Source organism: Martelella mediterranea DSM 17316 (assembly GCF_002043005.1).
GTDB lineage: Bacteria > Pseudomonadota > Alphaproteobacteria > Rhizobiales > Rhizobiaceae > Martelella > Martelella mediterranea.
Window position 1 is genome coordinate 57672 of record NZ_CP020331.1, and the last position, 55392, is coordinate 113063.

Below are 55392 nucleotides of genomic sequence, written 5' to 3' on the forward strand. Positions count from 1 at the left end.
TCAAACGGTCCTCGCTCGAGCATCAGCAGATCGTGGATTCGATCCTCGACCAGAACCCCGAGGCGGCCGAAAGCGCGCTTCGCCGGCATCTGATCTCCGCGGCACATGAGGTGATCAGCAGGCGGCAGGATAGCGCCGAGATGAAACCGGAAGAGACGCAATGAGCGCGCAGCAAGCCATCCGCGCTGTGATCGCCGAAATGGAAGCAGCATGGAATCGCGGCGATTTTGCCGGCTACATGGAAGGGTTTGCAAACCCGGATGTGATCTTCGTTTCGCGCGGGCGGATCCAGAAGGACTGGCAGGCGACCCTCGATCACTATATCGCGGATTACGGCGGCGCCCCTGGTTCGCAAGGCTCGCTCAAGTTTTCAGACATTCGAATAGAGATGCTCGCGGATGATGCGGCCCAGCTTGTCAGCAGCTTTACACTTACCCGCAAAGCCGGCAATCAGCGGGGTATCAACACGCGCCTGATGCGCAAGCGCATGGGGCGTTGGATAATTGCGCTGAATCATGTCTCGGCACAGGAATGATGCTCGAGACCGGCAACGTTCCGGCTTTGAAATGCGTTTCCGGTCTCCATTCCTGACTATCAAAAGCGGGACAAAGATAATGAAAGTACTGAGCATCTGCACAGCTAGGGTAAGCGGAGTTTCTGCCTGACTTCGTCTTAGATGTCGGGAACAGGAGAAATCATGACAAGATGACCGAGCCGGAACCTTAGAGCCCTTCAGGCTTAAATGGAAGCGTTCTGCGGCAAGGAATTTGCGCCAGGACCAAGGGCTTTGGCGCAGGGCATAGCCGTAACTATGTCCAAGCCGAAGACCGCCGGTAATGGCGCAAATTCATGCCGCCCTTCGGGTTTGCCGAAACCGGCCCTCCACTTTGTCGAAGCCCTTCGCCATAGCTATGGCTATGCCGTGCGGGCTTCTTCGCGTGGAATGACCGGTTTGGGCAAACAGAACGGATTCCATTTAAGACTGAAGGGCTCTAGCCCGGCTTTCAAGGCGAAGGTGGCATTTGCCGCTATCCGAGGTGAGCAGACGCTGGCGGAGTTTTCCCAGCAGTTCGATGTCCATGCCAACCTTTTCGTCGAACTTCTCTGGCGTTCGATCAAGTACGAGAAGCCTGGAGACTGTCTATGATTGTAATTTCAGGACATAAGGAAACGTCGTTCGAACATCATTGCCGACCGGGAATGGCTTGCCGAGGCCGCCCGGATCGTTCTGGCGTTTGCGCCTCCGTGGTGGGCGTACCGGTTCACGTGTCGTTGACCTAAAACCTGTCATTCGAGTCCGGCCGCATGGCCTCACTAAAACCCGATTGCGCGCAGCAGCAGGAAACATGCGGCGGACAGAAGCGCTGCGGCGGGCACTGTGATCACCCAGGCTGCGATGATCGTCATGAAGTGGGAGCGACGGACGAGTTTGCGACGGGCGCGTTCCTGCCCGGGCAGCCTGCGACCGGCAGGGCGTTCCCGCATCAAACGACGGGCGCGCCGTTCGGTGTACCACTCGCGGAAAAAGCCCACACCGAAGACCCCGCCGACCGCGATATGCGTGGAGCTCACCGGCAGTCCCAGCCAGGATGCGGCAATGACGGTAACCGCAGCCGACAACGCCACGCAATAGGCCCGCATCGGATTGAGCTTGGTGATCTGGCTGCCGACCATGCCGATCAGCTTGGGGCCGAAGAGCACAAGGCCGAAGGAAATGCCGAGCGCACCGATGAGCATGACCCAGAGCGGTATCGATACCTCGCCCGCTACGCTGGAGGACTGATGCACATAGGCGATCGCCGCAAGCGGCCCGACGGCGTTGGCAACGTCATTGGCGCCATGGGCGAAGGAGAGCAGTGCCGCTGAGACCACGAGCGGCGCGTTGAACAGTGATTTCAGGGACCGGTTCCGGTTTTCGAGTCCTTCGGATTGGCGCCGGATAAGCGGTACCGACAACAGACCGAAGGCTACCCCCGCGACTACGCCGATCAGCAGCGCGGTGGAGAGATCGATGGCCATCACATGCTTCAGGCCCTTGAGCGCGAGATAGGTGGCGAAGGCCGCGCTCATCACGCCGATCAGCACCGGCACCCAGGTTCGTGCCGCGGCGATCTTGTCGTCGACATAGATGACCCGCCATTTGATGAAGGCGAGCACCGCCGCGGCGAAAATGCCGCCCAGCAGCGGCGAGATCACCCAGCTTGCGGCAATCTGGGCCATCGTTGCCCAGTTGACGGTTCCCAGCCCCGCAGCAATGATGCCCGCGCCCATCACTCCACCCACCACGGAGTGCGTGGTCGAGACCGGAGCGCCGATCCAGGTGGCAATATTGACCCAGATCGATGCCGCCAGCAGCGCCGCCATCATCGCCCGCACGAACACTGCCGTGTTGGAAAGCGCCGAGGGGTCGATGATCCCCTTGGAGATCGTGGCAACCACATCGCCGCCTGCCAGCAGCGCGCCGGCGCTTTCGAAAACGGCGGCGATGGCAATCGCGCCCAGCATTGACAGGGCTTTCGCCCCGACCGCCGGCCCCATATTGTTCGCCACGTCATTCGCGCCGATATTGAGGGCCATATAGGCCCCGAATGCCGCGGCGACGACAAGGGCAAGGCTTTGCGGTTCGCCGCCGGCGAAAATCGCGGCGGCCACGGCTGCAAAGGAAACGAAGACAAGGCTGACGCCGACCCCCACCAGGGGGCGCGAGGCGTACATGGAGGCTTCTTCCAGACGCGACAGACGGTTCAGATCCTTGTCGAGCGTCTTCCACTGCCGGGTGGCGTCATCGGTCAATATGATCTTCCTTGAAGTCCTGAAAACCGCCGGCTCGTGGCTCGGCTCTCAACGTCAACGTACCTGTTCGAGAAGAGCCGGAAGATCCTTCAGGATCGCCTTCAACTGAGGCTCCCCCACGACCCGTGCCGCATCGTCGTGGTGCATCCATTTGCGCTCACGCTCCTCCATTTCCGGAAAACTGTCGGCAAGCTCAACCACCTTGATCGCGTAGACATACACATCCGTGGTCACCGGCAATCCTCCATCGACGATCTTCTTGTAGCGATAGCGTCCGATGCGCCTTGCTTCGGCGCCACGATGAACCCCGGCCTCTTCCCACGCCTCTTCCAGCGCCGTGCCCGTTCCATCCGTGCCGGCCACCGGCCATCCCTTCGGGATGATCCAGCGCTTGGTCGTGCGCGACGTGATGAGCAGGACCTCCGGTCCGGCATTTCCCTGTCGATAGCAGAGCGCGGCGATCTGCACATGTGCAGGCCGGCCGAGAAGAGGGGCGAGATAGCTATTCCAGATCCTTGAGAACATCGGGACACCGTGCAGGAGCGGTCAATATCCCCGCTGCTTATAAAAATGCTCGTCCGATCACAAGGTTAGTGGGGCAAAAGTCCCATCTTATCTGACCTTGCAACACGCTCCCTCGCTTGCCGGCGGGCAGCCGTTTCGCTCGGCAATAGCCCGGTGTCCACGGCATCCGCGCCGGCATCGTAAACTTAACGGCAACGAGGGCAGACCATGACAACGGCCTGTTTCGCCGATCATGCTCGGGCGATTTTCGCCCGCAGGTTCATCGCTGTGGAACGCAATTCGCGATAATGATTGGAGGGTATGTCGTGGCGCGGGATGTGGAACAGGTTGGCGATCTGATCATGGAGGGAGACAAAGCGTTGTAGATGTCGCTGTGACTTGAAGCGCTTCATGATCCGCCCTCGTCGCGTGACTGGCTGGTGAGAATTCTCCGCACGGTTATTCAACCCTTTGTGGGAGCGATGCTCGACACAAGGCGTGCTCTCTCGCTTTGCTGCGCCGTAGGATCCCAGTCTGTCTGTGATCATCACTCGCGGCCATGGCCCTTTCAATAGCTTGCGCATCAGGCGCTTCCCCTGTCCATCATGCCTGTCAGAGTGTTTCACGGTGCTCGGGTGATCTCGCAATCTTTGCGGCTTTGTCAGGTGTGACAGTGCCATCGGCCTGCTCAAGCTTCTCAAGCGCCTCCTGAAAAGACGTAAGGCGTTCGAGTACGGCCGCGCGTTTTACGTCGAGCTCCGCTTTCAGCCGATCGATATGTCCAAGCTTGGTCAGAAGCTGGGTGACGCCGCCCGCGCACGGTCCCGCACCTTCGTCCGACAGGCAGGCCGCCATCGCCTGGACCTCACGCGTCGAAAAGCCAGTCGCGATGAAATCCCGGATCCGGCCGGCGCGCCGCAGATCGGCTTCGTTGTAACTGCGATAGCCGTTTTCCAGCCGTCGGGCCGCAATCAGGCCCGATCGTTCATAGTGGCGCAGCATGCGCTCCGTAATGCCGAGCCGTTCGGCTGCTTCCTTGATCTGCATGTCGGGACCTTTCGGCAAGTCTTCGTTGACGATCATTTCAGATGACGCGCTCATCTTTTCAAGGCCCGAAACACGGGAAGGCAGCAACCTCCGAGCAGGGATGCCGGGACCGTCCTGCCCGGAGTTAACGACCGATAGACGCTTCAGCCCCTCTGCGACCATCCGCCATCAATTGTGATGACCTGACCGGTCAGCCATTCGTTGGCGGAACTGCCGAGCCGTAATATCCACGGCACAAGATCGGTTGTCGCCCCGCGACGGCCGAGCGGGATTTCAGCGGCTTCGGCCTCTTCGATCGTGCTCGCCATCTCAGGGGAAAGCCCCATCATGCCGGTCAGCGCACCGGTTTTCACCGGTCCGGGCGCGATGGTATTCACGCGGATGCCATCGCCAGCGAGCTCGACGGCCCAGGCTCGCGTCAGATGTTCGAGCGCGGCCTTGGTGGCCGCATAATGCGCCAGGCCCGGTGCGGCATTCTGCGAGACGGCCGTCCCGATGTTGACGACCGCGCCTTTCGTTTCCCGAAGCGCCGGCAAAGCTTCCTTCAGGAGAAGCGATGGCCCGGTGATGTTCACCGCACAAATCTCAGCAATCGCTTCGCCGTCATAGGCGCCGATCGGAAGCGGCCTGCCGGCGCCGGCATTGTTGACGACCAGATCGAGCCGGCCCCAGCGGGTAAGCGCGGTCTCGAGAATGCGCCAGCTGCCCGTTGGGTCGGCGACATCGGCGCGCACGGTCGCGACCGCTGCGCATTTCGCGGCCACACCGGCCAGTTTCGCCTCATTGCGACCGGTTATGACCACATTGGCGCCCTGTGCCGCTAGAGCCAATGCCGTGGCTTCCCCGATGCCCGAACTCCCGCCCGTCACGATGGCAACCTTGCCCTGCCAGTCTTCATTCATCTTGATTTTCCTTTCCAATGAACGTGCGCGTTCCTGCGCTTCGCGACGTTCCTAGCGGGTTGACGCTAGTGTCAGGGTCAAGGGCAATCCTGAAGGCTGGTATGCAAGGGCAAGTAAACACTCGAACCACGGACGGGACACCAAAAGGGCGGATTGAGCGGGCAAGAGGATACTGGCAGGCCATATCGATCGGAGGAACTTTCCATGGTGCTACCCGTTGGAGGACTAACCAGAACAGAGGATTCCGACATGGCCATGAACTCGCTCAAAGACATCTACCTCGACCAACTGCAGGACATCTGGAGCGCTAACACACAGTGCCTGCCCGTTGTGACCGAACTCGGCCGCGCTGCCCAAGACGAGGAGTTGTCCGAGGCGCTTATCGATGGCGGCAACGGGATTGCCGATGGTATCGCCCAGATAGAAAAGCTGTGCAATGATCACGGCATCAAGCCAAACGCGGAGCATTGCATGGGTATGGAAGGCCTCGTAAAGGAAGCGCGCAAGCATGGCCTGTCCGATGAGATCACGGACGCTGACGTGCGCGACGCCGCCATCATCCCGCAATACCAGCGTATGGTACATTACGCACTTGCGGGCTACGGCACGCTGTCCGCCTTCGCCAACCGCCTCGGTCTGGACGGTGACGCGGCGATTTTGAAGAATTGCCTCGATCAGACCTATGACGGCGACCGCCGCATGACCGAGATCGCCACGAAGGGCGGGGTCAACAAGGACGCCGCCTCCTGAACTTTTTAGCAACCTGAAAGGGGCCGTACGAAAGATCGTGCGGCCCCTTTTATGGTAGGGACATTCGTAAAGTGGGCTACCGTGCGATGGCGTCGACATCTGGTTAGGGGTCGTATGCACGGCGGCGGCGCTCTGGCGGATGCTACCTGTGGTTTTCCACGACGGCTTCTTTGAAGCTGTGCCGGAGAATGTTTCGTCCCCGGAACTCCAAAAGGCCGAGAGGGCCACCGTACGCGATGCAGGTAAAATTCGCTTTCTCGACTCGCGTTTTGGAAACCTGTCTGTCAGGTTTGGTAGCCCAACTTCTTGCCGAAACTAGAGAGCCGATGCCGCTTCAGCTATTAAACGACGGGGTGGTCGGTTCGTATCCCTTCAAGACCTAGTGCTGTCCGTCAACACAGGGTGCGCACCCCACTATCCAGGCGACGGTTCCAAAAGTGGCTTTGCGCCTCCATTGCGGCTGTACCGGTTCACTTGATGTTTACGTCAAACCTGTCATTCGAGGCAGATATCTGCGCTGGTTACTGACACTGCTCCCGCCACCTTCCGGGATTGGGTCCCTGATCTTGTGCGTGGAATCCCTCTACCAGGTCAGGTGTAGGTATGGATCTCTTGACCTGCTCCCAGTTCTGTCCGCGTCTATAAGTTAGCCCTGTTCACTGGAACTACCACGCCTGAACGGCCTCGGCTTGGCGCTTACGGCTCGAGCGACGACCTTGGTTGTTAAAAGAGAGACTGGCAAGGTGATTTGACCTCAGCGCCGTATCTCCTCGGGGAACCGGCGCGGCCTCTGGTAAAGCCGCTCAACGTCTAGTTCCAGAAAGGAAAATCGCAACGCCTCGCTCTTGTGTTGCGATTTTTGTTGCTCATTTGAGTGTTGCTCAACGGATGGGTCGGCTCCAGTGAGATCCGGTGAGAACCTATGCCGTCCACACCTGCGACAGCCGCTGTCAGGCTGAGCTGCGCAGCATGATCTGGGCGTCGAGCAGAATTCGGTTGCTGACGGCGGGTGGGGACTCGTTGTCGAGGTTGGAGAGCAGAAGCTGCGTGGCGAGACGGCCGATCTCATCGTAGTTTTGAGCGACGGTGGTGATGGGCGGGCAGGCGTAACGGGAAAGCGGGTGGTCGTCATGGCCGGCGATACGGATGTCATAGTCGTCACCGCGTCCGACCTTCAACCCTGCTTGCCATGCGGCGGCGATTGCGCCGAAGGCGATACGGTCATTGGCGCACAGGACCGTGCGCGTTGGCAGGCCATTGTCGCTGCGCAGGCTGCGTTGCATCTGTTCGAAGCCGAAACGTTCGAAATCCCAGTTATCGCATGGCGTGGTCTCGACAAGCTGTGGAGCCATCTTGAATGCCTCCATTGCCTCGATATAGGCGACTTCACGTCTACGCGCATTGTTGTTGACCGGCGGCATGCCAAGGTAGCACGGCGGCTCCCCGGATCGGCAGAGATAATCGACGATCAGACGGAAGCTCTGACGATTGTTCGTGCCGACGAAGGACGAGGTCTCGTCGAGTGGAGAATCCACGTAAACGAGCGGAATCGTGGTGCCGAGCTCACTCAGGGTCTGTTGGTGAGAGCGATCGCCGAGCGGGGCGATGATGGCACCGGCGATGTTCATCGATTTCAACGTTTCGATGGCGCGCTGTTCGAGTGCCGGATTGCCGTCGGACGACAGGATGAAGGCCAGAAAGCCCGCTTCGTTGGCCAGGAGTTCGACCCGGCGGGTCAGCGCCATGTAGAACGGATCGGTGGAATTCGGAATTATGATGCCGAGGATATTGCTGCGACGGCGGTTGAGATTCATCGCGAACATGTTCGGGCGAAAGCCGGATTGCCGGATCGCTTCTTCTATGCGTTCGCGGGTCTTGGCCCGCACCGAGCCGGGGTCGTTGAAATATTTCGACACGGTCGGCCGCGAGAGGCCCACGAGCTGGGCGAACTCCTCCATGGTTTTGACCGCTGGCTTATCCACGGTGCACTTTCCTTCGGCGACAAGGACCAAATCGATCAATAAGAACGGCTGCGACTTTACCTCAACAAAATGATGAGGCTAGAGCGCCGCAGCCGCAACCCACTGTTTTAGAGCCGTTCAGGCTTAAATGGAATCCGTTCTGTTTGCCCAAACCGGTCATTCCACGCGAAGAAGTCCGCGCGGCATAGCCATAGCTATGTCGAAGGGCTTCGACAAAGTGGATGGCCGGTTTCGGCAAACCCGCAAGGGCGGCATTCCATGATCTTCTGATCATGGAATGAACACGCCCGCGATTGAGTCGGTTCAGCGCGTCAAGCGCGCTGAACTGGGCGGCATGAATTTGCGCCATTACCGGCGGTCTTCGGCTTGGACATAGCGACGGCTATGCCCTGCGCCAAAGCCCTTGGTCCTGGCGCAAATTCCTTGCCGCAGAACGCTTCCATTTAAGCCTGAACGGCTCTAGCCGCGGCAGGCGGCGAAATAGTCATCCAGAACGGCATCGACGGCGGCAATCGCCAGATCCCCGGCAAAGGGCCTGACCTCGCCGGCTCGCACACGCGGATAGAGTGCGGCGAGGTACTGACTGATCATGGTTTCGGGGATTTCCACGCCATCCAGAAGATCGAAGAGGGCTTCCACTGCCGCGGACACTTCCGGCTGGGGCCAATAGTAGCGAATGCGATCGCTGTAGCTGAAGTGGCGCTGGACATGCTGTTCCGCACCATCGCCATGGTAGTATTTTTCCCAGTTTCCGGGCTTTTCTGTGAGTGCTTTTTCCATGGTTTCGATCAGGGTGGCGTCACGCTTGCCGGCAAACAGGAAGTCGGCGATCCGGTCGAGGCCGTAAAAGGCTTCGCGCAGCGCAAAGGTAAGACCAGGCCCGACCTTCAGAATAGCAAAACCGTCATTGACGAGGGCAGTCAGCGCCGCGCGCGTTTGATAATCGGTCGAATGGGCTTCGAAAACGAAGGCCGGCATCTGTGCAAGCGTTGCGCTGAGGCTCTTCGCTGCCGCCGGATTGTAGGCGATGACGTTTTCGTTGCCGAATTCGACGCCAGGCTGAACGACGGCTGCGATGGCGCGGCTGAAGGCGTCGGTCAGGCCGAGATCGGCAAACGCCTTTTCGTGGATCCTGACCGTTTCGAGCGCCGCATTGGCGTGGGTGACTTCCAGCACGTCGAGTTCTTCCATGGCCCCGCCGGGGATCGGAACTTCAGTGCCGATGATATAAACGGGCTTCATTCCGCCGGTTTCCGTGACTGCTTTTTCGGCGACGGCTGCCAGGCTTGCCGCACGCTCCGCCGTTATCGCGTCGGGCAGGGCGGCGGGTTCGCCGGCGCAGCCCATGGACGTGTCGAGGTGCAGCTTGGTGAAGCCCGCACGGGCAAAGGCATCAATCATGATGCGGGCCTTTTCCATGGCTTCATCGGCAGGCAGGGACTTCCAGGGATTGGGACCGAGATGATCGCCGCCAAGGATCAGGCGTTCGACGGGAAAGCCGACCCGGGCGGCAATACCTTCGGCAAAGGCGCGGAAATCGGCTGGCGTCATGCCGGTATAGCCGCCATCCTGGTTGACCTGGTTGCAGGTCGCCTCGACCAGCAGCAACCCGCCATCCTTCCGCGCGTGGCGCATCGAGGCTTCGATGACGGTCGGATGGGCGGAGCAGATCGAAGGAATACCGTTCGGACCCGGTTTCGATTTCCACTGGGCGATGTCGCTGAGGGGATTGCTGGTCATGTCGATTACTTTCTTCCGGAGTTTTGGCCCGCGGATTACGGGCCTGGGCATTACTGCCTGGTGATCGCGATCGGCCCCGCGCCTTCAATCAGGGCGTCAAGCTCAGCGCGGTTGGACGTGCCTTCCATAGGGCCGATCTTCGTGACGGCGCGCGCGCCTGCGGCAGCCGCATAGGTCAGCGCTTCGGCGGGGGGCGAGCCGTTCAACCAGAAACTGACAAAGGCCGCGCCGAAACTGTCGCCAGCGCCTGTCGGGTCCAGTTCTTCAACCGCAAAGCCGGGATGGGTGAGGCTTTGGTCCGCATCGTAATAGCGCGCACCGGCCGCGCCGCGCTTGACGACGATAGCCTCGATGCCGGTTTCGAGCAGCTCATCAATCGCGGCTCTTTCCTCTTTTGCCGTCGTGAACAGGAAGAGTTCTTCACCGCTCGGCAGAAAGAGATCGGTGCGGGTAAGAACCGTCGACAGGGCCTCACGCATGCCGGGGCTGTTCATGATCTCGGGTCTGAGATTGGGATCAAAGGAGACGGTGCCACCTCGCGCCTTGACGCTGTCGAGCGCTACCATGACGGTCTCGACGACGCTTGGCGCATAAAGGGCTGTGCCCATCACATGCAGGTGGGTGCAGGTTTCAATCGTCTTCCGGTTTTCAAAGGTCAGCGAGATCGTGCCGCAGGCGCTATGGCGGATGTTGAAGACGAAGGCACGGCTGCCGTCTTCGCGGTAGCGCACGAAGGCCGAACCGGTGGTGCCCTGCGGATCGACCTCTATACCGCTGATATCGACGCCGTCGGCCCTCAGGCGGTCGAGGTTCACGTGACCGAAATCGTCGTCGCCCACCCGCGAGATGATGGCGGACGAAACGCCTAGCTTGCCGACCTGGTCGATGAAGATCGCCGGTGCGCCGGATGGAAACGGGCCGATCAGCGGAACCGCCTCACGAAAGCCGTTTCCCTTTTTTGTGGCGACGATTTCAACGAGAACCTCGCCAATGGTCAAAACCTTGGTCATGTCAGGTGATCCTTGAGTTCAGCTCGCCGCGCGCTTGGAGCGGACGTCGAGCCAGACGGCGATCAGGATGACGAGCCCCTTGACGATCAGCTGGTAGAAATAGGGGACCGACAGCATGTTCATGCCGTTGTTCATCACGCCGATGATCAGCGCGCCGATGATGGTGCCGATCATGGTGCCGACGCCGCCGGCAAGGCTGGTGCCGCCGAGCACGGCTGCGGCGATTGCGTCGAGCTCGTAGCTCATGCCGGCATTGGTCTGGGCCGAGAGAAGACGTGACGACAACAGGATGCCGCTGATGGCTGCCATGATGCCTGACAGCATGAAGATCGAGATCTTCATCCGGTCGACCTTGATGCCCGAATAGGCAGCCGCCTCCTTGTTGCCGCCGATCAGATAGGCGCGGCGACCGAAGGTCGTCTTGCTGAGCAGGATATGGTTGAAGAGAAAGAGAATAACGACGATCCAGATGATGATCGGAACGCCGAGAAAGGCGCCGGCGCCGATTGCCGTCCAGGTTTCATTCAGGATCATGGCCGGTGCGCCATTGGTCGGCAGGCTGACCATGCCGCGATAGATACCCATCGTGGCGACCGTCACGATGAAGGAGGGTAACATCAGCTTGGCGATCAATGCACCGTTGAAGAGCCCCATGAGCGCCCCGGCGGCAAGCGTCAGGACGACGGCAGGCACAAACCCCATGCCAAAGGCGAAGCATTGCGCCCCGACCATGCCTGCCACCGCGATGATGGAGCCGACGGACAGGTCGATTTCTCCCAGCAGGATCACCCAGGTCATGCCGAAGGCACAGATGGCGATCACGGCGACCTGCTGAAGAATATTCGTGAAGTTGGCGACCGACATGAAGCGCGGATTGGCCACCGAGAAGATGACGCAAAGCGTGACGAGCGCCAGGAAAATGCCGCCATACTGCTTGAAGGACCGGCGGAGCATGGAATTTCTCGATTGGATCTGGGTCATCACTTTTGCCCCGTCGCGAATGTCATGATGGTTTCGGGTGTCAGCTGGTCGCCCGAGGCGGTGGCCGAGATGCGGCCCTCGCTCATCACGACGACGCGGTCGCTCATGCCAAGCACTTCCGGAAGCTCGGAAGAGATCAGCAGGATTGCGGCTCCCTCGGCCGCCAGCTGGCGAATGATCTTGTAGATTTCGTACTTGGCGCCAACATCCACGCCACGGGTTGGCTCGTCGAGGATGAGCACCCTGGGTTGGGTCAGCAGCCATTTGGCCAGCACGATCTTCTGCTGGTTGCCTCCTGAAAGACTGCCCGCCGGCGTATCGAGGCTTGCCGTCTTGATTGACAGGCGATCGATTTCCTCAAGCGCAGCCTCGTCTTCCGCCCGCTGCTTCATCATGCCGATCCTGGCGGCAAACCTGCCGATGGCGGCCATGGTCACGTTCGACGCGACGCTTTGCGAGAGTACAAGACCCTGTTCCTTGCGGTTTTCCGTGACGAAGCCAATGCCCTGGTCGATCGCCACGGACGGCGAGGTGATGGAGAGCGGCTTGCCATCGAGTTCAACGGTGCCCGTTGCGGTCTTGACGCCGAAGAGCGCGTTCATGACCTCGGAACGGCCGGAGCCGATCAAACCGAAAAAGCCCAGGACCTCGCCCTTGCGCACCTCGAATGAGATGTCTTCGAACTCGCCGTCGCGCGACAGGCCCCTGACCGCGAAGGTCGGGGCGACCGTTTCTGCCGGGGCATCGACTTCGCGCGGCGGATAGATCTGGTCCATGGAGCGACCGACCATCAGCGCGATAAGTTCATCGATGGTGACGTCGTCGCGCGCGCGTGTCGTGACGTAGCAACCGTCGCGAATGACGGTGATGTCGTCGGACAGGCGCATGATTTCTTCCATGCGGTGCGAGATATAGATGACGGCGACGCCGCGCGCCTTCAGCCGTTCGATGATGGCGAAGAGAAGTTCGGCCTCGCTGTCGCTGAGCGAGGACGTGGGCTCGTCGAGAACCACGACCTTGGCGTCGACGCTCAGCCCCTTGGCGATCTCCACCAACTGGCGCTGCGCAATCGAGAGGTCGCCGACCTTGTCGGTGACGTCGATCGGCAGGCCGAGATCGGCGACAAGGGCGCGTGCCATGGCAACGAGAGCGCGGTCGTTGATAAAGCCGGCAACCGTTGGCTCACGGGTCGCGAGAACGTTTTCAGCGACCGTCAGGTTGTTGCACAGGCTGAGTTCCTGAAAGACGATGGCAAGGCCGCGTGCGGCCGCATCCTGCGGGTCCTTCGGCTGGTAATCAGCGCCTTCGAGCCGGATATGGCCCGAGGTCGGCTGATAGACCCCCGCCAGGATCTTCATCAGGGTCGATTTGCCCGCGCCGTTCTCGCCGAGCAGCGTATGAACGCGCCCGCGCCGTACATCGAGCTTCATGTTATCCAGTGCGGTTACGACGCCAAAGACCTTGCTGACGTCGCGAATCTGCAAAACGGTATCTTCGTCAGCCGTTGTCATGCGACGTCTCCCCGTACCCGTCTCATTGTCTTGAGTTTAGGATATTGGCCCGCGACATTGCCTATCGGGCCTGCGCTGCAGCGCCTTTACGCCGTCCCCGGATCCGTGCGGATCCGGGGCGGACAGCCTTGGGAGGCTTTTACTTGCCGGTATAGACACCGGGAACAATCGGCTGCTCGGCCGCTACGTCCTCGCCGGCGATGACCTTGATTGCGGTGTCGACCGCAAGCTTGCCCATCTGGTCGGGGAACTGCTGGATCACGCCGACCATGACCGGATTGCTGTCGACCGCATCGCGCGCTTCCTGCATGCCGTCAAAGCCGATGACCTTGACCTGGTCCTGCAGGCCTGCGGCCTTGACGGCCACGCCAGCGGCAAGTGCTGCATCATCGCCGAAGCCGAAGATGCCGTCGATGTCGGGATTGGCCTGCAGCATGTTCTGGGCAGCGGCCAGGGCTTCCGCGCGGGTAATGCCGGTCTGCTGCGCAACGATCTCGATGTCGGGATGCTTGGCGATCGCGTCCTTGAAGCCGTTGATGCGGTTCACGACCGACTGGACCGTCGGATAGTCGATGATTGCGACCTTGCCCTTGCCGCCCAGTTCCTTGGCCATCAGCTCGCCAGCCTTGACGCCACCGGTGTAGTTGTCGGTGCCGATATAGGAGGTGACTTCCGCGCCTTCGACCGGGATGTCGACGGTGATGACCTTGATGCCGGCTTGCCTGGCTTTCATGATCGCAGCCAGGGCGCCCTTGCTGTCGACCGGCGAAATGACAATGACGTCGACGCCCTTGACGATGAAGTCTTCGATATCGGCCAGCTGCTTGGACAGGTCCTGATTGGCGATGGAAACTTCGAGCGGCACATTCTGGGCCTTCGCCTCTTCGGTCATCGCCTTGGCCAGTTCAATGTAGAAGGGATGCTGCTGGGTCAGAAGCGATGCGCCAATGCCATCGGCAAAGACGGGCGCTGCGGCTGCAGACAGCAGGCCGAGTGCGAGTACGGATTTCAAAATAGCACGACGAAACATGTGATCCTCCCGGAACAGTTTTTCAGAGCCGATTTGATGTCATCGGGTTCAGGTCGCGGCTCCCCCCGCCTGATCTCCTTAAGCAGTAGGAGCATATATCTTTACGCGCGTCAATTTTAAAGTATTTATGCGGAAATATTTTTATGGGTTGCATGGCGTTGAACCGTGACTCTGGAGGCGCGCGGTAACTTCATGATCGTGATCACCCGCGATGAATTGCATTTCGCACGGCATCGTAAAGTTAATAGCTACCACTCGTTGCCGTTGGATATGTGGACGGCTCCGAGCATAACGATAAAATCATCTCGATCGCCGCCAGTTGCAGGGCATTGTCCGCTTGGAGATCAGCATGCCGAAAGCCAACAAAACGCTCCCAAGAACTTCAGGAGCCTCCTCGTCGAAAACGTTCTGGAGACGTTCAGAAAGGTTTTCGAGATATGCAGGAGAGGTTCGGCCTATAATTTAGGCACAAGATGCCACTGCATAAAAATTGACATCTCTCCAATAATTCTCTACTTGGAAAAAAGTTTTCCTGTTCGAGATATTGAAGGACCTCCGCATGCCGCTTTCCACGTCTTTTCTCAGGGTGAGCGCCGTTGCCTCGCTTCTCCTTGCCCTTCCCGCCGTTTCGGCCCATGCCGAGGAAACCTTCGTCGTTTCCAACTGGGGCTATTCGAACGAGTTTTACGAGCCCTTCATCTTCGAACCCTTCGAAAAGGCGCATGATGTCAGGATCGTCGTCGAAACCGGCGGCGCTCCGGAACGGCTCAACAAGGCGCGCATTCGCGGCGGGGTCGACGTCATTCTGCTGACAGACAAGTTCTCGCAGATCGGCATCAATCAAGGCGCTTTCGAGAAAATCGATTCCTCCAAGCTTTCGAATTTCGACGAGCTCTATGATGCCGCCAAGAACCCGCAGGGGGAATACGGCCCGGCCTACACCTTCGGTCGTTATGGCATCGTCTACGACAAGACCCGCACCGACACGCCGGTCACCTCGTGGTGCGATCTGTGGCGCGACGACTTCGCCGGCGCCATCGCCATGCCAGCCTTCAACACGACCGGCGGTCCGCTGACGGTGATGATGGCCGGTAAATGCGTCGGTTCCGACGCGTTCGATGACCCGGACACCGCCTTTGCCAAGATGGCCGAACTGAAGCCGAATATCGTCAAGACCTTCTCCTCCGGCTCGGAGCTCACCAATCTTCTGTCGACCGGCGAGGCCTTTATCGGTCTCGCACAGGACTATGCCTTCCCGGCGATCCAGGCCGCCAACCCGAATATCGGCTGGGCCGAGCTTTCGGAAGGCGATTTCCGGATGATGAACACCTACAACATCCCGAAGAACGCCAAGCACAAGGACCTCGCCCTTGCCTTCATCGATTTCTCGATCTCGATGCAGGCCCAGAAGGACGCGGCGATCGAACTGGTCAGCGGTTCCGGCCCGGTCAACAAGACCGTGGAACTGACGCCGGAGCAGGCCTCCCAGCTCGTCTATGGCGAAAAGGCCGTGCTCAGCATGCAGCCGACGCCCTACGACAAGCTGCTCGACGTCAATGACGACTGGGAGCGTCGCTGGAACGACGTCTTCGGGCGCTGACGGAATCCAAATTGTCGTCCCGCGTCTCCATCGTGCAGCGCATCAGCGCTCTTGGCCCGTGGTTGCTGGTTCTGCCGGCAACCGCGGTGCTGGTTTTCATCCTGGTCATTCCGGTGGCGGGCACGCTTGCCGAAAGCTTCTCCAATCCGGCCGGGCTTTTCGCCAACTACCGCGATTTCTTCGCCGACAGCTATAACCGAACGGTGATGATCCGTTCGTTCCGCATTGCCTTCCTGTCGACGCTGACGGCGCTCGTCCTCGGCTTCGGCGGCGCCTACATGATCGCCAATGCGTCCCAAGGCGTGAAGCGCGTCCTGCTGATCCTGTCGGTGTTCCCGCTTCTGACCAGCGTGGTCGTCCGCTCCTTCTCCTTCATGGCGATCCTCGGGCGCAACGGCGTGGTCAACACCGCGCTGATCAAGCTCGGCATCATCAGCGAACCCCTCGAAATGCTGTTCACGCAGGGCGCGGTGATCGCCGGCCTTGCCTATCTGTTCACGCCGCTGATGATCCTGTCGCTGGTCGGCGTGCTCGAAAATATCGAGGACGACCTCTATCTCGCGGCCGGCTCGCTCGGCGCCTCTCCCGCGTCCGTCTTCTTTCAGGTCACGCTGCCGCTCGCCGTGCCCGGCATGATCGTCGGTTCGATCTTGGTGTTCACCGGGTCGCTCGCCACCTTCGTCACGCCGACGCTTCTCGGCGGCGAGCCGCAGATGACGCTGGCGACACTGCTTTACCAGAAGGCGATGATCTCGTTCGACTGGGGCGTGGCCAACACCATTGCCGCGATCATGATGGCAACCGCGATCTTTTGCGTCGTGGTGCTCGGCACGATCGCCAGCCGCATCTCGGCCCGGAGGGCAGTGCATTGACCGGACGCCGCATTCATCCACTGTCAAAACTGTTCGGTTGGCTGGTGATCCTGTTCCTGGCGGGGCCGATCGTGATCGTCATCGGCACGTCCGTCTCCGACACGCCCTATCTCGCCTTCCCGCCGCAGGGCTTCACGCTCAAATGGTATGCCAATGTGTTCAATCACAGCGGCTTTCTCGACACCTTCATCATATCGATGCAGGTGGCCGTCGGCGGCACGCTGATCGCGCTGGTCACCGGTCTCGCGGCCGCCTATGCGCTGACGCGCTACAGGATGAAGATTCCCGGGTGGTACGGCTCGGTGTTCTTCCTGCCGTTCTTCATCCCGGAAATCGTCTTCGGCTTTTCGCTGCTGAAGACGCTGATCGTCCAGTTTCAACTGCCGATCCTGCCGTCGCTGATCCTCGGCCATGCGATCCTGTGCCTGCCCTATATGGTGCGGGTGATCGGGGCGAGCCTTGCGGGCTTCGATTTTTCCATCCAGGAGGCCGCCATCAGCCTCGGCATGCATCCGGTCAAGGCGTTCTGGACCATCGTCCTGCCCAATATCCGCTCGGGCGTGATTGCCGGCATGGTGCTCGCCTTCATCACCTCGCTGAATGACATGGCCGTGGCGCTGTTCCTGACCGGGCCCGGCATCTCCACCCTGCCGATCGAGGTCTTCACCTATGTGCAGCAGTTCTTCGATCCGACCGTCAGCGCCGTTTCCGTGCTGCTGATGGGCGTCACCATTCTCGTCATGATGCTGATCGAGCGCAGCCTCGGTCTGTCGAAGACCGTTCAATAGGAGTTTTCATGGCTGAGAACGCCGTCATCCTCAACAATGTCACCGCCCATTACGGCACGACGCAGGTCCTGCACGGGCTGAACCTGTCCGTCGGCGAGGGCGAACTGGTCTCGCTTCTCGGCTCCAGCGGCTGCGGCAAGACCACGACGCTGCGGCTGCTTGCGGGCTTCCTGCAGCCGACGGGCGGGCAGATTTCGGTCGCCGGGCGCGATGTCACCGGTCTGCCGCCGCACAAACGCGATGCCGGCATCGTGTTCCAGAACTATGCGCTGTTCCCGCATCTGACCGTCGCCGAAAATGTCGGCTTCGGACTGAAGCAGCGCAAGGTGGCGCCCGCCGAACGGCAGAAACGCGTGGCCGGCATGCTGGAGCGCGTCGGGCTTTCGAGCTTTGCCGACCGTCTTCCAGCCGCCCTTTCCGGCGGACAGCGCCAGCGCGTTGCCGTCGCCCGCGCGCTCGCCATCGATCCGCCGCTCCTGATGTTCGACGAGCCGCTTTCCAACCTCGATGCCAAGCTGCGCGTCGACATGCGGGTGGAAATCCGCGAGCTGCAGAAGGCCAATCGCCGCACCGCCATCTATGTGACCCACGACCAGGAAGAGGCCTTTTCCATTTCCGACCGCGTGGCGATCATGAATGCCGGCAACATCGTCCAGCTTGATACGCCCGAAGTGCTCTACACGCGACCGGTCAATGCCTTCGTCGCCCGCTTCGTCGGCTTCGACAATTTGATCGCGATGCATGTCGTCGCCCGTAATGGCGCGACGGTGACGGCGGAGCTTGCAGGCGGCGAGCGGATCGACCTCGACGAGGGCAAGACCGGCCCGCTGCCGGAGCGCTTCGTCATCGGCGCTCGCCCGGAAGGCCTGACCCTGACGGATGCGGGCCATGACAATGCGATTGCCGGCAAGACCCATATGCGCTCCTATCTCGGCCGCGCATACAAGTACAAGATCGAGACCGCCGCAGGCGTTCTGATCGCCAATGGCGCGCTCTCGACCCCGATCGAGGCAGAACGGAATGTCGGCCTTGCCTTCGATTTCACCCATTGCTGCATTCTGGAAGACGAGGGGGAGGCGTCATGAGCCGGACCATCGTCGCCGCCGCGGCCCAGCTGGGGCCGATCGCCCGCTTGGACACCCGCAAGGCCGTTGTCGAGCGCCTGATCGCGCTTCTTGGAGAAGCAGCGTCCAGGGGGGCGGAGCTCGTCGTCTTTCCCGAACTGACACTGACGACCTTCTTTCCGCGCTGGCACATGACAGACCCGGACGAAATCGACGCGTTTTACGAGACGGAGATGCCGGGGCCGGACACACGGCCTCTGTTTGAGACGGCCAGGCGGCTGAAGATCGGGTTCTATTTGGGTTATGCGGAACTGGCGGTCGAGAACGGCGTGAAGCATCGCTACAACACCGCCATCCTTGTCGACAGGAACGGCGAGATTGTCGGCACATACCGCAAGATCCATCTGCCGGGCTGGGACAGGCCGCAGCCCGGCAGGACCGCGCAGCACCTCGAAAAATACTATTTCGAGCCCGGAAATCTCGGCTTCAAAGTGTTCGAGACCATGGGAACGCGCATCGGCATGGCGATCTGCAACGACCGCCGCTGGCCGGAGACCTATCGGGTGATGGCGCTGAAGGGCTCGGAGATGATCCTTGTCGGCTACAACACGCCCGACGACCATACCGGCCATTTCGATTTCGACAGCCTGACCCAGTTCCACAACCAGCTTTCGCTCCAGGCCGGCGCCTACCAGAATTCCAACTGGGTGATCGCGACGGCGAAGGCGGGACACGAGGAAGGTTCGAACCTGATCGGCCAGTCGATGATCGTCGCCCCGTCCGGTCAGATCGTCGCCATGGCAACCTCAACCGCCGACGAGGTGATCGTGGCGAAATGCGATCTCGACATGGCGGCCCTTTACCGCAAGACCATTTTCGACTTCGCCCGCCACCGCGAACCGGAAGCCTACCGGCTGATCGTCGAGACCAGGGGGCCGGTATCGGACTGAATGCATGAAGACTGTAGCAGCCGGGAGGAGACAGAAATGCAAGACACTGAGGCCATGACGGCCGAGCATGAGGCCGGTTCGGTTGCCCGTATCCTGTCGGACATGCGCCGGGAGAACGGCTGGACGCTTGCCGAATTGTCGAAGCGCACCGGGGTCTCGATCTCGGCGCTTTCCAAGATCGAGAACGGTCAGAGCCAGCCGGCCTTTTCGGTGCTGACCCGACTTTCGAGCGGTCTTGGCGTCGACTTTGCCGACCTTCTCGAAGGCCGTTCCGGAAGCGCACGTTTCGCCCGCGCGGCCCGGACCATCAATCGCCGGGGGGAGGGCAAGCGGCTCGAAAACGACATGGGCGTCTACCGGCTGCTTGCCACCGAACTCGCCGCCAAGGCCCTGACGCCGATGGTGATCGACATTCCGGCGCGCGCCGACCGGGCGGAACCGGCCCGCAGCGCCCATAGCGGCGAGGAATTCGTCTATGTGCTTTCGGGCAATGTGATCTTCGAGATGGTCCCTTACGCCCCGGTCATCCTGGCCGAGGGCGACACCGTCTATTTCGACGCGGCATCGGAGCACGGGTTCTACGCCACCGGCCCCGGCAATGCCCGCATTCTTTCCATCTGCTATTCCGGTTCCGGCGCGGCGCCGGACCACCTCACGGTGTAATCATGATCGATGCGAAATCCGAAGTTCGGCTGCGCCAGCGGCTGACCCTTGTCGCGCTTGGAAAGGCGCCGGCCGACCGTATCCTGCGTGTCGGCCGGCTGCTCGACACGGCAACCCGGACGTGGTCCGACCATCAGGAGATCGTCATCGCTGCCGACCGGATCGCCTATGTCGGGCCCGCCGGGTCATGGCCGGGACCGTGCGATGTCATTGACGAGCGCCCAGACCTGATGGCCATTCCCGGCCTCGGCGAAGTGCACAAGCATATCGAAAGCTCGCACCTGACGCCGGAATGGGAGGCGGCGCTGGTGATGCCGCGCGGCAATACCTGGACCTGCGAGGCGAGCCATGAATTCTCCAATGTGCGCGGTTCGAAGACGCTCGATTTCTGGATGACGGCGCGCCAGCACGGCTCGCCGCTGAAGATCTTTCCGCTTCCGGGTTCCGCCGTTCCGCCGACGGCCTATGAACATGGCGGCGGCTATCTCGGCCATGACGAGCAGCGCGACTTCATGGCCGGCAGCCTGATGGTCGCGGGCCTCGACGAGGTGATGGACTGGCCGGCCGTCTGGAACCCGGAAAACGGCTCTCACGAACGGCTCTGGGGCATGATCGAGGCCACCTTCGCCGCCCGCGGCGTGGTCGAGGGTCATGCCGCGGGCATCCGGGACCTTCCGACGATCAATGCCTTTGCCGCCGCGGGTCTGGCATCCGACCACGAGGCGTGGACGGCGGAGGAGTTCTGGGACAAGCTCACCCACGGGCTGTTTGCCGAGCTGAGACCTCACTCCATGCCCGATGTCATCAAGGGCCTGCTGGAACGCGGTCTTGCCGACTGGTCGCAGATCGCATTTGCCACCGACGACCGCTCGGCTTCGGAAACCCTGCAGAAGGGCGCGACCGATTACAATGTCCGCCTTGCGATCCAGTCCGGCCTCGCGCCCGAAATCGCCATTCAGTGCGTCACCATCAACCCGGCCCGGCACATGCGGCTGACGCCCTGGGTGGGCACGATCGCGCCCGGTCGTTTTGCCGATATCGTGCTTCTCTCCGACCTCGAAAGCTTCGAGATCGCCGAGGTCTGGGCCGATGGAAAACAGGTCTCCCGCGGCACGGACTACATTCTTCCCGTCCCCGCAATCGTCTGGCCGGACTGGGCCCGCGACACGGTCAATACCGGCGGCACTTTCGAGGCCGCCGACTTCGCAATTCCTGCCGAGGCCGGTCGCTATATGATGACGGCGGCGGTGTTGCGCCCGTTCCACTGGGAAGACGATTTCCTGACCTATGAGCTGCCGGTGGAGGGCGGCTTCGTTCAGCGCGACACGGCGCAAAACATCACCAAATTCGCCATCGTCGACCGGTTTTCCGGCAGAAAGTCCGTCTCGAAAATGTTCTGGGCCGGCACGGGACCGAAGACGCCGGACTGCGCGCTTGCAAGCTCGCTTGCCCATGACAAGCATAACATCTGGTGCGTCGGCTCTTCCGATCAGGCAATGGCGACGGCCGTCAATGCGCTGATCGAAACCGGCGGCGGCTGGGCGCTGGTGCGCGACAACAAGGTGGTCGCCACCGTGCGCTACGAGATCGCCGGACTGATGTCGCAACGCTCCGCAGAAGACCTCGATGCCGACATGCAGGCGCTCTATGCGGAAGGCGAAAAGATCGAATGGATGTTCGAGCCGTCCTCCTCGCCGCGCTGGTGGGCGGGCTTTCCCGAACGCCTCGCCTTCGCCACGCTGACCTGCGCGCCCTGGCGCTGGGTCCTGGTCGCGCCGTCGGATTATGCGCCGGAGGGGCTCGTCAATGTCGCGACGGGCGAAACGCACAGGATCGTCTGGTAAGGCCATGAGCATCACTGCGGAAACCGCCGCCCGTCCGGCATTCGAAGGCGTGGAGGAGCTCGAAACGCCCTCGGTCGTTGTCGACGCGGCGCGCCTGAAAGCCAATATCGCGCGCATGCAGGCGATTGCCGCAGACGGCGGCGTCGCGCTTCATCCGCACATCAAGACGCATAAATCGTTGGCCATTGCCGGCCTGCAGCGCGATGCCGGCGCCAGCGGCGTGACGGCCTCGCATCCGGGCGAGGCGGCCGTCTTCATCCGTGGCGGCTTCTCGCCGGTCACGCTCGCCTATCCGCTGGTCCGCCCGGAACCGGTGGCCCGCCTTCTGACGCTCGCCGGCGCGCACGATGTCCGGGTCCGCTTCATTGCCGACAGCATGGCCGGCCTTGAAGCCTTGGAGGCCGGCGCCGCAAAGGCCGGACAGACGGCCGATGTCTTCATCAAGGTCGATGTCGGCCTGCATCGCTGCGGTGTTGATCCCCTGGCCGAAACCGGCATCGCGCTGGCGCAGAAGCTTGAAGCGTCCCGGCTGACGTTCTGCGGGCTCCTGTCCCATGCCGGTCAGGCCTATGGCGCCGGCAATGCGAACGGCATCCGCGCGGTGGCCGCGACGGAGCGGCGCATTCTTCTCGATTTCAGAGAAAGGCTCCGGCGCCACGGCATTGCCGTGCCGCTGATCTCCGTCGGCAGCACGCCATCCCTCATCGCCCATGACGGTTTCGACGGCATCGATGAGATCCGGCCGGGCAATTATGTCTTCTTCGACATGACCGCCGTCCGCCTTGGCATTGTCGGGCGCGACAGCCTTTCGCTCGCCGTCTCCGCGACGATCATCTCGAAGAACCACGATTTCTACATTGTCGACGCGGGTTCGAAGACGCTAAGCTCCGACCTCGGCCCGCACAGCACGGGTTCGGGCACAGGTTTCGGCGAGGCGTGGAGCGCGGAGCTCGAACGGCCGCTTTCCGTCGAAAAGCTGTCGGAGGAGCACGGCATGGTCGCGCGCAATGGCAGCGACCTTGCCATCGGCGCGCAACTGCTGATCTATCCCAACCACGCCTGCGTCGTCGTCAACCTCGCGCCCCGCCTTTTCCTGCTTGACGACGGACAAGCATCACCGCTTGCAATCGATGCGACGCGAAGAGCTGTCGCCAACCGCAATCAACAATAATGACAAAAGTGCGCATATGGCGGCTGGAAGGAAGGGCGAAACTGCAGCGCTCGCTAAACGGCCAGGCCCACCCACCATGTTTCAATGCACCGGCAGCTTCATTCCGGCGGGCATAGCGGAAGTCGCCTTCGTCAGGCATCCTGCCGCAGGCAGCGTCGGGTTCCATATCGATACGTTGAAGGTCAAGGCACGGATTTTCCTTGATTTGTGACTGGCGAACTACCGGTCGAAGGTTCATATCCCTTCAAGACCTGAAATAGCCGTCAGAACGGGCTATGTAACTGAGCTCCGGCAGACAACCTAGGGGCTCAGCACCCTCGTTTCGGTTGCCAAATCCAAAACTGTTCAGTGCATCGCCTACAGCAAACCGGCGTTTCGGTCTGACGAACGGACGATAATTCCATCTGTAAAGACATTTACGAGAAGCGCGATGCGGGACTTTGACGCCCCATTCTGCTCCACCGCGAGCGAGATTGCCGTTGCGACGCATACCAGATCGTTGAAGGTGATATCGGGCCGGATTTGGCCAGCGTCCTGTGCGGTCTGCAAGAGGCAACGACCGACCCGGGTGGTGGCAATGCATCCAGCCGTACCCGTCGTCAACACGATTCCGAGCGAGGCAGCGAAGCCTCTGTAAACGGCTGTATGGTGCACGAGTTCCTCGAGGTAGGCGCGCATTGCCGAAAGGCTATCTGTCACCTTGGCGCGCGAGCGCATGTCTTCGGCGAAGGCTACGAAGCGGGCGCTGTAGGCCGCGGCCAGAAGGTCCTCGCGTGTCGGAAAGCGCCGATACAGGGTGCCGATTCCAACACCGGCGTGCCTCGCGATCTCATTCATCGAAACCGTCGCCCCCCGTTCCAGGAAAATTTCCTCGGCAGCGGCAATTATCTTGTCTCTGTTGTGCTGGGCGTCCGCGCGCAGCGGTGGGCCATCAGGCAATGTCTGGTTCCTTCTACACTTGATAAGTGGAGTGGTACTCCATATAGTCAAGTGGAACAACACTCCACTTATTGACAAGGAAGGACGGACGGTATGGCTCAGAGATTCGAGAACAAGGTTGTGGTTGTTACCGGCGGTACAGACGGGATCGGCTTGACCACGGCCAAATCCTTCGCTGCAGAAGGCGCGCTGATCTATGTTACCGGGCGCAGCCGTGACCGGCTTGAAGCTGCCGTTGACGAAATCGGTAACGGCGTGGTCGGCGTGCAGGGCGATGTTGCGAATGCAACCGATCTTGATCGCCTCTACGCACGGATCAAGCGTGATCACGGTCGTGTCGATGTGGTCTTTGCCAATGCCGGGATTTCCGAGCAGGCTGCCCTCGGCGATATCGACGAGTCTCATTTCGATCGTCTCTTCGACATCAACGTAAAAGGTACGGTCTTCACCGTACAGAAGGCGATGCCGCTGATGTCCGCCGGTGGTGCCGTCGTGCTGGCGGGATCTGGCGCAGGCATGAAGGGTTTTCCCAGCCTGTCCATCTACAGCGCCACCAAGGCCGCAATTCGCGCGCTCGCACGCAGTTGGACCACAGACCTCAAGAGCAGCGGAATCCGAGTCAACGTAGTATCTCCGGGCATGGTGCTAACGCCTGCGATGGCAACCTATCTTCGAAAGAACGACGGAGCCGAGGCATGGATGCAGCAGGCCATTCCATTCGGGCGGCTCGCCCGGACCGAGGAAATTGCCAAAGCGGTGCTTTTCCTTGCCTCGCAGGAGAGCAGCTTTGTGGGCGGTGAAGAACTGCTGGTCGACGGCGGCTTCGTGGCCGTTTAGCGGACGACGTTCCTTGCACGCTGGCGGCGCTGCTTGCTTGCTCCTAAACTGCTAAAAGGGCAGCTTTTGCGCGTCAACACCGAACCTTGTAACTGCCGCAAAACGCGAGGAGGTTACTCTTCCTGTGGCGAGCCTCGCAATGCATGGTGCGAGCGAATAGCAAAGTGAACCGCTCGCGTTTTGGTCCACACGACGGAAAGAGGATTGAACGAATGGTGTCTTCAACATGACGCTGCACGAATTCTATCACGCCTACATCGATTGCCTGAATCGACAAGATTGGGACGAGCTGGGGCGGTACGTTTCCGACGATGTCAAACACAATGGTCGGTCGTTTGGGCTGTCAGGCTATCGCTCGATGCTGGTCAAAGACTTCGAGGACATCCCCGATCTGCATTTCGTCATAGATCGTCTGGCATGCGACCCACCCCTTATTGCGGCGAGGTTGATGTTTCACTGCTCACCAAAGGACGGTTTTCTTGGCTTGAAGATCAATGGTCGACGCATTTCTTTCGCAGAAAACGTGTTTTACGAGGTGAAGTGCGGCAAAATAGCCAATGTGTTCTCCGCGATCGATAAAGCCGCGATCGAAAGTCAGATCGCTTGAACCGCCTTTTGCGACAATGACCGGCTTGGGCCGGACGCCAATGCGACTAAAAAATCGCGATAGCGTCCGTTTTCCGGGAATTGATAGCCGAAACCCGATCGCCTACGCTCGGCCCCATTCATTTTCTCCTCATCGCCCGAAGAACCTCGCCTTCGCGGCATCCGTCACGGGTGTGTAGAGCGCTACGCGGGTGCCGCGCCTGGCTGATCGACGACGCTCGGGTACATACCGCGGATGCCTTCGGCCGGCGAGATCACCGGTGCGTAGCCAAGTTCCTCGCGCGCACGGCGGATGTCGATGGTGAAATCCTTGCCGATCAGTCGCAGCATCTGCCGGGTGATCGGCGGCTCGCCCCTGCGGCGGAAGGTCCGCCAGACCGCGCCGATTAGCCCGGCCATCGCCCAGGCGACGCCGAACGGCACGGTGCGCGCCTTCGGCGCTACGCCGCGGCTGCCTAGAAGGCGGGTCAGGAACGACTTCAAAGTCGTGTCCTCGCCGTCGCTCACAAACCAGGCTTTTCCGCCTGATCCGCGATCGGCGGCGAGGAGCAGGGCATGGCACAAATTATCGACGTGGCAGGTGGACATCGCCTGTCCGCCGCCCGCGACCCATTGAAACTGCCCCGCGCGGACGGTCTCGACCATGTGGTCAAGCATCGGCATCTCCGGGCCCCAGATAAAGGGCGGGCGGATCGCCACCGTGAAGAACCCGTCGCGGCGTCCATTCGCGGCGAGAAGTATTTCCTCTGCCTCGGCCTTGGAGGCCGCGTAGTGGGCGAAGGGCATCCTGTGCAGCGCCGCGTCCTCGCTCACGCCACGCATCGGTTCGGGGCGTCCCATGACGACGGCTGCGGCACTGACATAGACTATGCGGCGCACGCCGGCCCGCTCGGCCGCTGCGACGATGTTGCGTGTGCCGTCGACGTTGATCCGGCGGAACACGGACATCTGGCCCCAGAGCTTGAAATGTGCCGCGACGTGAAACACGACCTCGACTCCGTCCATGGCAGATGTGAGCGCCGCAACATCTGAGAGATCGGCCATGATGGGTTCAGCGCCCGAAGCCTGGACCTGCGCCAAGGCTTCGGCGCTGCGGCCGAGCGCGCGGACACGCCAGCCGTCCGAGAGCAGACGGCGGATGAGATGTTTGCCGACGAAGCCGGATCCGCCGGTGACGAGGGCAAGGCGGGACGGGGAGGGCAACTGGCTCATGACGATCTCCTGGATGTCGTTTGTGCCAGGCAGGGTGCCACAGGGTTGATTGTTACACAATACAAAATATGAAATCTGTTACTTATTGCTCAATCCCGATGGATCGACTAGGAATCGCGCATGGAAAACCCCGTCTCCGATCCCCGTGACCGCATCCTCGACACGGCGGCCGAACAAGTCCGCCGTTTCGGCGAAGCCAAGACCAACGTCGTTGATATCGCCAAGGCCATGGGTCTGTCGCATTCGGCGATCTACCGGCACTTTCAGTCAAAGGCGGAGATCTTCGACGCTCTTGCTGCACGCACCATGGACGAAGAGTCCGACCTGGCGACCCGCTTCGCCAACGCCCAGGGCCCGGCGTCAGAGCGGCTTCATGGCCTTGTCCTGGCGCTCAACCGCAGCAAGCGGGCCAAGCTCGGCGATGACCCCGAGATCCACGGTCTCTACCGTCGGATCGTGACCGAGCGACCGGATCTCGTCGCCGATTACGGGAGACGCATGACTGCTCTGGTCCGGCACGTGCTGGAGGACGGGGTGGCGCGTGGCGAGTTCAGCATTCATGACGTCGACGCCGCTGCCGGCGTGGTGCGCGACGCGGTCACGGTCTTTGTCCATCCGGCTCATGTGGAACAAGCGGTCCATGCCGGGCTCGACATGGAGCCGAGACTTCACGCCGTGATCGATGCCTTAATCCTGGCCTTTGCGGCAACCAACCAGACCCGATAATGAGCAGGCGGACATCGGGCTATCCACACCGGCGTTAAGTTATCATTGCAACCCATCAGTGCCTTGAACCTGATGGCGAGAATCTCAGAAAGCTGAAAATGCACGCTTTCATCCGCAAACGCCTCCTCGCCCTCCACTGAAAATCGGCATAGTCGCTCGATGCTGATCGGCGCATTAAGTGTCTGGGCTATTTGAAGACCATGGGGTCCCAGAGCTTCACAACGATGGCGGTGCAAGCCGCGCTCGTGGGGCGAGCGTGAGCAGGGGATGAATCCAAGTCCGAAGAACCTGAAATTGCCGGATCAAGCTGTCTGGGCAAACGTGGCAAAGTTCAGCGGCTTTCGACAAAATGGCCGATCCACAGTGAAAAAAAACCGGAACAAAAGCCTGGGCTGTGGAATAGGGCGGGCAATGGCAGATGCGACGCCGACTGATCGCACCGTGTCATAGTTTTGCACACTAGCTTGGAGGGAATCCATGAAACGCCTTTTTCTAACCACCGCTGCAGCCGCTCTGATTTCGGCGCCAGTTCTGGCTCAAATGACCGACTATTCCGACCTGATCCGGACCCGCGACATCACTGGCGGCACCATCTACACCATGAATGAGGCTTACGACGAAGGTTCTTGGGCTACCGAAACATACTACACCGAAGCCGGCGCAGGATGGAATGATATCGGTGAAATCGAAGATGTGATCCTCAACCGCGAAGGCAAAATGGTCGGCATCGTTGCCGAAGTCGGCGGATTTCTCGATATTGGCGACAAACATGTCATGCTGCCAGTGGAAGACGTGAAGCTCGTCGCCGTTGACGATAAAAGCTACGACTACGTCACGCGCCTCTCCGAAGAGCAGCTGGAAGAGAGGGAAAGCGTTGACGAAGGATGGTGGGATTGATTTCCAGATTTCTAGTTAGCGCATAGCGCTTGGCCGCCGCTGGTACGAACCGGCGGGGCCTTCGATGGACCCAAGCAACTGAACGCAAAAAGCAAAGCGCCGGGCGAAAGCCTGACGCTATTGTCAATTCTTTGGGCAAGCAAACTTACTTGCTATCGCGACGATTGGCGCTCTGGTCCTTGTATTCCTCGTTCTGAACGTTCTTGCCGTCAAGCCCGCGCTCCTTGGAATGGCGGGCCTTGTCGCGGTTGGACAGAACCTCGTCCTTCGGCAGGATTTCGTCTTCAAGGTCCGTCATCGCGCCTTCGCCACTGCTCTTGCCCTGTGACCCCGGTCCGAAATGTTTCTTGTCGGCATTTGCCATCGGTTGCTCCTTTCGTTTCGGTCCGTGCAGGACCGGACTTTGCGCCTAACCGGGGTGGGGATGCGATGTTCCGGAAGACAGGAATCATGTCTTGTCATCGATCAGGCGGGCGTTGCGCTGGCCGGTGAGGAAGGTCCAGATCCACTGGACGCTGACAAGCAGGCGCTTCTCGAAGTTCACCAGCAGATAGACGTGGATGATCGCCCATAGCCACCAGGCAAGGCGGCCGGTCAGCTTGAACCTGCCGGACTGAAACACCGCTGCGTTGCGCCCAATGACCGCGGTAATGCCGCGATTGCGGAAGCGGAACGGCGCGACGTCATGGCGACCCTCGGCTTCTCCTCGCAGCTTCCTGCCGAGATACTGCCCCTGCTGCTTGGCGACCTGCGCCAGCGCCGGAAACGGCCCGTCTTCGCCCTGTACAGACGCCGCATCGCCGAGAATGTAAATATCCTCGAAGCCGATGGCGCCGAGATCGGTCGCCACCGGCACCCGGCCGCCGCGCTGGGGCTCCACATCAAGCCATTCCGCCACCGGCGTCGCCTTGACGCCCGCGCCCCATATGACGCAGCCGGTCGGAATTTTTTCGCCGCCCGCCGTGACCTCTCCAGCAGTGATCGCCTCAACCGGGGTGTTGACCCGGACATCGACCCCGCGCGCCTCAAGCCGCTTCAGCGCGTACCGCGAGAGCTTCTTATCGAAGCCCGAGAGAATGCCCGGCGCGGCCTCCAGCAGGATGATGTTCAATTCCTCTGGGGTGATGTTTCTGAAATCCCGCCGCAGAAGAAATGCACCGAGTTCGGCGATGGCGCCGGCCAGTTCAACGCCGGTCGGCCCGCCGCCGACGATCACGAAGGTCAGGAGCTTGTGGCGTTCGTCCGGGTCGAGCGTCAGTTCGGCCCGCTCGAAGGCGAGAAGCAGGGTCTCGCGCACCCGCCTGGCATCGCGATTGGTCTTGAGGCCGGGGGCATGTTGCCTCCACTCGTCATGGCCGAGATAGTTGTCGACCGAGCCGGTCGCGATCACCAGCGTATCATATTCCACCGGCGCGCCATCCCGCGTCAGAACCGCCTTGCGTTTCGCATCGATGCCAACAACTTCGGCCATCACCACATCGACATTGCGCTCCTTTCCAAGCGTCCGCCGGAGCGGTTCGGAAATGTCGGCGGGCGACAGAATGGCCGTCGCGATCTGATAGAGAAGCGGCTGAAACAGATTGTGGTTGCGCTTGTCGATCAGCGTCACATCGACCGGCGCGCCGCCGAGCTTCGACGCGCAGGCGAGCCCTCCGAACCCGCCACCGACAATGACGATGCGGTTCGGCTTTTCCCTCACTGAATCAATCTCTCGCTTCTCCAGTGTCTCGCCGGTCTGCGTCATATCGGACCTCCTTGCGTGTGATCATGGCGGGCGCTGCTGCGGAAGGGCGGGAGCGGTAGAATCCCCGGTTGGGCTTCGTCCCCACAGGTTCTGTTCAGCGAACCGGAAATTCAGCGATTTGTTCCGACTGGCGGCAGTGAGGGTCGGGCGGGAACATTTCCGAGCCTTTGCACTTAGGGGGCCTCCACGACCACAAAGAGGAAGAATCCATGTTCCATCACTCCGCCAAGCTTCAGTACAAGGTCTCCGTCGACAAGCCCGATCCTCTGTTTGCCAAATATCTCCAGCAGGCGATCGGCGGCATCGAGGGCGAGATCCGCGTTGCAATGCAGTATTTCTTCCAAGCGATGGGCGCGCGCGGCGACAGCAAATACCGCGACCTGCTGATGATGACGGCCACCGAGGAACTGTCACATATCGAGTTCCTGGGCCATGCCGTGGCGCTGAACCTTGAGGGCGCGCCAATCTCCGAACAGGAAAAGGCGGCGGAAGATCCGATCGTCAACGCCATTCTGGGCGGTATGAACCCACGCCACATTCTCTCATCGGGCCTTTCCGCGATGCCGGTGAACTCGAATGGCGTGCCCTTCGACATGAGCCATGTTTACGCCACAGGCAATATCGCGACCGATATGCTGGCCAATGTCACCGCGGAATCGGGCGGCCGCGTGCTGGCGAGCCGGCTCTACAACATGACCGATGACGCCGGTATGAAGGACATGCTCTCCTTCCTGATCGCCCGCGACACGATGCACCAGCAGCAGTGGTTGGCCGTCATCGAGGAGCTCGGCGGCATGGAGAAACAGCTTCCGATTCCGAACACCACGCCCGAGGATCACGAGGCCCTCGAGCACTCCTACTACTTCCTCAATACCTCGCTTGACGAACCGACGCCCGAGGGTCGCTGGACCGAAGGCAAATCACTTGATGGCCGCTCCGAATTCACAGTGGTGGAAAAGCCCGAACCGCTTGGGCAGAAGCCCGATCTCGGCAAGGCCCGCCCCGGCACGGGCGCCCAGAAGGCGCAGGTCGGCTAGCGTTCACCTGACCGTTTGATCGCGGTGAAGGACGGAACCTGATGCGGCGGGAAGTGTTTCACTTCCATAAGCCTTCACCGCGATGATCGGCTCAGACGCTGTAAGGGGACCGGCGTGGCACAGATTTTTAGCGCCTCAGCGGATGCGAAGCTTCGGCTTTTCGCCGGAGCGGTCGCGCTCGCCATCCTGATGGCGGGCGCTCTGTGGTGGTCTGCGGCAAGTTCCAGCTATCGCACCGGCGTCGACTGGGTCAGCGAACAGCCCGTCCCCTTCAGCCATCAGCACCATGCCGGCGAACTCGGCATCGACTGTCGCTATTGCCACGACACGGTCGAGACCAGCGCCAGGGCCGGCCTGCCATCGACCGAAACCTGCATGACCTGCCATTCTCAGATCTGGACAGACGCGGAGATGCTGGCGCCGGTGCGCGAGAGCCTTGCCACGGGAGAACCGCTTCAGTGGAACCGCGTCGCGCGGGTACCAGACTATGTCTATTTCGATCACTCGATCCATGTGACTACCGGCGTGCCCTGCGAGACCTGCCACGGGCGGGTCGACACGATGCCGCTGATGAAACAGGCAAAGCCGTTCGATATGGGTTGGTGTCTTGATTGCCATCGCGACCCCGCCCCCAAACTGCGCCCCCCGAGCGAAGTCACTCGCATGGACTGGTCGAGCCTTGATGACGACCTCGCGGCCCATCGCGATTACGGCGCGCTGGTCGTGGAAGCGCGCGGGATCGAACCGGATCGTCTCGATGACTGCAATGTCTGTCACCGATGAAGGAGGGCTCGTGACGCAAGAATCCGACATCTTTCGCAAGCATCTCGAAGGCCGGTCGGGCAAGGCGCTCTGGCTGGGGCTGGAGCAGCTTTCCGCCACGGACGAGTTCAACGCTTTCCTGACGTCGGAATTCCCGGCGCTTCAGGCTATGGGGGAAGGCGTCACGCGCCGCGGGCTGTTGAAGACCATGGCGGCGTCCTTCGCGCTTGCGGGCCTTACAGGCTGCGATGCGCGCTCCGATGAGAACGCGCTTCCCTATGTGCTCGCCGCCGGAAACCGCGAAGAGCCGGTTCTCTACGCGACCGCCACGCGGCTGTCCGGCTATGCGCTCCCCGTTCTCGGCCAGACGGTCGCGGGCCGACCGGTGAAGCTCGAGGGCAATCCCGATCATCCGGCCACCGGCGGCGCAACCGATGTCTTCCTGCAGGCTGCCCTGCTCGGACTTTACGATCCCGACCGGTCGCAAGCGCCCAAGGAACTCGGCGATCCGGCAAGCTGGGCGGCCTTCGACGCCTTTCTGGCGGAAAAACGCACGACCCTGGACGCGACGGCCGGCGCCGGGCTCAGCATTCTCACTGGCCAGATCACCTCCCCCACAATGATCCGTCAGCTCGAGGCGTTGCTTGACCGCTGGCCGCTGGCGCGCTGGCACATCACCGAACCGGTCAATGATGACAATCGCGTACTCGGCGCCGAGGCCGCCTTCGGCCGGGCGATGATGCCGCAGCCGGATTTCAGCCGCGCCGAGACCATCGTCTCGTTTTCCGATGATTTTCTGGGCCCCGGTCCGCGCCAGTCTGTCAACGCCCGACAATGGAGCCAACGACGCAAGGCTTTTCGCGATGGCGACGGCGAGAGCCGCATCCTTGTGGTCGAGGGGAGCCCGAGCCTGACTGGCGCGCGCGCCGACGAGCGGCTGATTGCCGCCGAACAGCGCATGCCGGCCCTGCTGTCAGCGCTTGCGGCGCGACTTGGCGTCACCGGCGACGTGCCGGAACTGAGCGAAAGCGAAAGCCGCTGGGTCGATGGCGTCGTGACCAAGATTGAGGCCCGGCCGGACCGATCGCTGGTGACGGTCGGGGCGCATCACGCGCCGGCGCTGCATGCACTTGCCTACAGGATCAACCAGCGTCTCGGCGCGATCGGCGAGACGCTCGCCTTCACCGACCCAGTCGCCGCAACGCCGGCCGGCCAGCGCGATCTAGACAGCCTGATTGCAGATATGGATGCGGGCGCGGTTTCGACGCTGTTCGTGCTCGACTGCAACCCCGCCTATGCCGGAACGCCCGCTTTCGCCGAGGCGATGACCAGGGTCGAAACGACGCTGCATGCCGGACTTTATTACGATGAAACGGCGGCACTCTGTCGCTGGCACCTGCCGATCCCCCACGATCTGGAAAGCTGGAGCGACGCGCGCGCGGTCGACGGCTCGGGGAGTGTCCTCCAGCCGCTGGTACAGCCTTTCTACTCGGTCCGATCGCCACATACGCTGCTTGCCAACCTGATGGGTGAAGCCGATGCGGATGCCCGTGCCATCGTGATGGCGACTTGGCGGGAGCGGCTTTCGGGCAACTTCGACGCCCGGTGGAATGAAGCCCTGTTTGCCGGTTTCGTTGAGGGCACGGCGGCCCCGAAGGTTGCACCACCTGAAGCCGCTGGCGGGCCATTGGCGATGCCGACCCCGGAAGACGCCGCGCTCACCCTGCTCATCCAGCCGGACCCGTCGGTCTGGGATGGCCGCTTCGGCAATAATGGCTGGCTTCAGGAAACGCCGAAGCCGATGACCAAGCTGACATGGGGCAATCCGATCCTCATCAGCCCGGCGCTCGCCGAGCGCGAAGGCCTCGCCGCCGGCGACGTCATCCGGCTTCGCCACGGTGAGAGAACGGCGGAAGGCCCGGTCTGGATTCTGCCCGGCCAGCAGGCCGAGACGCTCACCCTCACGCTTGGTTATGGCCACCGCAGCTTCGGCACGCTCGCCGATGGTCTCGGCACCGATGCCTATCCGCTGGCGGCGGGCGGCACCATGCTGAGCGGGGTCGCGCTGGAGAAGACGGGCGCGCGCGAAAAGCTTGCCTCGACCCAGCTTCACCAGGCGATGGAGGGGCATGATTTCATCAGGACCGTCAGCGCCGAGGCCTCGCGCCAGGCGGCCGCACCGTACGAAGAACATCCCGGAAGCTTCTATCCGGAAAAGCCAAAGACCAGCCCGGCCTGGGGCATGTCGATCGACCTCGACGCCTGCATCGGCTGCAATGCCTGCGTCGTCGGCTGCAATGCGGAGAACAATATTCCAGTCGTCGGCAAGGACCTTGTGGCCGAGGGCCGCGAGATGCACTGGCTGCGCATCGACCGCTATTACGAGGGGCCGCCGGAGGCGCCGCTTTCCTATTTCCAGCCCGTGCCCTGCATGCATTGCGAGGATGCGCCCTGCGAGATGGGCTGTCCGGTCAATGCCACCGTCCACAGTTCCGACGGGCTCAACGTGCAGGTCTATAACCGCTGCATCGGCACCCGCACCTGCGCTTCCTACTGCCCCTACAAGGTGCGCCGCTTCAACTGGTTTGACTATACCGGCGACGACCCTGAGCAGCTCCGCGCCATGCGCAATCCGGAGGTCACCGTCCGCTCGCGCGGCGTCATGGAGAAGTGCACTTACTGCGTCCAGCGAATCGAGACCGCGCGCATCGACGCCGACCGCGAAAACCGACCGCTGCGTGATGGCGAGGTGGTGACGGCCTGCCAGCAGGCCTGCCCGACGCAGGCGATCAGCTTCGGCGATGTCGCCGATCCTGACACCGAGGTCAGCCAACGCAAGGCCGAGGCGCGCGACTATCTGCTGCTGGAAGAGGTCAACACCAAGCCGCGGACATCCTATCTCGCGCGGGTGGAGGGGTGATGACGGAGGCAAGGCCGCTCTCCAGAGAACGGATCGACGCCGTCACCGACCTGCCGCTCGGCTTTCCGGCACCACGCGCCTGGGCGCTCTCTTTCGCCTTCGCGCTGCTCCTGCTGCTCTGCTTCGCCATCGCCGTCACGGTGCTGTTCTGGCGCGGCGTCGGCGTGTTCGGCAACAATATCCCGGTTGCCTGGGGCTTTCCGATCGTCAACTACATCTGGTTCCTCGGCATCGGCCATGCCGGAACGCTGATCTCCGCGCTGCTGCTCCTGACCGGCGTCACGCAGCGCAATGCGCTAAACCGTTTTGCCGAGACGATGACGCTCTTTGCAGTCGTCTGCGCCGGGCTCTATCCGATCCTCCATCTCGGTCGGCCGTGGCTGTTCTACTGGACGGCGCCCTATCCGAACACGATGGGCATCTGGCCGCAGTTCAAGAGCCCGCTCTCCTGGGATTTCTTCGCCGTGCTGACCTATCTCGTGGCCTCCGCCGCCTTCTGGTATGTCGGCGCGATCCCCGATTTCGCCCGTTTGCGCGACCGGGCGAAGAGCCGCCTCGGCCAGGTCTGCTACGGCCTCGCGGCGCTCGGCTGGCGCGGTTCGATGCGGCACTGGCGGCGCTGGGAACAGGCCTATCGGCTCTGCGCCGGGCTTGCCGTTACGATGGTGTTCATCATCACCGCGGCCTATTCGCTGCTGCTCGGCGGCGGGCCGATCCCCGGCTGGCACTCCTCGATCTTTCCGCCCTATTTCCTCTGCGGCGCGGTGTTTTCCGGCTTTGCGGTGGTGGCGGTGATCATGGCGGTGCTGCGCCGCGCCTTCCGGCTCGATGACATCCTCACCGATGCCCATAGCAACCTGATCGGCAAGCTCCTGCTCGCGGTCGGGCTGATGACGGCATACGGCTATCTCGCCGATATCTTCAACGCGCTCTATTCCGGCGAACAATCGGAGCTCGAAACGCTGCATGACCGGCTTTCCGGGGCCTATGCCTGGAGTTTCTGGGGCGCGGTGATCTGCAATTTCGTGCCGTTGCAGCTGCTCTGGCTGCGGCGCGTGCGGCGAAACAGTCTGCTGCTTGCCGCCATCGGCGTTTCGGTCGCCGCCGGCATGTGGATGGAGCGCTACATGCTGATCGTTACCGGCCTTTACCGCGACCATCTCGTCTCCTCCTGGGGCACGTTCCAGGCGAGCCTCTGGGACTGGGCGCTGTTTGCCGGCATGATCGGCGTCTTCCTGGCGCCTTTCCTGCTCTTCGTCCGCCTGCTGCCGATCATCTCCGGCTTCGAGCTGAAAAAGGCGTCAGAGGAGGCCCGCCATGCCCGCTGACCGCCCCGATGCGCATTATCATGCCGCAGCCGCCGGCTTCGCCGGGCCGGAAGGTCTGGCAAGCCATCTGGCCACGTTGCGGCAGCACGGCTACCGCAAGCTGGACGTTCTCGGCCCCTATTTCTCCAGTGAGATAGCCGATGCGCTCGACGCCGGCGATAATCGCATTGCCTGGATCACGCTTGCCGGCGGGCTTTTCGGCGCGCTCGCCGGGCTCGGCGTGCAGCTTTACGCCAATTACGCCTATCCGCTGAATATTGGCGGACGGCCGGTATTCGCCTGGCAACCGCTGCCAATCATCACGCTGGAAGTCGCGGTGATGTCGGCCATCGTCTTCGCCGTGATCGGCACGCTTCTGTCCTGCCGCCTGCCGAAGCTGCATCACCCCGATTTCGAAATCCCGGATTTTTCCGCGAGCGATCGCTTCTACATCCTCATTCGCGCCTCGGACGAGCACTTCGACACCGCGCGAACACCCGATCACCTGAAAAATCTCGGCGCCGAGACCGTCGCCCTGGTGCCGCTGCCGGAGGCGCCGTCGTGACCATCCGAGCGCTTCCCCTCTTGGCCTGCCTTCTGACCCTTGTCGCCTGTGACGACATGAATGATCAGCCGCGCTATGACGACTATGAGGAGAGTTCGCTGTTTTCCGATGGCAAGGCGCTCCAGCATCCGCCGGAGGGCACCGTCTCGCGCAGCGGCCCGGTCGAGATCGCCGCGCTTCAGACCCGCCCGCCGATGGACCGCGCGCTGCTGGAGCGGGGGAAGGAGCGCTACGCGATCTTCTGCGTACCGTGTCACGATCCCGCCGGCTACGGCAATGGCCGCATCCCCTCGCGCGGCTTTCCCGCCCCGCCGAGCTTCCACTCCGAACGTCTGCGCAACGTCGATCCGCGCCATATCGTCGATGTCATCACCGATGGCTATGGCGTGATGTATTCCTATGCCGGCCGCGTGCCGCCGCGCGACCGCTGGGCGATCGCGGCCTATGTCAAGGCGCTGCAGCTCAGCCAGGATGCGCCGGAGCGGCTGCTATCGGCGGAAGACCGGCAAAAGCTTGCGGAGGCGCGACCATGACCCTCCGACCAACCGCGCCGTTGATCCGTCTGATTGCCGGCCTGCTGCTGCTGGCGGTCGCCGGGTTGCTGATCGCCGACCGGCCGGAACCGGGCGTGGCCGGTCTGCTTGCAGCAAGCGTGTTTGCAACTGCAATCCCGATCGGCGCGGTCTTTCTGCTGCTCGTCATGGCGCTCACCGGCGGACGCTGGCAGCGTGAACTCGCCGGGGGGACGGAAGGCCTCGCCCGACTTGCTCCGATCTTCGTCGTTTTTCTGCCTCTGCTTCTGTTCTCGCCAACACTCTACGGCTGGCACGGGATGGAGCGTGACAGCACGTTCCGCGCTCTGTTTCTCAACGAGTGGTCCTATGCGCTGGTAACGATCGGCCTCCTGCTGGCACTGCTGATCGCGCCCTGGTGCGCCACGCGCTCCCGCGCCACAGCCGCCGTGGCCCTCATCCTATTCGTCATCCTGCAGGGTCTGGCGGTCGGCCTGTGGTTGATGCCGCTCGCGCCGGGTTATTTTTCCTCCGGCTTCGCGCTCTATGTGCTGTCGCTCCAGGTCAATATCGCGCTCTGCCTGCTGGTGCTTTCAGCCCCTGCAGCGCGCACGCCGCTCTCCGGCACGCTGCTGCTGGTCGCCGTGCTGTTCTGGCTCTATTTCGCCTACATCCAGTATTTCGTGTCCTGGAACGTCAATTCCGCCGCAGGGCTCGAATGGTTCACGCCGCGCAGCGCGGGGCTCTGGCGCTATGTCGAATATCTGCTGGCGGCAAGCGGCGTATTGCCAGCCTCCCTCCTGCTCTTGCCCCCGGTTCGGCAATCGCGACGCTGGGTCGTGGCGCTTGCCGCCATCATCCTCGGGGGCAAGGCGGTCGAATGCCTCTGGCTTGCGCTTCCCGGCCGTGGCGGCCTGGCCGTCGCGCTCGTTTCCGGCGCGGGCCTGATGCTCGCCGCTAGTGCCAGCCTTCGCCCGCCACGGGAGGCCCGGCCATGAGCGAGAACAATAACGGCGCAGAGTATGAACAGCGGGATGTCCCCGTCCGCAAGGTCCTTTATGCCGGCGTCCTTCTGGTGGTCTTCGTGGCCGTGTCGCTGGCCTTTGTCGCTTTCCTCACCGGCCTTTTCAGCGTTCCTGACCGGGAACCGGTGCCCGTTCAGACCGCCGAAAGGCCCGTCGCCGGCCCCCGGCTCGAAGTCTATCCCAAGGCCGATCTCGACGCTCTGAACGCAAAGAACCGACGCCTCATAAAAACCTACGGCCGGAGCGAGGACGGCCGCATCCGCATTCCCGTCGATCGCGCCATCGATCTCCTCGCCGACCGAGGCTGGCCGAATGAGACCAATGGAGGTGGCCCATGATCAAGCTCCCCGTCCTGGCGGCGCTGCTCGCGCTGCTCGCCGTTCCCGCACTCGCCGCGCGCGACGCCAATTTCGACCCGTTCGGCGTTGCGGGCATCGACGAGCGGCCCGACGCCGAAATCCCCCTCGACCTGCCCTTCCAGAACGCCGATGGCGAGACGGCAACGCTCGCCGAACTTGCCGACGGAAAGCCGATCGTGCTGGTCCCGGTTCTGCATGACTGCCCGAACATCTGCGGCGTGACGCTGTCGGGCGTCATGCAGGCGATCCGGGCGCAGGAATTTGAGCCGGGCGAGGATTTCACCATGATCGCCTTCGGCATCGATCCGGCCGAAGGGCCGAAAGATGCGCGCGCCGATCTCGCGGTGCTGCAAAAATCCTTCCCGGACATCGACATGACCGGCATCCACGCGACGACCGGCACGAAGGAGAACATCCGCGCGGTCACCGATGCGCTCGGCTATCGCTATGCCTATGACGAGCGCATCAGCCAGTACGCCCATGTGGCCGCCACCGCCTTCCTCACCCGCGACGGCCATCTGAGCCGCTGGATCTATGGCCTGACGCCGCAGCCGACCGACATGAAGCTGGCTCTGACGGAGGCCGGCGAAGGCCGGATCGGCGACTGGGGCGACCAGATTCTGCTGCTCTGCTACCACTATGACCCCGTCACCGGCCGCTACGGCTCGCTGGTGCAATCCATGCTGAGGATCGGCGGTGGGCTGACCGCGCTTGCCGGCGGCGGGCTGATCGCGGTGGCGCTTATGCGCGAACGCCGGAAGCGGAAGGAGGCGGCGGAATGAGCGATTTCATCGCGCTCTGGCCACAATCCGCCTCCGCCTATAGCGGACGGCTCGACCTTTTGATGTGGGTGTTCACGGCACTGGTCGTGGCGCTCTCCGCGCCGGTCTTCATCCTGATCGCCTACTACGCCTGGAAATACCGCGCCGGCCGCAAGGCGGACCGCAGTGACCGGGTCAACCGCAACACCCTGATGGAGATCTCCTGGGCGCTGATCCCCTTCATCCTGATCGTCGCCCTGTTCGTCTGGTCGACGCGGATGTTCTTCACCGTTCATCAGCCGCCGCCGGATGCGATGGAGATCAACGTCGTCGCCAAGCAGTGGATGTGGAAATTCGAGCATGCCGGCGGCCAGCGCGAGATCGACGAGTTGCATGTTCCGGTCGGCGAGCCCGTGCGGCTTTCGATGGCGTCGCAGGACGTGATCCACAGCCTTTACATTCCGGCGTTGCGGCTGAAGCAGGACGTCGTTCCCGGCCGCTATACCTCACTCTGGTTCGAAGCCGACAAGCCCGGCATCTATGCGCTCGCCTGTGCGGAATTTTGCGGGGCGGATCATTCGGAGATGACCGGCCGCTTCATCGTCATGGAAAAGCCCGCCTTCGCGGCCTGGCTGGAACAGGCGGGCACCGATGCATCGCTGGCCGCGGAGGGCGAGAAACTCTTCCGCGACAATGGCTGCAGCGGCTGCCACGGTCCCGCCGCCACCGTGAAGGCGCCCGATCTCGAAGGGCTTTACGGCCGCCCGGTTCCGCTTGCCGACGGCAGGACAGTGACGGCCGATGACCAGTATATCCGCGATAGCATTCTGCTGCCGCAGTCTGAGATCGCCGCCGGCTATCCCGAAATCATGCCGACATACAAGAACGTGCTCAGCGAGGACGAGGTGATGAAACTCGTCGCCTATATCAAGTCGCTCGCCACGCCGGAGGACACGCCGTGACCGCCAACCCGCCAAGCGATCCGAACGCCGGCCACACCATCCGCTCGTGGCTGCTGACCACCGATCACAAGCGCATCGCCGTCCTCTATCTGGTTTCGGTGACGTTCTTCTTCCTGATCGGCGGGGCCGCGGCGGGGCTGGTGCGCGCCGACCTGTTGACGCCCGAAGGCGATCTCCTGACCAATGAGGGCTATAACCGCGCCTTCACGCTGCACGGCGTCATAATGGTCTGGTTCTTCCTGATCCCGTCAATCCCCAATGTCTTCGGCAATTTCCTGATTCCGCTGATGATCGGCGCGCGCGATCTCGCCTTTCCCCGGCTGAACCTGCTGAGCTGGTATGTTTATGTCCTCGGCGGCCTGTTCACGCTGATCGTGCTTCTCGTCGGCGGCGTCGATACCGGCTGGACCTTCTACACGCCGCTGTCATCGATGTTCTCGAACGGCCACGTCGTGCTGGTCGCCGCCGCCGTGTTCATCGTCGGCTTTTCGTCGATCCTGACCGGCCTCAACTTCATCGTCACCATCCACAAGCTGCGCGCGCCCGGCATGGGCTGGGGGCGGATGCCGCTATTCGTCTGGTCGCACTACGCCACCTCCATCATCCTGGTGCTGGCGACGCCGGTGCTGTCGATCACGCTGGTGCTGATTGCGGCCGAACGGCTGTTCGGCCTCGGCATCTTCGATCCGGCGAGCGGCGGCGATCCGCTGCTGTTCCAGCATCTGTTCTGGTTCTACAGCCACCCGGCGGTCTACATCATGGTGCTGCCGGCACTTGGCGTGATCAGCGAACTTGTGGCGGCGGCCGCCCGCAAGCCGGTCTTCGGCTACAGTTTCGTCGCCGGCTCGTCGATCGCGATCGCGATCATCGGCTTCTTCGTCTGGGGCCACCACATGTTCGTCTCCGGCCAGTCTATGTATGCGAGCGCGGTATTCTCGTTTCTCAGCCTCGCCGTCGCGGTTCCCTCCGGCATCAAGGTCTACAACTGGACGGCGACGCTCTACAAAGGCAATATCCTGCTCGATCCGCCCTTCCTGTTCGCCATGTCCTTCATCGGGCTCTTCGTCGTCGGCGGGCTGACGGGGATCGCGCTGGCGATGCTCTCCATCGACGTGCATGTCCACGATACCTATTTCGTCGTCGCCCATTTCCACTACATCATGGTCGGCGGTACGATCTCGGCCTATTTCGGCGCGCTGCATTTCTGGTGGCCGAAAATGTTCGGGCGGATGTATCCGCTCACCTGGGGGCGGATCACCGCCGCCACGATCTTCTTCGGCTTCAACCTGACCTTTTTTCCGCAGTTCATCCTCGGCTTCCTCGGCATGCCGCGGCGCTACCACGTCTATGCGCCGGAGTTCCAGACGCTGCACGTGCTCTCGTCCGCGGGCTCCACCCTTCTCGGCTTCGCCTACCTGCTGCCCTTCGTTTATCTCGGCTATTCGCTCGTGGCCGGCAAGCGCGCGAGCGCCAATCCATGGGGGGCGAGGGGCCTTGAATGGACGGTGCCATCGCCGCCGCCGAAGCATAATTTCGTCGAGATACCTACCGTCACCGGCAGGCCTTACGATTACCCAATCGACAAGGAGGACAGCCGATGAGCCAAGACCTGCCGCGCCTGAAGGAGCCCTACAGCACGCGTGGGCAGCAGCGCGAGGCCGATATGCTCGGCGTCTATCTGTTTCTCGCAAGCGAGATCATGCTGTTCGGCGGCCTGTTCGCCGTGATCTTCGTCGCCCACTACCTGCACCCGGAAGAATTCATCGCCGCGTCGAAGAAGATGCACGTGGCGATCGGCGCCGCCAACACGATGATCCTGCTGACATCGAGCGCACTGGTGGCAATCGCGGTGAAGGCGGCGCGCTCCGGCCATGCCCGGCCGGTCTCGCTCTGCCTCGCGCTTTCGGCACTGCTCGGCGTCGCCTTCCTCGGCCTGAAGGCCTATGAATACTGGAGCGAATATCAGGAGGGCCTGCTACCCCTACCGGGCCTCCACACCGATTTCGCCTCGCCAGGCGAGCACCTGTTCATGAACATCTACCTCGTCGCGACCTCGCTCCACGCGCTGCATCTGACCATCGGTATCGCGGTGCTCGGCCTGTTCGCCTGGCTCGTCCATTCCCGGCGAGTGAAGCTTCCGGCGGGCGCGACGGCCACCGAGACGGCGGCCACCTACTGGCATCTGGTCGACATCATCTGGATCTTCCTGTTTCCCGTCCTCTATCTCGCGCGGTGATCGTTATGCGCCAATATCTGCAGACCTCCGTCATCTGGCTGCTCCTCGCCCTCCTGCTGGGCCTCACGGTGCTGGCAAGCCATGTGTTCACCGGCCCCGTCAGCCTGTTCGCAGGCCTGATCATCGCGTCGATGAAGGCGGGCCTGGTCCTCTGGTTCTTCATGGGCATGCGGCACGAAACGCCGATGGTCCGCCTGTTCGGCACGGGCGCCCTGTTCTGGCTCGCCGCGCTGCTGCTGCTCACATTCGTCGATTATCTTTCACGGGGCGCGGTGTGAGCGGAAGCGGTCGCACGAAACAATAAGGCCCGCGAGCTATTAACACGGTGAACAGCTTTAACCGAAAATGTCTCGGCCCGCGAACACAGAAAGGAACCGAAGGTATGCCCGTCTGGATCCATATTCTCTCCATTCTCTCGCTAATCGTCGCGCTTGCCTGCGCCTTCGTCATCGCGCTCGACCTGAAACGGAATCCGCAACACATGTGGATCATGAACCTCGTCTGGCCGCTGGTGGCGCTGTTCGGCTCGGTGGCCGCGCTCTGGGCCTATTTTCGCTATGGCCGGCTGGCGACGGCTGAGGCGCACCACGAAGCGATGCAGCAGGACCGCAATCCGCCGAGCCAGACCGAGACGCCGTTTGCCGTCATGGTCGGCAAGGGTGCGGCCCATTGCGGCAGCGGCTGCGCGCTGGGCGACCTGATCGCCGAATGGCTGGCCTTCTTCGTACCGGCGGTGGCCGTATGGTTCGGCTGGCAGACGATCTTTGCTGAGAAGATGTTCGCGGTCTGGGTGCTGGACTATATCTTCGCCTTCTCGCTCGGCGTCGTCTTCCAGTATTTCACGATCAAGCCGATGCGCGGCCTGTCTGTGGGGCAAGGCATCCTCCAGGCAATCAAGGCCGATTTCCTGTCGCTGACGGCCTGGCAGATCGGCATGTATGGCTTCATGGCCTTCGCCCAGTTCTTCCTCTTCCGCCACCTTCTCGGCATCAGGCTGGAGGTCGCGACGGTCGAATTCTGGTTCATGATGCAGATCGCCATGTGGGCTGGCTTCGCCACCGCCTGTCCGGTCAACTGGTGGCTGCTGTCGAGCGGCATCAAGGAGAAGATGTGATTGTCAGGCCTGAACCTTTTTGCACGATTCCGGCGCGCACGCTATGAACGGTGCATGACCCGGAAGAATCCCCGGTTTGTTCATCACGATGCACGACAGGAACCCGCATGACGCTCACGCCCAAAACCTTCCTGACTGTCGGCGTGAGCGCCTCGGCCCGCAACATTGGCGCGGTGGAGCGCTTCCTCCGGGGATTGCCTTCTGACCACGACATGACCTTTGTGCTCGTGGTCGGCGGCCACGGGGACGCCGGGGACCTTGCCGCGACCCTTGGCGAGATGACCCCGATGCGGGTGATGAACGCGGCGGACGGCCAGCGGCTGGAAAAGCGCACGGTCTATATCGCCGCCGAGGACGGCGCGCTTTCCATAAAAAATGGTACGTTTTATCTTTCACCGCCTTCGGAAACCTCCGACCTGCGTCCCGCCGATACGCTGCTGAGCGCGCTCGCCAAGGACCAGGGCGATCATGCCGCCGCGGTCATCCTCGCGATCCCGGATGGCATGCTCGGCGCTAAGGCGATCAAGGAACAGGGCGGCCTCACGCTCGCCCAGGCGAGCGACACGGCCTCCGCGGAATCCGGTTTCTTCCACAATGCGCTGCGCGAAAGCGTGATCGACATCACGGAAGATGCCGAGCGCATGGGCCAGCGGCTTGCCGACTACGCCCGTGGCTTCCTCCTGCTCGCCGATCTGGAACGTGACGACGACCACGTCGACCGCATTCTCGATGCCGCCCGCCTGTCGATATGCGCGGTCCTGAAGGACCATACCGGACACGATTTTTCCGGCTACAAGACCAAGACCTTCCTGCGCCGGGTCCGCCGCCGCATGCAGTTGAAGAACATCGAAAAGATCGAGGACTATCTCGACCTGTTCGAGAAGGACGAGGCAGAGGTCGACGCCTTCTACCGCGACCTGCTGATCAATGTCACAAGCTTCTTCCGTGATGCCAGGGCGTTTGAAATCCTTGCCGGCGACATCCTGCCGCGGATCTTCAAGAACAAGCGGGCAACAGACAGCGTCCGCATCTGGGTGCCCGGTTGCGCCACCGGCGAGGAGGTCTATTCGATCGCCATTCTGGTGCGGGAATATCTCAACGCGCATGACGGGCCGAAGCCCCGCGTCCAGATCTTCGCGACCGACATCGACGAGGACGCGCTGACGGTCGCGCGGGCCGGCCGCTATCCGGACATCCTGCTGGAGGGCGTGTCGGCGGAACGGCGACGCCGGTTCTTCACCCGCGAAGGCGCTGCCTATGTGGTCAAGAGCGATATCCGCGAACTCTGCATCTTCTCGCCGCACAGCGTCATTCAGGATCCGCCCTATTCCCGCATGGAGCTTGTGTCCTGCCGCAACCTGCTGATCTATTTCGGCCCCGAACTCCAGAACCGGGTGATCCCGACCTTCCATTACGCGCTCAAGCCCACCGGCTATCTGTTCCTTGGCACATCGGAAAGCATCGGCCGCCACACCGATCTGTTCACGCCGGTCGACAAGCGCAACCGCATCTATCAGGCAAGCCCCTACGCCAACCCGACCAGCCATCTGCGCCATTTCTTCGGGGATGGGCCCGCCGTGACGCGCAATGGCGGCGGGCGCAACGAAGGTCAGCGCTCGTCGAGTTTCGCGCTGACAACGAATGTTGAAAAGCAGGTGCTCGAACACTTCTCGCCGCCCCATGTCGTGACCGACAAGGACGGCGACATCGTCTATTATTCCGCGCGCACCGGTCAGTTTCTCGAAGCCCAGCAGGGCCTGCCCAACCGTCAGTTGCTGGCGATGGCGAAATACGGTCTGCGGCTTGAATTGCGATCCGCCTTCGCCGAGGCGGTGACGCGCGGCGAGAGGGTGGTTCACGACAACATCGCGTTTGAGCAGGCCGGCGAACGCACGCAACTGGTGCGCATCACCGTTGAGCCTCTGCGGCACGGAAAGGACGACGCCAATCCGCTCTATCTCGTGCTGTTCGAGAAAACCGGCGCGAAGCCCGAGCCCGCCGACCGGCAAACGCCGCCGCCTGGCACCGACGCGATCGCGAGCCTGGAACGAGAACTCCAGGAAACACGCGAGCGCATGCACTCGACCATCGAGGAATATGAAACCGCGCTTGAGGAATTGAAATCCTCCTACGAAGAACTGATGTCGGTGAACGAGGAGGCGCAATCGACCAACGAGGAGCTTGAAGCCTCCAAGGAGGAAATGCAGTCGCTCAACGAGGAACTGGGTACGATCAATGCGGAGCTCAACTCCAAGATCGAGGAGCTCGGCCGGGTCAACAATGACCTGAAACACCTGTTCGCCAGCACCGAGATTGCGACGATCTTCCTTGACCGAAAGCTCGTCGTGCGCATCTTCACCCCGGCGGCGAGCGGCCACTTCAACCTCAGAAGCCATGACGTAGGTCGCCCTCTGACCGAACTCTCGAGCACACTTGATTATCCCGATCTGGCAGAGGACCTCGAAACCGTTCTCAACACGGACACCGGGCTGGAGAAACATGTCCAACAGGAGGGCGGCTCACGGACCTATATGGCGCGCATCCTGCCCTACCGCACCGCCGACGGCAAAACCGACGGGGCGGTGTTCACGCTCACCGACATCACCAATCTCAAGGAAGCGGAAGAGCATCAGAAGGTTCTGATCTCCGAGCTCAATCACCGGGTCAAGAACATGCTGGCCGTGGTCGCCGCCGTGGCCGACCAGATGCTCGATTCCTCCTCATCCGTGGAGCAGTACCACGGCGCGCTGGTCGGGCGGCTCAACGCCATGTCGCGCGCCTATGTGCTGCTGTCGCGCGAGCAGTGGCGCCAGACCTCGATCCGCCAAATCCTGACCGCTGGCCTTGAACCCTTCAGCCTCCCGCGCATCACCCTTGACGGGCCGGAGCTGAAGGTCGCACCGGAAAGCAGCCTGGCGCTCGGCATGGTGGTCCATGAGCTGGCGACCAATGCCGCCAAATATGGCGCGCTCAGCACCAGCGGCGGCAAGGTGGAGGTCACCTGGCTCGTCAGCGACGGTCATTTCCAGATGAACTGGCAGGAAAAATGCGAGACGCCGATCGAGGCGCCCGAACGCAGCGGCTTCGGCAGCAGCCTCATCAAGGGAGAGATCTCGTATCGCCTCGGCGGCACGTTCGAAACCGAGTACGCGGCTTCCGGGCTGATCGCGACGATCAGCATTCCCTTCGAAAAGCTGAATGCCGCCGAGGAATAGGGCTTCCGGGCCGATCTCGCAGGCAGGGGTATCTTTTGCCGGTTGAAGCGCCTATGCTCCTGGCCAAGGTTGCAACGTCTATCAATGCCGGACAAGCACTTGCGAAACCCGCAAGCATGCATCCAAGAAAACAGCGACCGTTCCCGCGCGTGCTGTTCAGGAAGCCGGCCACTCCAGCGTGATACCTGCTTTTCAGGAAAGCTCAGTCGCGAATGCGCTGGTCACCCGTTCTTCGGTTGGAGGCCTTGCGTCGTGCATACTGACATGTTCACAGAATTGGAGTTTTCAGATGCAACTCTTACCGGAAACCTCTTCCAGCAGATTACAGGATCCGGACGAAAACAGCTTGCAGGGGAACCTGGACAGGCTGCGCGGATCACGGATCCTGATCGTCGAGGACGAATATCTGATCGCCCGAAACCTTGCCCGCACCTTCGAAAAGATCGGCGCCCAAGTGCTGGGGCCTGTCGCTTCGATTTCCCAGGCCATTCCCCATCTCGGCCGGGCCGACGCCGCCGTCCTGGATATCGATCTCGACGGCACGCCGGTATTTCCGCTGGCCGATATTCTTTATCAGAACCACACGCCTTTCGTATTCTTCTCCGGATGTGCGGAAATCATCATTCCCGATCGTTTTCGCTTCATCAATACACTGCCGAAGCCGAACGGCATTCGCGAAGTCATCGCCTCACTGATCGCGACCTATGACCGATCTGCGTCAGTCGTCGCCGAGGGCGATGGAGAAGACGTGATAACGCTGATGCCGAGCCTGAGGCTTGCGGCCCGGCTGCTTGTCGCCGATGATGCTGCGGCCGACAGGCTTGTGGAGCGAACCTTCGAATACGCAATCGCCCATGTCGATGAAAGACCTGCCGGCATGTCCCGGCTTGAATGGCTGCTCTCGACGCTTGAGGATCTTCGTCTTCTCGAGGGGCGAACCATTCTCAACTGAGCTTCTGGCCGTCGTCCTCAACGCGCCGATCATGACCATCGCTCCCCGATATGTTTCCGACCGGCTTTCACGGAATTCATGGAACAAAATCGTCGCCGACGCGATTTGGGGGACGTGTTGAACGGAGGTCGAAGTCATGACATCGCAGGCTATCCACGCAACGCCGGATCACCGCACGGTCGTGTTCAGAACGGCGAACGACGCTACCGTCACGGTCACCTTCCCGCAACCGGTTGAACATCCCGAAAGTTCCGCTCTGTCCGTGATCAAGGAGCTTGCCGACTGCCTTGCCGCCCGCAAAGACGATGCAAGACTGGAGAGCGAACTCGAAGAGGGGCTGGAAGACAGTTTCCCGGCCAGTGATCCAGTTTCCGCGAGCATCACCACGACGCTTCCAAAAGGCCAGACGGACAGGAACTGATTTGCGCTCATTGCCAGGAACATTTGCCCGGACGCCCGGTTAGGAGCGGGTCAACACGCCAATAAGGGAGAAACATCCATGGCTGAGAAGACACTCAACGACCTGTTCTACGAAACGCTTCGCGACATCTACTACGCCGAGCGAAAAATCGTGAAAGCCCTGCCGCGCATGGCCCATGCCGCAAACGAGGACAAGCTGAAACAGGCCTTCGACCACCACCGCGAGGAGACCGAGGACCACATCAGCCGCCTCGAGGACATTTTCGAAATTCTCGGGAAGCCGGCGCGCGGACGCACCTGCGACGCGATCAACGGCATTCTCGATGAAGGCGATGAGGTGATGCAGCTGTTCAAGGGCACCGCGGCTCTGGACGCCGGTCTGGTCGCGGCGGCCCAGGCGGTCGAACATTACGAAATCGCCCGCTACGGCACGCTCAGGACCTGGGCCAAGCGCCTTGGCCATGACGATGTGCGAGCGCTGCTGGAACAGACGCTTTCGGAAGAGGGCAATGCCGACAGCAAGCTCACCGAGATCACCGAAACGGCAGCCAATGCCGAGGCGGAAAAGAAGGCCGCCTAGAGCACTGCTGGGGAGAGTAGGTGCGTTACTGCGAATCCCGCCGCTTGCGAGCGGCGGGCTTTATCGTCGACGGTTGATCTCAGCAACAGCGCTGGTTGAATCGGGCCTCAGGAAAACTTGCTACTGCAGCTCGCCGAGTTCTTCGAGAAGCAGCTGACGCGCGCGGTTTACCCGGCTTTTCACGGTTCCGATCGCGCAGTCGCAGATCTCCGCGGCGTCGCTATAGCTCTCGCCGAGCACCATCACCAGGACGAACATTTCGCGGTAATGCGGGGGAATGCGCGACAGCGCATCCAGCAGCTCCTGCCCCCTGACCGACCAGTCCTGCGTCGCGTCATTCTGCGGCAGACTGGCGACGCAATCTTTCTCCCCGGGCGCCTCGCGGTTCCTCACCTTGATCTGGGTGTAGAAGGTATTGCGCATGATTGTGAACAGCCAGGATTTTAACCTCGTTCCCGGCGTGAACTTGTCGAGGTTGGCGATACCCTTCAGCATCGTTTCCTGAACCAGATCGTCGGCGTCATTGGGATTGCGGCAGAATGTTCGGGCGAACGCCCGGAGCGCCGGGATGAGGTCCACAATATCCTGACGTTGCCGGCTCCTCAGTCTCACTTCATGTTGATTCATCGTGGACTCCGTCTTGATTTGGTCCTTCTCAACATAACGAAGCCGGTGGGGCCGCGGTTCCTCTCTTTCCGTCCAAACCGGCGATAGTCGCACGGCGCAAAAACGGCCCTCGGAGTGAAACGGCGGCGAGCGCCGCCAAACCATGTCACCCGCCTCGGGCCGTGTTCTGCCATAATCCGGCCCGCAAAATTCCTGGAACAACATCCGGCCAGCCCGGTTCTGCGGCACGTCCGTTGAGAGAAAGGAAACAGATGACCCTAACCTTCCGTCACTATTCAAAGGAAGCCGCCACTCCCGACACCGTCCTCCTCAGGGTCGTCCAGCGCGGCGACCGCGCCATCGGCTTTGTGGATTCCATCGATTTCGGCAATGAGGACACGCCCTTTTATCCGACCGAGGAGATGTCGATGCCAGAGGCGATCCGGCTTGCCGAGAACCGGAACGACACCGGCGGACCCATCATGGTGAAGCTGGAGGAAGACGCAGAATGGGATCCGCGATGGGGCAAGCTGGAATGAGCGGACTGCCAAAGCCACCGATCCTCGAGGACCAGACCCTTGCACTTCTGCGCGAAGGTTACCTCTTCCTGCCGCGCCGTCTTGCGACGCGGACACCGCCGATCTGGCGCACACGGCTGATGCTGCGCGACGTCGTTTGCGTTTCCGGTCCCGAAGCCGCCGAATTATTCTATACCGGCGATACGGTGACCCGGCGCGGCGCGATGCCCGGCACGACGCTGCGCCTGCTGCAGGACAAGCACAGCGTCCAGCAACTCGACGGAGAGGCGCACCGCCATCGCAAGGCGATGTTCGTGCGCATGCTGGTCAGTCATTCATCGAACGTCGACGATCTGGTGACCCGCTTCGAGGACGCCTGGCTGCGCAGGCTTGCGGCATGGGAAAGGCGAGGGCGGATATCGCTCGCCGCCGCCGCCGAAACTACGCTCGCGGAAGCGGCCCTGTCATGGGCCGGTCTGCCGGCGAACCAGCAATCGGTAGAGCGTGATGCACCCGTGCTTGCGGGCATGGTGGAAAACGCAGGCCGCTTCCGTCCGGCAACGGTCACCGCCCTTTTGCGTCGCCGCCGGATGGAAAGGCGCTTGCAGGCCGAGATCAGGGCGGTCCGCTCCGGCAGCCGCAAGGTTCGCGAAGGCGCGCCGATCGCGGAGATTGCCGGCTATCGCGATGCCGACGGCCGTCCGCTTCCTGCCTCCGTTGCGGCGGTCGAAATGCTGAACCTGTTGAGGCCGATCGTGGCGGTTGGCCGCTATATTACCTTTGCCGCGGCGATGCTGCACCAAAAGCCCGCCTGGCGCGAGCGTTTCGCCGATGGCAGCCGCGAGGGCCTCATCCAGTTTACCGAGGAGGTGCGCCGCTATGCGCCCTTCTTCCCCTTCGTCGGCGGCATACTGATGCGTGACGCCGAGTGCTACGGTTACCGCCTGCAGAAAGGTCAGTGGCTGTTGTTCGATCTCTACGGAACTTGCCACGATCCGCGCTGGTTCACGGAACCGGACGCGTTCCGTCCCGAGCGGGACCTTTCCTGGCAGAAGGACAGGAAACGCTTCGTTCCGCAGGGCGGAGGCGAAACGGCGCAGTCGCACCGCTGCCCCGGCGAGAAAGCGACCGTCGCGCTGATTGCAGAGGCAGTGCGGCTGCTGACATACCATATGGTCTTCGACGTGCCGGAGCAGGAACTGGATGTGCCACTGGGGACCGTGCCGACCGGACCTGCAAGCGGCTTTATCCTTGAGAATGTGCGAAAACGCTGAGAAGCGTCGTGCTGGCGTCGGCCGGCCACAAGCGTTTACGGAGCGTCGGGCGGCGACGAGCAAAGAGTTGGTCGTTCACCCGCCGCGCCAGAACAAGCAATCTACAGCATCGGGGGATGATGCGGCCCGGGACCGGTGGCGCCCGGCACGAGATTGCGGGCACGCCCCGAATGACCGCTGAAAAGCCCGGCCTCCAGCGCGGCGGCGATGAAGGCCTCTCTCGACATTTCCAGCCATCCCGGCCGTGCAACGGCGCGATCGCAGCAGCTCACGGCCGCATGATAATGCCGCCCGCGCCGGTGCGGCCAGTTTTCCGCGAGCAGATTGCGGGCCTGGGACGGCCCTTTGACCGCAAGCGGTCCGTCTTCGCCGAAGCCGAGATATACCGGCGCAACCCACCTTGCGAAATGTCCCATCGTGGTCTCCTCCCTCATTTGTCATCAGCCGGACCTTCGGTGGGCCGGTCTCTATCGTCACGTCTTGTTTTCATGGCATCGGAAAGGTCGCGCTTGCGGGGATGATTGAGATTTTCCCGCATGGCATCGCGATCCTTGCCGGGGTCGTCCTTGGCGGGCTTGTAAGCGCTCGGTCGGCTTTCTTCAGGTCCTTCCCAGCGCGGGCGCTCATCGCTCGTGCCCGGAGGGGCGCCGGATGGTTTATCGGTCATGGTGTGTCCTCATGTTTCTCCAACCAGCGCCAAACCAATTCGGGCGGGTTTTGTTCCGGTCAATTTTGCTGGAACAAGCGTTGGCGGAGCGGGTTGGGTGTGCGTCAACGAAGGCGTCTTCGACCGTCGCAGAAACGTGGACTCTCACGGCGATCTGAACCGACCTCGGTTGCGTCGATTATGTAACCAGACAGCGGGATAACGCCCGCAGTTTATGGCTATCCGAGAATTCCCTGACAGGGAAATTCTGCATCTGCTCCGCAAAGCGACGATTTGCTTCTGCCAACCGATCGTGCGAAACATTTTAAATCCACCGGTGCACGGGAAACGTAGTGTCGTATGACAACCAAAAAGATATGCCCGAGAACAAAGTAAGGCGATACGATGGCAAGAAACAACGATAAGAACAAAGTCTCGGCAGAACGTTCCGACGCATTGCTGGATAGCAGGACCATAGAGCTCCTCTCCCAGATCAAGCAGGAGCCTGTACCCGACCGGCTGCTCGAGCTTGCAGCGAAACTGCAACAGGCGCTGAATGAGCGGGAGGACAAATCCTGATAAGCCTCGTTTAACGGCGATCTCGCGGAAACGCCGTGCGGCTCACACGGCGTTCGTGTATTCGGGAGCCTGTCGGTTTCATCGCATCAGAAACCTGTCCGGATTGTCTGCAAAAGTCTGAGCGTCATATGTCTGGTGGTCCTCGAGTTCTGTCTCGGTGCAGTGGGCCGAAGGATGCCATGGTACCCGATATCCCGCCTGTGAAGGCCAGGCAGGGGTAACGCTCGCCCCGCATCTTCTTCATCCTTGCGGCATCTGCCGCGCTCGCCCTCGTTGCCTGGGCGACTGGGGAATTCTTCTACAATCTCGAAATCGCACCGGAGGGACCGATGGAGAACGCCGACCTTCCGACCGTCGACAGGCAGTCGACGCCCTTCGAGGAAAGGGCACTGTCCCCGGCCAATGAGTGACAAGGACGGGGAACGAGAAGGCCGCAGGCGCGGCTCAGGTTTTGTGTTCAGGTTTTCCCTTGCGCTTTCCGGATGCCAGCTCGTCAAGTTCCTTCTGCGACATTGATTTTTCCATCTGCCGCGCCGGTCCCTTGAGGTCGCTTTTCTTCTGTTCGCCGCGTTTGGCGGCGAGCGCCGCGCCGGCGGCCTTCTGCTGAGATTTTGAATTCGCGGGCATGTCGTCTCCTTGGTCTCATTGGCCTTGCTGCCTAACAGGCGAGGCCGGCACATGTTCCCGCCGCGAACAAAAAGCCGTTTCGGACGTTTGGTCACACTATCGGATGCAACAATTCAAGAGGACATCCCCATGGCCGATAACCGCAGTAATCAGCAACAAGACCCTTTGGATTCGCCGGTTGGCGGAGAAGCTGACGTTGAAAGCCTCGCCGAAGACATTACCTCGCGCCAGATCACAGCACAGACCTATGGTGGCGATCCGGTGGAGGACCGCCTCAAGCGTCTGAAAGACATAGTACGTGAACTGGAAAGCCGAACCCAGGCCACCGAACGCGGCAAAGACCTCGAGCCCTTGCTTGAAGAGGCGCGTTCATCGCTCAAGATTGTGGAAAAACAGGCAGCAAGCGGCGAAGGCTAATGGACGGCTGCATGCGCATCGGCGCACCGTGGAGACAGGGGCCTCGAAGCGCTTTTTTATGATAGGAGTGAGCAAGCTTCTGCGTAGCTCCGGATCAGGATCGGCAACGCAGCCGTGCGGCGGTTAGGGCGTAAACGGCAAACTGTTCGACGCCGTTCAAACATCGCACCAGCAGGTGGGAACGGCGGCATATTGCAGATCGAATTCGCCTAGCCGGATGACAGTATGCGACCCGTTGGCTGGGACGAATTCTTTCGTCCGTTCGAGGAGAATAACCTGGCCTTTCTCTGTCAGGAGAAGACGACGATGGCGAGACGAGTCGCTTCAACAAGTTCGTTTACCGGGCATGAGGCACGACCTCTGAATGACCGCGCACCTGCCTCGCGGTCGACGCCCGTTCTGAATTTCAATAATCGAGGGAGTACTAAATGCTGAAATGGGCACTGATTTTTCTGGTGATTTCACTGGTTGCCGGCTTCTTCGGCTTCACCGGGGTATCTGCCGCCGCCGCCAAAATCGCGAAAATCCTGTTCTTCATCGCAATCGCGATTTTCGTGATCCTGCTCGTGCTCGCGCTGCTGGGCATCGGCGCCGTTGTCTAGCGCCGAGACTTACGAAAGTCGCCGCGCGCCTTTCAGAAAGGCGGTGAGGCGGCTTTCGGATACGCGCAAACCGTTGATCAGTTTTGCCGGACGCGCCGCCTGGCGCATTAGCAGCCCGCGCTCCGCCGCGTCATTGGAAAGCGCCAGCACGGCGGGATGGATGTAGCTGTTGCGGCAGATCGTCGGCGTGTTGGAAAGCTCACTTGCGGCGGCTTCCGACATGGTCCGGATAAGCGGCGTTTCGCCGTTGCGGACATCCCGCTCAGCGACACTAAAGGCGGCCACGGTACCGCCCCAGGTGCGGAAGGTCTTCGCCGAAAACGGTGCGCCGGCAATTTCGGCGAGATAGGCGTTCAGCTGTCCGGAATCGATGGAACGCGGCGTGCCGTCCTCCTCCCGCCAGCCGAAGAGCTCGCGACCGGGCAGGTCCGCGATCCGCTCCAGGACACGTTGCAGGCGCGGCGCCTGCAGCCGGCGGCGCGCCCGCCGTCCCCCTTTTCCGGCAAACTCGAGCTCCAGGTGCTCGCCGAAGCGCACATGCCGCTTGAGTAGGGTCGAGGCGCCGTAGGTGCCATTTTCCTCGAGATAGGATCGGTTTCCAATTCGCAAATGCGCGGCATCGAGAAGCATTGTCATGGCGCCGAGAACGGCGCGCGGCAGATTATCGAATTGTCCGGCATCGCGGCGGGCACGCCGACGAATCCGCGGCAGGGCCGCCGCGAAATCGACGAGCTGGTCATACTTCTTTTCCTCCCGGAGTGCCCGCCAATCCGGATGGTAGCGATATTGCTTGCGTCCCCGGGCGACGTAGCCTGTCGCCTGCAGGTGGCCGTTGGGCCGCATGCAGATCCAGACGCGTTCGTGGGCGGGCGGGATCGCCAGCGCGTCCAGCCGCCGACGCATTGCCTTGTCCCGGACGAGGGTGCCGTCCGGCATACGGTAGCTGAAGCCGCGGCCGCGGCGTTCGCGCGAGATACCGGGCTCCCGGTCGCTGACGTAGACAAGGCCCGCCTGTTTCAGAATGAAGACCTCATCGTCCATTTCATCTTTCACCGAAGATGTCCTCGCTCCAGGGAGCATGGGAAGGATCCGAGCGTCGTCCGGCCATTGCTGCCGGCAAACGGCCGTGACGATTTGTGTGTTTCGCGCCGAAACAGGAACATTCGCAGATCCTTCAAGTTCGATCAGCAATGAAACGGCATCCAATGCCGAAAGACGCGCTATGGATTGGAT

59 protein-coding genes and 1 pseudogene (1 of these 60 cut by a window edge) are annotated in these 55392 nt (G+C 61.7%); 39 read left to right on the forward strand and 21 right to left on the reverse strand.

The features are described 5' to 3' along the window. The 3 genes from Mame_RS21995 to Mame_RS26800 all read left to right on the forward strand — a co-directional run. On the forward strand, window positions 1-164 hold the end of the coding sequence (locus Mame_RS21995; protein WP_018067029.1) for a GntR family transcriptional regulator. It extends 526 nt beyond the left edge of the window; the window shows 164 of its 690 coding nt (coding positions 527-690); the start codon falls outside the window, past its left edge; its stop codon occupies window positions 162-164. Next, complete coding sequence (locus Mame_RS22000) at window positions 161-535, forward strand: YybH family protein (protein WP_018067030.1); 375 nt, start codon at window positions 161-163, stop codon at window positions 533-535. The genes Mame_RS21995 and Mame_RS22000 overlap by 4 nt, the downstream gene beginning before the upstream one ends. 207 nt (window positions 536-742) lie before the next feature. Next, window positions 743-1147 (forward strand): hypothetical protein, encoded by a 405-nt coding sequence (locus tag Mame_RS26800; protein ID WP_155122253.1) that lies wholly within the window; start codon window positions 743-745, stop codon window positions 1145-1147. A 167-nt stretch (window positions 1148-1314) separates the two neighbouring features. On the opposite strand, the gene Mame_RS22010 is transcribed toward Mame_RS26800, so the two are convergent. The 5 genes and pseudogenes from Mame_RS22010 to Mame_RS22030 all read right to left on the reverse strand — a co-directional run bounded on the left by Mame_RS22010 (window position 1315) and on the right by Mame_RS22030 (window position 5246). Next, window positions 1315-2793 (reverse strand): inorganic phosphate transporter, encoded by a 1479-nt coding sequence (locus Mame_RS22010; RefSeq protein WP_018067032.1) that lies wholly within the window; start codon window positions 2791-2793, stop codon window positions 1315-1317. A gap of 54 nt (window positions 2794-2847) precedes the next feature. Next, on the reverse strand, window positions 2848-3318 hold the full coding sequence (locus Mame_RS22015) for an NUDIX hydrolase (RefSeq protein ID WP_018067033.1): 471 nt from the start codon (window positions 3316-3318) through the stop codon (window positions 2848-2850). Window positions 3319-3548: 230 nt separating this feature from the next. Beyond that, window positions 3549-3890, reverse strand: a pseudogene (locus Mame_RS22020) (DDE-type integrase/transposase/recombinase); the annotation flags it as partial. A gap of 19 nt (window positions 3891-3909) precedes the next feature. Beyond that, on the reverse strand, window positions 3910-4380 hold the full coding sequence (locus tag Mame_RS22025; RefSeq protein WP_018067034.1) for a MerR family transcriptional regulator: 471 nt from the start codon (window positions 4378-4380) through the stop codon (window positions 3910-3912). A 107-nt stretch (window positions 4381-4487) separates the two neighbouring features. Continuing rightward, window positions 4488-5246, reverse strand: coding sequence for an SDR family NAD(P)-dependent oxidoreductase (locus tag Mame_RS22030; RefSeq protein ID WP_018067035.1), 759 nt, complete (start codon window positions 5244-5246; stop codon window positions 4488-4490). A gap of 249 nt (window positions 5247-5495) precedes the next feature. On the opposite strand from Mame_RS22030, the gene Mame_RS22035 reads away from it, so the two are divergent. After that, complete coding sequence (locus Mame_RS22035) at window positions 5496-5996, forward strand: ferritin-like domain-containing protein (RefSeq protein ID WP_018067036.1); 501 nt, start codon at window positions 5496-5498, stop codon at window positions 5994-5996. 950 nt (window positions 5997-6946) lie between these two features. Here Mame_RS22035 and Mame_RS22040 read toward each other — a convergent pair. The 7 genes from Mame_RS22040 to Mame_RS22065 form a co-directional block, all read right to left on the reverse strand. Further along, window positions 6947-7954: a LacI family DNA-binding transcriptional regulator gene (locus Mame_RS22040; protein ID WP_018067037.1), complete on the reverse strand. Its 1008-nt coding sequence runs from the start codon at window positions 7952-7954 to the stop codon at window positions 6947-6949. Window positions 7955-8039: 85 nt separating this feature from the next. Then, window positions 8040-8327 carry a hypothetical protein gene (locus Mame_RS26805; protein WP_155122254.1) on the reverse strand — a complete coding sequence of 96 codons (288 nt, stop codon included), beginning with the start codon at window positions 8325-8327 and terminating at the stop codon, window positions 8040-8042. A 110-nt stretch (window positions 8328-8437) separates the two neighbouring features. Beyond that, window positions 8438-9718, reverse strand: coding sequence for a D-tagatose-bisphosphate aldolase, class II, non-catalytic subunit (locus Mame_RS22045; protein WP_018066847.1), 1281 nt, complete (start codon window positions 9716-9718; stop codon window positions 8438-8440). 50 nt (window positions 9719-9768) lie between these two features. Further along, a complete protein-coding gene (locus tag Mame_RS22050) occupies window positions 9769-10728 on the reverse strand; it encodes a tagatose kinase (protein WP_018066848.1) in 960 nt (319 codons plus the stop codon). Window positions 10729-10746: 18 nt separating this feature from the next. Next, window positions 10747-11709 (reverse strand): ABC transporter permease, encoded by a 963-nt coding sequence (locus tag Mame_RS22055; protein WP_018066849.1) that lies wholly within the window; start codon window positions 11707-11709, stop codon window positions 10747-10749. Then, window positions 11709-13220, reverse strand: coding sequence for a sugar ABC transporter ATP-binding protein (locus Mame_RS22060; RefSeq protein WP_018066850.1), 1512 nt, complete (start codon window positions 13218-13220; stop codon window positions 11709-11711). The genes Mame_RS22055 and Mame_RS22060 overlap by 1 nt, the downstream gene beginning before the upstream one ends. A gap of 139 nt (window positions 13221-13359) precedes the next feature. Next, window positions 13360-14250 carry a substrate-binding domain-containing protein gene (locus tag Mame_RS22065; RefSeq protein WP_026173835.1) on the reverse strand — a complete coding sequence of 297 codons (891 nt, stop codon included), beginning with the start codon at window positions 14248-14250 and terminating at the stop codon, window positions 13360-13362. Window positions 14251-14809: 559 nt separating this feature from the next. On the opposite strand from Mame_RS22065, the gene Mame_RS22070 reads away from it, so the two are divergent. Genes Mame_RS22070 through Mame_RS22105 form a run of 8 tightly spaced genes read left to right on the forward strand, consistent with a single transcriptional unit; the run spans window position 14810 to window position 23202 of the window. Next, on the forward strand, window positions 14810-15850 hold the full coding sequence (locus tag Mame_RS22070) for an ABC transporter substrate-binding protein (protein WP_026173836.1): 1041 nt from the start codon (window positions 14810-14812) through the stop codon (window positions 15848-15850). Window positions 15851-15861: 11 nt separating this feature from the next. Further along, complete coding sequence (locus Mame_RS22075) at window positions 15862-16722, forward strand: ABC transporter permease (protein ID WP_018066853.1); 861 nt, start codon at window positions 15862-15864, stop codon at window positions 16720-16722. Next, window positions 16719-17510, forward strand: a complete 792-nt coding sequence (locus Mame_RS22080) for an ABC transporter permease (RefSeq protein ID WP_018066854.1) — start codon at window positions 16719-16721, stop codon at window positions 17508-17510. Before Mame_RS22075 ends, Mame_RS22080 begins: the two co-directional genes overlap by 4 nt. Before the next feature lie 8 nt (window positions 17511-17518). Continuing rightward, complete coding sequence (locus tag Mame_RS22085; RefSeq protein WP_018066855.1) at window positions 17519-18595, forward strand: ABC transporter ATP-binding protein; 1077 nt, start codon at window positions 17519-17521, stop codon at window positions 18593-18595. Further along, a complete protein-coding gene (locus tag Mame_RS22090; protein WP_018066856.1) occupies window positions 18592-19524 on the forward strand; it encodes an N-carbamoyl-D-amino-acid hydrolase in 933 nt (310 codons plus the stop codon). The genes Mame_RS22085 and Mame_RS22090 overlap by 4 nt, the downstream gene beginning before the upstream one ends. Window positions 19525-19560: 36 nt before the next feature. Continuing rightward, on the forward strand, window positions 19561-20187 hold the full coding sequence (locus Mame_RS22095) for a helix-turn-helix domain-containing protein (protein ID WP_018066857.1): 627 nt from the start codon (window positions 19561-19563) through the stop codon (window positions 20185-20187). A 2-nt stretch (window positions 20188-20189) separates the two neighbouring features. Further along, entirely contained in the window at window positions 20190-22031 is a 1842-nt protein-coding gene (locus Mame_RS22100; RefSeq protein ID WP_018066858.1) for an adenine deaminase, read from the forward strand. Window positions 22032-22035: 4 nt separating this feature from the next. Next, the gene (locus Mame_RS22105) at window positions 22036-23202 is read left to right on the forward strand and encodes an alanine racemase (RefSeq protein WP_018066859.1); all 1167 of its coding nucleotides are present in this window, start codon (window positions 22036-22038) and stop codon (window positions 23200-23202) included. A gap of 357 nt (window positions 23203-23559) precedes the next feature. Here Mame_RS22105 and Mame_RS22110 read toward each other — a convergent pair whose 3' ends face one another. Then, the gene (locus Mame_RS22110; RefSeq protein ID WP_018066861.1) at window positions 23560-24141 is read right to left on the reverse strand and encodes a TetR/AcrR family transcriptional regulator; all 582 of its coding nucleotides are present in this window, start codon (window positions 24139-24141) and stop codon (window positions 23560-23562) included. 93 nt (window positions 24142-24234) lie between these two features. On the opposite strand from Mame_RS22110, the gene Mame_RS22115 reads away from it, so the two are divergent. Together Mame_RS22115 and Mame_RS22120 are read left to right on the forward strand one after the other, a co-directional pair. Continuing rightward, complete coding sequence (locus tag Mame_RS22115; protein ID WP_018066862.1) at window positions 24235-24978, forward strand: SDR family NAD(P)-dependent oxidoreductase; 744 nt, start codon at window positions 24235-24237, stop codon at window positions 24976-24978. A 226-nt stretch (window positions 24979-25204) separates the two neighbouring features. Further along, window positions 25205-25585: an ester cyclase gene (locus Mame_RS22120; protein ID WP_018066863.1), complete on the forward strand. Its 381-nt coding sequence runs from the start codon at window positions 25205-25207 to the stop codon at window positions 25583-25585. A gap of 182 nt (window positions 25586-25767) precedes the next feature. On the opposite strand, the gene Mame_RS22125 is transcribed toward Mame_RS22120, so the two are convergent. Next, window positions 25768-26796: an NAD-dependent epimerase/dehydratase family protein gene (locus Mame_RS22125; RefSeq protein WP_018066864.1), complete on the reverse strand. Its 1029-nt coding sequence runs from the start codon at window positions 26794-26796 to the stop codon at window positions 25768-25770. Window positions 26797-26916: 120 nt separating this feature from the next. Between Mame_RS22125 and Mame_RS22130 the strand changes: the two genes are divergently transcribed. Further along, window positions 26917-27522: a TetR/AcrR family transcriptional regulator gene (locus tag Mame_RS22130; protein WP_018066865.1), complete on the forward strand. Its 606-nt coding sequence runs from the start codon at window positions 26917-26919 to the stop codon at window positions 27520-27522. Between the two features lie 477 nt (window positions 27523-27999). Continuing rightward, entirely contained in the window at window positions 28000-28419 is a 420-nt protein-coding gene (locus tag Mame_RS22135) for a PRC-barrel domain-containing protein (RefSeq protein WP_018066866.1), read from the forward strand. Between the two features lie 145 nt (window positions 28420-28564). Here Mame_RS22135 and Mame_RS22140 read toward each other — a convergent pair whose 3' ends face one another. Then, window positions 28565-28783: a hypothetical protein gene (locus Mame_RS22140; protein ID WP_018066867.1), complete on the reverse strand. Its 219-nt coding sequence runs from the start codon at window positions 28781-28783 to the stop codon at window positions 28565-28567. A gap of 84 nt (window positions 28784-28867) precedes the next feature. Then, window positions 28868-30163, reverse strand: a complete 1296-nt coding sequence (locus Mame_RS22145) for an NAD(P)/FAD-dependent oxidoreductase (protein ID WP_018066868.1) — start codon at window positions 30161-30163, stop codon at window positions 28868-28870. A 209-nt stretch (window positions 30164-30372) separates the two neighbouring features. Between Mame_RS22145 and Mame_RS22150 the strand changes: the two genes are divergently transcribed. The 18 genes from Mame_RS22150 to Mame_RS22235 all read left to right on the forward strand — a co-directional run bounded on the left by Mame_RS22150 (window position 30373) and on the right by Mame_RS22235 (window position 48890). Continuing rightward, window positions 30373-31200 (forward strand): manganese catalase family protein, encoded by an 828-nt coding sequence (locus Mame_RS22150; RefSeq protein ID WP_018066869.1) that lies wholly within the window; start codon window positions 30373-30375, stop codon window positions 31198-31200. Between the two features lie 114 nt (window positions 31201-31314). Then, a complete protein-coding gene (locus Mame_RS22155; RefSeq protein ID WP_018066870.1) occupies window positions 31315-31983 on the forward strand; it encodes a cytochrome c3 family protein in 669 nt (222 codons plus the stop codon). Window positions 31984-31993: 10 nt separating this feature from the next. Then, window positions 31994-34882, forward strand: a complete 2889-nt coding sequence (locus Mame_RS22160) for a TAT-variant-translocated molybdopterin oxidoreductase (protein ID WP_018066871.1) — start codon at window positions 31994-31996, stop codon at window positions 34880-34882. Continuing rightward, entirely contained in the window at window positions 34882-36210 is a 1329-nt protein-coding gene (gene nrfD, locus Mame_RS22165; RefSeq protein ID WP_018066872.1) for an NrfD/PsrC family molybdoenzyme membrane anchor subunit, read from the forward strand. The genes Mame_RS22160 and nrfD overlap by 1 nt, the downstream gene beginning before the upstream one ends. Continuing rightward, window positions 36200-36754, forward strand: a complete 555-nt coding sequence (locus Mame_RS22170) for a DUF3341 domain-containing protein (RefSeq protein WP_018066873.1) — start codon at window positions 36200-36202, stop codon at window positions 36752-36754. The genes nrfD and Mame_RS22170 overlap by 11 nt, the downstream gene beginning before the upstream one ends. Window positions 36755-36810: 56 nt before the next feature. Beyond that, a complete protein-coding gene (locus tag Mame_RS22175; protein ID WP_051085162.1) occupies window positions 36811-37287 on the forward strand; it encodes a c-type cytochrome in 477 nt (158 codons plus the stop codon). Beyond that, window positions 37284-38264 carry a hypothetical protein gene (locus Mame_RS22180; RefSeq protein WP_018066875.1) on the forward strand — a complete coding sequence of 327 codons (981 nt, stop codon included), beginning with the start codon at window positions 37284-37286 and terminating at the stop codon, window positions 38262-38264. Before Mame_RS22175 ends, Mame_RS22180 begins: the two co-directional genes overlap by 4 nt. Further along, window positions 38261-38629, forward strand: coding sequence for a hypothetical protein (locus Mame_RS22185; RefSeq protein ID WP_018066876.1), 369 nt, complete (start codon window positions 38261-38263; stop codon window positions 38627-38629). Before Mame_RS22180 ends, Mame_RS22185 begins: the two co-directional genes overlap by 4 nt. After that, window positions 38626-39432 (forward strand): SCO family protein, encoded by an 807-nt coding sequence (locus Mame_RS22190; protein ID WP_018066877.1) that lies wholly within the window; start codon window positions 38626-38628, stop codon window positions 39430-39432. Before Mame_RS22185 ends, Mame_RS22190 begins: the two co-directional genes overlap by 4 nt. Next, entirely contained in the window at window positions 39429-40373 is a 945-nt protein-coding gene (gene coxB, locus Mame_RS22195; RefSeq protein WP_018066878.1) for a cytochrome c oxidase subunit II, read from the forward strand. Before Mame_RS22190 ends, coxB begins: the two co-directional genes overlap by 4 nt. Beyond that, window positions 40370-41974 (forward strand): cytochrome c oxidase subunit I, encoded by a 1605-nt coding sequence (ctaD, locus tag Mame_RS22200; protein WP_018066879.1) that lies wholly within the window; start codon window positions 40370-40372, stop codon window positions 41972-41974. Before coxB ends, ctaD begins: the two co-directional genes overlap by 4 nt. Continuing rightward, window positions 41971-42609: a cytochrome c oxidase subunit 3 gene (locus tag Mame_RS22205; protein ID WP_018066880.1), complete on the forward strand. Its 639-nt coding sequence runs from the start codon at window positions 41971-41973 to the stop codon at window positions 42607-42609. The genes ctaD and Mame_RS22205 overlap by 4 nt, the downstream gene beginning before the upstream one ends. 5 nt (window positions 42610-42614) lie before the next feature. Further along, entirely contained in the window at window positions 42615-42887 is a 273-nt protein-coding gene (locus tag Mame_RS22210; RefSeq protein WP_018066881.1) for a cytochrome C oxidase subunit IV family protein, read from the forward strand. A gap of 104 nt (window positions 42888-42991) precedes the next feature. Continuing rightward, on the forward strand, window positions 42992-43723 hold the full coding sequence (locus Mame_RS22215; RefSeq protein ID WP_018066882.1) for a DUF4396 domain-containing protein: 732 nt from the start codon (window positions 42992-42994) through the stop codon (window positions 43721-43723). 107 nt (window positions 43724-43830) lie between these two features. Then, on the forward strand, window positions 43831-46938 hold the full coding sequence (locus Mame_RS22220) for a CheR family methyltransferase (protein WP_018066883.1): 3108 nt from the start codon (window positions 43831-43833) through the stop codon (window positions 46936-46938). A 346-nt stretch (window positions 46939-47284) separates the two neighbouring features. Next, window positions 47285-47890, forward strand: coding sequence for a response regulator (locus Mame_RS22225; protein ID WP_018066884.1), 606 nt, complete (start codon window positions 47285-47287; stop codon window positions 47888-47890). Between the two features lie 136 nt (window positions 47891-48026). Continuing rightward, a complete protein-coding gene (locus Mame_RS22230) occupies window positions 48027-48311 on the forward strand; it encodes a hypothetical protein (protein WP_018066885.1) in 285 nt (94 codons plus the stop codon). 78 nt (window positions 48312-48389) lie between these two features. Further along, on the forward strand, window positions 48390-48890 hold the full coding sequence (locus Mame_RS22235; RefSeq protein ID WP_018066886.1) for a YciE/YciF ferroxidase family protein: 501 nt from the start codon (window positions 48390-48392) through the stop codon (window positions 48888-48890). 120 nt (window positions 48891-49010) lie between these two features. Here Mame_RS22235 and Mame_RS22240 read toward each other — a convergent pair whose 3' ends face one another. After that, on the reverse strand, window positions 49011-49517 hold the full coding sequence (locus Mame_RS22240) for a sigma-70 family RNA polymerase sigma factor (protein WP_079921022.1): 507 nt from the start codon (window positions 49515-49517) through the stop codon (window positions 49011-49013). A gap of 251 nt (window positions 49518-49768) precedes the next feature. Here Mame_RS22240 and Mame_RS22245 point away from each other — a divergent pair, with 251 nt between their 5' ends. Beyond that, window positions 49769-50035: a hypothetical protein gene (locus Mame_RS22245; RefSeq protein ID WP_018066888.1), complete on the forward strand. Its 267-nt coding sequence runs from the start codon at window positions 49769-49771 to the stop codon at window positions 50033-50035. Then, window positions 50032-51288 (forward strand): cytochrome P450, encoded by a 1257-nt coding sequence (locus Mame_RS22250; RefSeq protein WP_018066889.1) that lies wholly within the window; start codon window positions 50032-50034, stop codon window positions 51286-51288. The genes Mame_RS22245 and Mame_RS22250 overlap by 4 nt, the downstream gene beginning before the upstream one ends. Before the next feature lie 101 nt (window positions 51289-51389). Here the strand turns inward: Mame_RS22250 and Mame_RS22255 are convergent, their stop codons facing one another. Further along, window positions 51390-51704 carry a DUF982 domain-containing protein gene (locus tag Mame_RS22255; RefSeq protein ID WP_018066890.1) on the reverse strand — a complete coding sequence of 105 codons (315 nt, stop codon included), beginning with the start codon at window positions 51702-51704 and terminating at the stop codon, window positions 51390-51392. Between the two features lie 14 nt (window positions 51705-51718). Then, entirely contained in the window at window positions 51719-51955 is a 237-nt protein-coding gene (locus Mame_RS22260) for a hypothetical protein (RefSeq protein WP_018066891.1), read from the reverse strand. Window positions 51956-52339: 384 nt separating this feature from the next. On the opposite strand from Mame_RS22260, the gene Mame_RS27060 reads away from it, so the two are divergent. Next, on the forward strand, window positions 52340-52513 hold the full coding sequence (locus Mame_RS27060) for a hypothetical protein (protein WP_018066892.1): 174 nt from the start codon (window positions 52340-52342) through the stop codon (window positions 52511-52513). A gap of 444 nt (window positions 52514-52957) precedes the next feature. Here the strand turns inward: Mame_RS27060 and Mame_RS22265 are convergent, their stop codons facing one another. Then, window positions 52958-53140 carry a DUF3008 family protein gene (locus Mame_RS22265; RefSeq protein ID WP_018066893.1) on the reverse strand — a complete coding sequence of 61 codons (183 nt, stop codon included), beginning with the start codon at window positions 53138-53140 and terminating at the stop codon, window positions 52958-52960. 129 nt (window positions 53141-53269) lie between these two features. Here Mame_RS22265 and Mame_RS22270 point away from each other — a divergent pair, with 129 nt between their 5' ends. Both Mame_RS22270 and Mame_RS22275 read left to right on the forward strand, forming a co-directional pair. Beyond that, the gene (locus Mame_RS22270) at window positions 53270-53557 is read left to right on the forward strand and encodes a hypothetical protein (protein WP_155122255.1); all 288 of its coding nucleotides are present in this window, start codon (window positions 53270-53272) and stop codon (window positions 53555-53557) included. 428 nt (window positions 53558-53985) lie between these two features. After that, window positions 53986-54159 (forward strand): DUF1328 domain-containing protein, encoded by a 174-nt coding sequence (locus tag Mame_RS22275; RefSeq protein ID WP_018066895.1) that lies wholly within the window; start codon window positions 53986-53988, stop codon window positions 54157-54159. A gap of 9 nt (window positions 54160-54168) precedes the next feature. Here Mame_RS22275 and Mame_RS22280 read toward each other — a convergent pair whose 3' ends face one another. After that, window positions 54169-55200: a DNA topoisomerase IB gene (locus Mame_RS22280; RefSeq protein WP_018066896.1), complete on the reverse strand. Its 1032-nt coding sequence runs from the start codon at window positions 55198-55200 to the stop codon at window positions 54169-54171. Window positions 55201-55392 lie beyond the last annotated feature (192 nt).

Coding starts and splice junctions, on each gene's coding strand:
- Mame_RS27060 (WP_018066892.1), top strand. CDS start 52,340: ATGGCAAGAAACAACGATAAGAACAAAGTCTCGGCAGAACGTTCCGAC.
- Mame_RS22210 (WP_018066881.1), top strand. CDS start 42,615: ATGCGCCAATATCTGCAGACCTCCGTCATCTGGCTGCTCCTCGCCCTC.
- Mame_RS22130 (WP_018066865.1), top strand. CDS start 26,917: ATGGAAAACCCCGTCTCCGATCCCCGTGACCGCATCCTCGACACGGCG.
- nrfD (WP_018066872.1), top strand. CDS start 34,882: ATGACGGAGGCAAGGCCGCTCTCCAGAGAACGGATCGACGCCGTCACC.
- Mame_RS22240 (WP_079921022.1), bottom strand. CDS start 49,517: ATGAATCAACATGAAGTGAGACTGAGGAGCCGGCAACGTCAGGATATT.
- Mame_RS22235 (WP_018066886.1), top strand. CDS start 48,390: ATGGCTGAGAAGACACTCAACGACCTGTTCTACGAAACGCTTCGCGAC.
- Mame_RS26800 (WP_155122253.1), top strand. CDS start 743: ATGGAAGCGTTCTGCGGCAAGGAATTTGCGCCAGGACCAAGGGCTTTG.
- Mame_RS22145 (WP_018066868.1), bottom strand. CDS start 30,163: ATGACGCAGACCGGCGAGACACTGGAGAAGCGAGAGATTGATTCAGTG.
- Mame_RS22045 (WP_018066847.1), bottom strand. CDS start 9,718: ATGACCAGCAATCCCCTCAGCGACATCGCCCAGTGGAAATCGAAACCG.
- Mame_RS22230 (WP_018066885.1), top strand. CDS start 48,027: ATGACATCGCAGGCTATCCACGCAACGCCGGATCACCGCACGGTCGTG.
- Mame_RS22120 (WP_018066863.1), top strand. CDS start 25,205: ATGACGCTGCACGAATTCTATCACGCCTACATCGATTGCCTGAATCGA.
- Mame_RS22250 (WP_018066889.1), top strand. CDS start 50,032: ATGAGCGGACTGCCAAAGCCACCGATCCTCGAGGACCAGACCCTTGCA.
- Mame_RS26805 (WP_155122254.1), bottom strand. CDS start 8,327: ATGGCGCAAATTCATGCCGCCCAGTTCAGCGCGCTTGACGCGCTGAAC.
- Mame_RS22070 (WP_026173836.1), top strand. CDS start 14,810: ATGCCGCTTTCCACGTCTTTTCTCAGGGTGAGCGCCGTTGCCTCGCTT.
- Mame_RS22260 (WP_018066891.1), bottom strand. CDS start 51,955: ATGACCGATAAACCATCCGGCGCCCCTCCGGGCACGAGCGATGAGCGC.
- Mame_RS22085 (WP_018066855.1), top strand. CDS start 17,519: ATGGCTGAGAACGCCGTCATCCTCAACAATGTCACCGCCCATTACGGC.
- Mame_RS22050 (WP_018066848.1), bottom strand. CDS start 10,728: ATGACCAAGGTTTTGACCATTGGCGAGGTTCTCGTTGAAATCGTCGCC.
- coxB (WP_018066878.1), top strand. CDS start 39,429: ATGAGCGATTTCATCGCGCTCTGGCCACAATCCGCCTCCGCCTATAGC.
- Mame_RS22040 (WP_018067037.1), bottom strand. CDS start 7,954: ATGGAGGAGTTCGCCCAGCTCGTGGGCCTCTCGCGGCCGACCGTGTCG.
- Mame_RS22135 (WP_018066866.1), top strand. CDS start 28,000: ATGAAACGCCTTTTTCTAACCACCGCTGCAGCCGCTCTGATTTCGGCG.
- Mame_RS22220 (WP_018066883.1), top strand. CDS start 43,831: ATGACGCTCACGCCCAAAACCTTCCTGACTGTCGGCGTGAGCGCCTCG.
- Mame_RS22175 (WP_051085162.1), top strand. CDS start 36,811: ATGAATGATCAGCCGCGCTATGACGACTATGAGGAGAGTTCGCTGTTT.
- Mame_RS22270 (WP_155122255.1), top strand. CDS start 53,270: ATGGCCGATAACCGCAGTAATCAGCAACAAGACCCTTTGGATTCGCCG.
- Mame_RS22055 (WP_018066849.1), bottom strand. CDS start 11,709: ATGACCCAGATCCAATCGAGAAATTCCATGCTCCGCCGGTCCTTCAAG.
- Mame_RS22015 (WP_018067033.1), bottom strand. CDS start 3,318: ATGTTCTCAAGGATCTGGAATAGCTATCTCGCCCCTCTTCTCGGCCGG.
- Mame_RS22150 (WP_018066869.1), top strand. CDS start 30,373: ATGTTCCATCACTCCGCCAAGCTTCAGTACAAGGTCTCCGTCGACAAG.
- Mame_RS22185 (WP_018066876.1), top strand. CDS start 38,261: ATGAGCGAGAACAATAACGGCGCAGAGTATGAACAGCGGGATGTCCCC.
- Mame_RS22140 (WP_018066867.1), bottom strand. CDS start 28,783: ATGGCAAATGCCGACAAGAAACATTTCGGACCGGGGTCACAGGGCAAG.
- Mame_RS22105 (WP_018066859.1), top strand. CDS start 22,036: ATGAGCATCACTGCGGAAACCGCCGCCCGTCCGGCATTCGAAGGCGTG.
- Mame_RS22265 (WP_018066893.1), bottom strand. CDS start 53,140: ATGCCCGCGAATTCAAAATCTCAGCAGAAGGCCGCCGGCGCGGCGCTC.
- Mame_RS22280 (WP_018066896.1), bottom strand. CDS start 55,200: ATGGACGATGAGGTCTTCATTCTGAAACAGGCGGGCCTTGTCTACGTC.
- Mame_RS22245 (WP_018066888.1), top strand. CDS start 49,769: ATGACCCTAACCTTCCGTCACTATTCAAAGGAAGCCGCCACTCCCGAC.
- Mame_RS22090 (WP_018066856.1), top strand. CDS start 18,592: ATGAGCCGGACCATCGTCGCCGCCGCGGCCCAGCTGGGGCCGATCGCC.
- Mame_RS22030 (WP_018067035.1), bottom strand. CDS start 5,246: ATGAATGAAGACTGGCAGGGCAAGGTTGCCATCGTGACGGGCGGGAGT.
- Mame_RS22180 (WP_018066875.1), top strand. CDS start 37,284: ATGACCCTCCGACCAACCGCGCCGTTGATCCGTCTGATTGCCGGCCTG.
- Mame_RS22025 (WP_018067034.1), bottom strand. CDS start 4,380: ATGATCGTCAACGAAGACTTGCCGAAAGGTCCCGACATGCAGATCAAG.
- Mame_RS22125 (WP_018066864.1), bottom strand. CDS start 26,796: ATGAGCCAGTTGCCCTCCCCGTCCCGCCTTGCCCTCGTCACCGGCGGA.
- Mame_RS22035 (WP_018067036.1), top strand. CDS start 5,496: ATGGCCATGAACTCGCTCAAAGACATCTACCTCGACCAACTGCAGGAC.
- Mame_RS22255 (WP_018066890.1), bottom strand. CDS start 51,704: ATGGGACATTTCGCAAGGTGGGTTGCGCCGGTATATCTCGGCTTCGGC.
- Mame_RS22215 (WP_018066882.1), top strand. CDS start 42,992: ATGCCCGTCTGGATCCATATTCTCTCCATTCTCTCGCTAATCGTCGCG.
- Mame_RS22095 (WP_018066857.1), top strand. CDS start 19,561: ATGCAAGACACTGAGGCCATGACGGCCGAGCATGAGGCCGGTTCGGTT.
- Mame_RS22205 (WP_018066880.1), top strand. CDS start 41,971: ATGAGCCAAGACCTGCCGCGCCTGAAGGAGCCCTACAGCACGCGTGGG.
- Mame_RS22000 (WP_018067030.1), top strand. CDS start 161: ATGAGCGCGCAGCAAGCCATCCGCGCTGTGATCGCCGAAATGGAAGCA.
- Mame_RS22060 (WP_018066850.1), bottom strand. CDS start 13,220: ATGACAACGGCTGACGAAGATACCGTTTTGCAGATTCGCGACGTCAGC.
- Mame_RS22275 (WP_018066895.1), top strand. CDS start 53,986: ATGCTGAAATGGGCACTGATTTTTCTGGTGATTTCACTGGTTGCCGGC.
- Mame_RS22100 (WP_018066858.1), top strand. CDS start 20,190: ATGATCGATGCGAAATCCGAAGTTCGGCTGCGCCAGCGGCTGACCCTT.
- Mame_RS22065 (WP_026173835.1), bottom strand. CDS start 14,250: ATGTTTCGTCGTGCTATTTTGAAATCCGTACTCGCACTCGGCCTGCTG.
- Mame_RS22115 (WP_018066862.1), top strand. CDS start 24,235: ATGGCTCAGAGATTCGAGAACAAGGTTGTGGTTGTTACCGGCGGTACA.
- Mame_RS22170 (WP_018066873.1), top strand. CDS start 36,200: ATGCCCGCTGACCGCCCCGATGCGCATTATCATGCCGCAGCCGCCGGC.
- Mame_RS22190 (WP_018066877.1), top strand. CDS start 38,626: ATGATCAAGCTCCCCGTCCTGGCGGCGCTGCTCGCGCTGCTCGCCGTT.